Annotated in this window: 56 protein-coding genes, 5 tRNA genes and 2 pseudogenes (2 of these 63 cut by a window edge); 29 read left to right on the plus strand and 34 right to left on the minus strand. The window is 57.8% G+C overall.

Annotated elements, in window-relative coordinates; genetic code table 11:
- Positions 1-44: transfer RNA gene (locus CWM58_RS13085), tRNA-Ala, on the minus strand (it extends 32 nt beyond the left edge of the window).
- A gap of 219 nt (positions 45-263) precedes the next feature.
- On the opposite strand from CWM58_RS13085, the gene CWM58_RS13090 reads away from it, so the two are divergent.
- Both CWM58_RS13090 and CWM58_RS13095 read left to right on the plus strand, forming a co-directional pair.
- Complete coding sequence (locus tag CWM58_RS13090) at positions 264-617, plus strand: YfeC-like transcriptional regulator (protein ID WP_061153736.1); 354 nt, start codon at positions 264-266, stop codon at positions 615-617.
- 3 nt (positions 618-620) lie between these two features.
- Entirely contained in the window at positions 621-1013 is a 393-nt protein-coding gene (locus tag CWM58_RS13095; protein WP_012967480.1) for a MerR family transcriptional regulator, read from the plus strand.
- A 52-nt stretch (positions 1014-1065) separates the two neighbouring features.
- Here the strand turns inward: CWM58_RS13095 and gltX are convergent, their stop codons facing one another.
- The gene (gltX, locus tag CWM58_RS13100) at positions 1066-2484 is read right to left on the minus strand and encodes a glutamate--tRNA ligase (protein ID WP_100681074.1); all 1419 of its coding nucleotides are present in this window, start codon (positions 2482-2484) and stop codon (positions 1066-1068) included.
- A gap of 259 nt (positions 2485-2743) precedes the next feature.
- On the opposite strand from gltX, the gene CWM58_RS13110 reads away from it, so the two are divergent.
- The 4 genes from CWM58_RS13110 to CWM58_RS13125 all read left to right on the plus strand — a co-directional run bounded on the left by CWM58_RS13110 (position 2744) and on the right by CWM58_RS13125 (position 3142).
- A tRNA-Val gene (locus CWM58_RS13110) sits at positions 2744-2819 on the plus strand.
- A 45-nt stretch (positions 2820-2864) separates the two neighbouring features.
- Positions 2865-2940: transfer RNA gene (locus CWM58_RS13115), tRNA-Val, on the plus strand.
- A gap of 46 nt (positions 2941-2986) precedes the next feature.
- Positions 2987-3062 (plus strand) — tRNA-Val (locus CWM58_RS13120).
- Between the two features lie 4 nt (positions 3063-3066).
- Positions 3067-3142 (plus strand) — tRNA-Lys (locus CWM58_RS13125).
- A gap of 83 nt (positions 3143-3225) precedes the next feature.
- Here CWM58_RS13125 and CWM58_RS13130 read toward each other — a convergent pair.
- The gene (locus CWM58_RS13130) at positions 3226-4152 is read right to left on the minus strand and encodes a LysR family transcriptional regulator (RefSeq protein WP_049152906.1); all 927 of its coding nucleotides are present in this window, start codon (positions 4150-4152) and stop codon (positions 3226-3228) included.
- Positions 4153-4240: 88 nt separating this feature from the next.
- On the opposite strand from CWM58_RS13130, the gene CWM58_RS13135 reads away from it, so the two are divergent.
- On the plus strand, positions 4241-5239 hold the full coding sequence (locus CWM58_RS13135) for a bile acid:sodium symporter family protein (protein ID WP_008803879.1): 999 nt from the start codon (positions 4241-4243) through the stop codon (positions 5237-5239).
- On the opposite strand, the gene CWM58_RS13140 is transcribed toward CWM58_RS13135, so the two are convergent.
- From CWM58_RS13140 to zipA, 3 genes are all read right to left on the minus strand, one after another.
- Positions 5236-5454 (minus strand): DUF3820 family protein, encoded by a 219-nt coding sequence (locus CWM58_RS13140; RefSeq protein ID WP_002913440.1) that lies wholly within the window; start codon positions 5452-5454, stop codon positions 5236-5238. The two genes, CWM58_RS13135 and CWM58_RS13140, sit on opposite strands and share 4 nt — an antisense overlap.
- Position 5455: 1 nt before the next feature.
- On the minus strand, positions 5456-7471 hold the full coding sequence (gene ligA, locus CWM58_RS13145; RefSeq protein ID WP_100681075.1) for an NAD-dependent DNA ligase LigA: 2016 nt from the start codon (positions 7469-7471) through the stop codon (positions 5456-5458).
- 69 nt (positions 7472-7540) lie between these two features.
- A complete protein-coding gene (zipA, locus tag CWM58_RS13150; protein WP_165785784.1) occupies positions 7541-8590 on the minus strand; it encodes a cell division protein ZipA in 1050 nt (349 codons plus the stop codon).
- Positions 8591-8820: 230 nt separating this feature from the next.
- On the opposite strand from zipA, the gene cysZ reads away from it, so the two are divergent.
- The 5 genes from cysZ (at position 8821) to crr (ending at position 13690) form a co-directional block, all read left to right on the plus strand.
- Complete coding sequence (gene cysZ, locus CWM58_RS13155) at positions 8821-9582, plus strand: sulfate transporter CysZ (RefSeq protein WP_100681076.1); 762 nt, start codon at positions 8821-8823, stop codon at positions 9580-9582.
- Between the two features lie 174 nt (positions 9583-9756).
- Entirely contained in the window at positions 9757-10728 is a 972-nt protein-coding gene (gene cysK / locus CWM58_RS13160; RefSeq protein WP_012967478.1) for a cysteine synthase A, read from the plus strand.
- A gap of 380 nt (positions 10729-11108) precedes the next feature.
- Entirely contained in the window at positions 11109-11366 is a 258-nt protein-coding gene (gene ptsH / locus CWM58_RS13165) for a phosphocarrier protein Hpr (RefSeq protein WP_002913505.1), read from the plus strand.
- A 44-nt stretch (positions 11367-11410) separates the two neighbouring features.
- The gene (gene ptsI / locus CWM58_RS13170) at positions 11411-13138 is read left to right on the plus strand and encodes a phosphoenolpyruvate-protein phosphotransferase PtsI (protein WP_008803874.1); all 1728 of its coding nucleotides are present in this window, start codon (positions 11411-11413) and stop codon (positions 13136-13138) included.
- 42 nt (positions 13139-13180) lie between these two features.
- Positions 13181-13690 (plus strand): PTS glucose transporter subunit IIA, encoded by a 510-nt coding sequence (gene crr / locus CWM58_RS13175; protein ID WP_008803873.1) that lies wholly within the window; start codon positions 13181-13183, stop codon positions 13688-13690.
- A gap of 41 nt (positions 13691-13731) precedes the next feature.
- Here crr and CWM58_RS13180 read toward each other — a convergent pair whose 3' ends face one another.
- Both CWM58_RS13180 and pdxK read right to left on the minus strand, forming a co-directional pair.
- Positions 13732-13971 carry a hypothetical protein gene (locus CWM58_RS13180; RefSeq protein ID WP_012540941.1) on the minus strand — a complete coding sequence of 80 codons (240 nt, stop codon included), beginning with the start codon at positions 13969-13971 and terminating at the stop codon, positions 13732-13734.
- On the minus strand, positions 13968-14834 hold the full coding sequence (gene pdxK, locus CWM58_RS13185; protein WP_074387905.1) for a pyridoxine/pyridoxal/pyridoxamine kinase: 867 nt from the start codon (positions 14832-14834) through the stop codon (positions 13968-13970). Before pdxK ends, CWM58_RS13180 begins: the two co-directional genes overlap by 4 nt.
- 82 nt (positions 14835-14916) lie before the next feature.
- Between pdxK and ptsJ the strand changes: the two genes are divergently transcribed.
- The 3 genes from ptsJ (at position 14917) to CWM58_RS13200 (ending at position 17181) form a co-directional block, all read left to right on the plus strand.
- Positions 14917-16215 carry a transcriptional regulator PtsJ gene (gene ptsJ, locus CWM58_RS13190; protein WP_100681077.1) on the plus strand — a complete coding sequence of 433 codons (1299 nt, stop codon included), beginning with the start codon at positions 14917-14919 and terminating at the stop codon, positions 16213-16215.
- Between the two features lie 173 nt (positions 16216-16388).
- Positions 16389-16763 (plus strand): YfeK family protein, encoded by a 375-nt coding sequence (locus CWM58_RS13195; protein WP_061153728.1) that lies wholly within the window; start codon positions 16389-16391, stop codon positions 16761-16763.
- Between the two features lie 22 nt (positions 16764-16785).
- Entirely contained in the window at positions 16786-17181 is a 396-nt protein-coding gene (locus CWM58_RS13200) for a YybH family protein (RefSeq protein ID WP_100681078.1), read from the plus strand.
- Here the strand turns inward: CWM58_RS13200 and cysM are convergent.
- The 5 genes from cysM to cysP all read right to left on the minus strand — a co-directional run bounded on the left by cysM (position 17178) and on the right by cysP (position 22016).
- Positions 17178-18089, minus strand: a complete 912-nt coding sequence (gene cysM, locus CWM58_RS13205) for a cysteine synthase CysM (protein ID WP_012540938.1) — start codon at positions 18087-18089, stop codon at positions 17178-17180. The genes CWM58_RS13200 and cysM overlap by 4 nt on opposite strands.
- Before the next feature lie 118 nt (positions 18090-18207).
- Positions 18208-19302: a sulfate/thiosulfate ABC transporter ATP-binding protein CysA gene (gene cysA / locus CWM58_RS13210; RefSeq protein ID WP_100681079.1), complete on the minus strand. Its 1095-nt coding sequence runs from the start codon at positions 19300-19302 to the stop codon at positions 18208-18210.
- A complete protein-coding gene (gene cysW / locus CWM58_RS13215; protein WP_008803867.1) occupies positions 19292-20167 on the minus strand; it encodes a sulfate/thiosulfate ABC transporter permease CysW in 876 nt (291 codons plus the stop codon). The genes cysA and cysW overlap by 11 nt, the downstream gene beginning before the upstream one ends.
- Positions 20167-21000 carry a sulfate/thiosulfate ABC transporter permease CysT gene (cysT, locus tag CWM58_RS13220; RefSeq protein WP_100681080.1) on the minus strand — a complete coding sequence of 278 codons (834 nt, stop codon included), beginning with the start codon at positions 20998-21000 and terminating at the stop codon, positions 20167-20169. Before cysT ends, cysW begins: the two co-directional genes overlap by 1 nt.
- A complete protein-coding gene (cysP, locus tag CWM58_RS13225) occupies positions 21000-22016 on the minus strand; it encodes a thiosulfate/sulfate ABC transporter substrate-binding protein CysP (protein WP_061153723.1) in 1017 nt (338 codons plus the stop codon). The genes cysT and cysP overlap by 1 nt, the downstream gene beginning before the upstream one ends.
- Before the next feature lie 200 nt (positions 22017-22216).
- Here cysP and CWM58_RS13230 point away from each other — a divergent pair, with 200 nt between their 5' ends.
- Entirely contained in the window at positions 22217-22579 is a 363-nt protein-coding gene (locus CWM58_RS13230) for an endonuclease domain-containing protein (protein ID WP_100681081.1), read from the plus strand.
- Between the two features lie 364 nt (positions 22580-22943).
- Here the strand turns inward: CWM58_RS13230 and CWM58_RS13235 are convergent, their stop codons facing one another.
- From CWM58_RS13235 to CWM58_RS13250, 4 genes are all read right to left on the minus strand, one after another.
- Positions 22944-23843, minus strand: a complete 900-nt coding sequence (locus tag CWM58_RS13235; RefSeq protein WP_100681082.1) for a Dyp-type peroxidase — start codon at positions 23841-23843, stop codon at positions 22944-22946.
- Positions 23844-23937: 94 nt separating this feature from the next.
- Positions 23938-24513, minus strand: a complete 576-nt coding sequence (locus CWM58_RS13240) for an RpoE-regulated lipoprotein (RefSeq protein ID WP_100681083.1) — start codon at positions 24511-24513, stop codon at positions 23938-23940.
- Positions 24514-24574: 61 nt separating this feature from the next.
- Complete coding sequence (locus CWM58_RS13245) at positions 24575-25024, minus strand: DUF2919 domain-containing protein (RefSeq protein ID WP_012540932.1); 450 nt, start codon at positions 25022-25024, stop codon at positions 24575-24577.
- Positions 25011-25436: a GNAT family acetyltransferase gene (locus CWM58_RS13250; RefSeq protein WP_002913637.1), complete on the minus strand. Its 426-nt coding sequence runs from the start codon at positions 25434-25436 to the stop codon at positions 25011-25013. The genes CWM58_RS13245 and CWM58_RS13250 overlap by 14 nt, the downstream gene beginning before the upstream one ends.
- A 211-nt stretch (positions 25437-25647) precedes the next feature.
- Here CWM58_RS13250 and amiA point away from each other — a divergent pair, with 211 nt between their 5' ends.
- Both amiA and hemF read left to right on the plus strand, forming a co-directional pair.
- Positions 25648-26520 carry an N-acetylmuramoyl-L-alanine amidase AmiA gene (amiA, locus tag CWM58_RS13255; protein WP_100681084.1) on the plus strand — a complete coding sequence of 291 codons (873 nt, stop codon included), beginning with the start codon at positions 25648-25650 and terminating at the stop codon, positions 26518-26520.
- Entirely contained in the window at positions 26520-27419 is a 900-nt protein-coding gene (gene hemF, locus CWM58_RS13260) for an oxygen-dependent coproporphyrinogen oxidase (protein WP_100681085.1), read from the plus strand. Before amiA ends, hemF begins: the two co-directional genes overlap by 1 nt.
- A 30-nt stretch (positions 27420-27449) precedes the next feature.
- Here the strand turns inward: hemF and CWM58_RS13265 are convergent.
- From CWM58_RS13265 to maeB, 3 genes and pseudogenes are all read right to left on the minus strand, one after another.
- Positions 27450-27689, minus strand: a pseudogene (locus tag CWM58_RS13265) (helix-turn-helix domain-containing protein); the annotation flags it as partial.
- Positions 27682-27879: pseudogene (locus CWM58_RS13270) on the minus strand (BMC domain-containing protein); the annotation flags it as partial. The pseudogenes CWM58_RS13265 and CWM58_RS13270, both read right to left, overlap by 8 nt.
- 90 nt (positions 27880-27969) lie before the next feature.
- Positions 27970-30249, minus strand: coding sequence for an NADP-dependent oxaloacetate-decarboxylating malate dehydrogenase (gene maeB / locus CWM58_RS13275; RefSeq protein ID WP_100681086.1), 2280 nt, complete (start codon positions 30247-30249; stop codon positions 27970-27972).
- Positions 30250-30543: 294 nt separating this feature from the next.
- Between maeB and tal the strand changes: the two genes are divergently transcribed.
- Positions 30544-31500: a transaldolase gene (gene tal, locus CWM58_RS13280; protein WP_061153706.1), complete on the plus strand. Its 957-nt coding sequence runs from the start codon at positions 30544-30546 to the stop codon at positions 31498-31500.
- Positions 31501-31516: 16 nt separating this feature from the next.
- Positions 31517-33511, plus strand: coding sequence for a transketolase (gene tkt / locus CWM58_RS13285; protein ID WP_100681087.1), 1995 nt, complete (start codon positions 31517-31519; stop codon positions 33509-33511).
- On the opposite strand, the gene CWM58_RS13290 is transcribed toward tkt, so the two are convergent.
- The 3 genes from CWM58_RS13290 to aegA all read right to left on the minus strand — a co-directional run bounded on the left by CWM58_RS13290 (position 33501) and on the right by aegA (position 37248).
- Entirely contained in the window at positions 33501-34547 is a 1047-nt protein-coding gene (locus CWM58_RS13290; RefSeq protein WP_061153704.1) for a DUF1176 domain-containing protein, read from the minus strand. The genes tkt and CWM58_RS13290 overlap by 11 nt on opposite strands.
- 63 nt (positions 34548-34610) lie before the next feature.
- On the minus strand, positions 34611-35207 hold the full coding sequence (gene nudK / locus CWM58_RS13295) for a GDP-mannose pyrophosphatase NudK (RefSeq protein WP_074387884.1): 597 nt from the start codon (positions 35205-35207) through the stop codon (positions 34611-34613).
- 58 nt (positions 35208-35265) lie between these two features.
- On the minus strand, positions 35266-37248 hold the full coding sequence (aegA, locus tag CWM58_RS13300) for a formate-dependent uric acid utilization protein AegA (RefSeq protein WP_100681088.1): 1983 nt from the start codon (positions 37246-37248) through the stop codon (positions 35266-35268).
- 373 nt (positions 37249-37621) lie between these two features.
- Between aegA and acrD the strand changes: the two genes are divergently transcribed.
- Complete coding sequence (gene acrD, locus CWM58_RS13305) at positions 37622-40735, plus strand: multidrug efflux RND transporter permease AcrD (RefSeq protein WP_100681089.1); 3114 nt, start codon at positions 37622-37624, stop codon at positions 40733-40735.
- A gap of 127 nt (positions 40736-40862) precedes the next feature.
- On the opposite strand, the gene ypfM is transcribed toward acrD, so the two are convergent.
- On the minus strand, positions 40863-40922 hold the full coding sequence (gene ypfM, locus CWM58_RS13310; RefSeq protein WP_100181659.1) for a protein YpfM: 60 nt from the start codon (positions 40920-40922) through the stop codon (positions 40863-40865).
- A gap of 366 nt (positions 40923-41288) precedes the next feature.
- Between ypfM and CWM58_RS13315 the strand changes: the two genes are divergently transcribed.
- The 3 genes from CWM58_RS13315 to CWM58_RS13325 are packed head-to-tail and all read left to right on the plus strand — an operon-like array spanning position 41289 to position 43003.
- Complete coding sequence (locus CWM58_RS13315) at positions 41289-41642, plus strand: ArsC family reductase (RefSeq protein ID WP_008803838.1); 354 nt, start codon at positions 41289-41291, stop codon at positions 41640-41642.
- A 3-nt stretch (positions 41643-41645) separates the two neighbouring features.
- Positions 41646-42773: a succinyl-diaminopimelate desuccinylase gene (gene dapE / locus CWM58_RS13320; RefSeq protein ID WP_100681090.1), complete on the plus strand. Its 1128-nt coding sequence runs from the start codon at positions 41646-41648 to the stop codon at positions 42771-42773.
- Between the two features lie 26 nt (positions 42774-42799).
- Positions 42800-43003 (plus strand): YpfN family protein, encoded by a 204-nt coding sequence (locus tag CWM58_RS13325; protein ID WP_002913768.1) that lies wholly within the window; start codon positions 42800-42802, stop codon positions 43001-43003.
- A gap of 48 nt (positions 43004-43051) precedes the next feature.
- On the opposite strand, the gene ypfH is transcribed toward CWM58_RS13325, so the two are convergent.
- The 6 genes from ypfH to dapA form a co-directional block, all read right to left on the minus strand.
- The gene (ypfH, locus tag CWM58_RS13330) at positions 43052-43747 is read right to left on the minus strand and encodes an esterase (RefSeq protein WP_100681091.1); all 696 of its coding nucleotides are present in this window, start codon (positions 43745-43747) and stop codon (positions 43052-43054) included.
- Between the two features lie 76 nt (positions 43748-43823).
- Positions 43824-45827 (minus strand): tRNA(Met) cytidine acetyltransferase TmcA, encoded by a 2004-nt coding sequence (locus tag CWM58_RS13335; protein WP_100681092.1) that lies wholly within the window; start codon positions 45825-45827, stop codon positions 43824-43826.
- 9 nt (positions 45828-45836) lie between these two features.
- Positions 45837-46712, minus strand: coding sequence for a neutral zinc metallopeptidase (locus CWM58_RS13340; RefSeq protein WP_100681093.1), 876 nt, complete (start codon positions 46710-46712; stop codon positions 45837-45839).
- A 121-nt stretch (positions 46713-46833) separates the two neighbouring features.
- The gene (purC, locus tag CWM58_RS13345) at positions 46834-47547 is read right to left on the minus strand and encodes a phosphoribosylaminoimidazolesuccinocarboxamide synthase (protein WP_061153695.1); all 714 of its coding nucleotides are present in this window, start codon (positions 47545-47547) and stop codon (positions 46834-46836) included.
- 231 nt (positions 47548-47778) lie between these two features.
- Entirely contained in the window at positions 47779-48813 is a 1035-nt protein-coding gene (bamC, locus tag CWM58_RS13355; RefSeq protein WP_061153694.1) for an outer membrane protein assembly factor BamC, read from the minus strand.
- Between the two features lie 16 nt (positions 48814-48829).
- On the minus strand, positions 48830-49708 hold the full coding sequence (gene dapA, locus CWM58_RS13360; protein WP_002913803.1) for a 4-hydroxy-tetrahydrodipicolinate synthase: 879 nt from the start codon (positions 49706-49708) through the stop codon (positions 48830-48832).
- 153 nt (positions 49709-49861) lie between these two features.
- On the opposite strand from dapA, the gene CWM58_RS13365 reads away from it, so the two are divergent.
- Together CWM58_RS13365 and bcp are read left to right on the plus strand one after the other, a co-directional pair.
- Entirely contained in the window at positions 49862-50428 is a 567-nt protein-coding gene (locus CWM58_RS13365; protein WP_002913804.1) for a glycine cleavage system transcriptional repressor, read from the plus strand.
- 3 nt (positions 50429-50431) lie between these two features.
- Complete coding sequence (bcp, locus tag CWM58_RS13370; protein ID WP_074387880.1) at positions 50432-50902, plus strand: thioredoxin-dependent thiol peroxidase; 471 nt, start codon at positions 50432-50434, stop codon at positions 50900-50902.
- A 61-nt stretch (positions 50903-50963) separates the two neighbouring features.
- On the opposite strand, the gene CWM58_RS13375 is transcribed toward bcp, so the two are convergent.
- Together CWM58_RS13375 and CWM58_RS28585 are read right to left on the minus strand one after the other, a co-directional pair.
- Positions 50964-52028 carry an AI-2E family transporter gene (locus CWM58_RS13375; RefSeq protein WP_061153693.1) on the minus strand — a complete coding sequence of 355 codons (1065 nt, stop codon included), beginning with the start codon at positions 52026-52028 and terminating at the stop codon, positions 50964-50966.
- Positions 52029-52082: 54 nt separating this feature from the next.
- Complete coding sequence (locus tag CWM58_RS28585; protein WP_012540910.1) at positions 52083-52199, minus strand: hypothetical protein; 117 nt, start codon at positions 52197-52199, stop codon at positions 52083-52085.
- Positions 52200-52250: 51 nt separating this feature from the next.
- Here CWM58_RS28585 and bepA point away from each other — a divergent pair, with 51 nt between their 5' ends.
- The 3 genes from bepA (at position 52251) to CWM58_RS13390 (ending at position 55122) form a co-directional block, all read left to right on the plus strand.
- Positions 52251-53714 carry a beta-barrel assembly-enhancing protease gene (gene bepA / locus CWM58_RS13380; RefSeq protein WP_100681094.1) on the plus strand — a complete coding sequence of 488 codons (1464 nt, stop codon included), beginning with the start codon at positions 52251-52253 and terminating at the stop codon, positions 53712-53714.
- A 9-nt stretch (positions 53715-53723) separates the two neighbouring features.
- Entirely contained in the window at positions 53724-54083 is a 360-nt protein-coding gene (arsC, locus tag CWM58_RS13385; protein WP_061153691.1) for an arsenate reductase (glutaredoxin), read from the plus strand.
- 127 nt (positions 54084-54210) lie between these two features.
- Positions 54211-55122: an Rpn family recombination-promoting nuclease/putative transposase gene (locus tag CWM58_RS13390; protein ID WP_100681095.1), complete on the plus strand. Its 912-nt coding sequence runs from the start codon at positions 54211-54213 to the stop codon at positions 55120-55122.
- Here CWM58_RS13390 and CWM58_RS13395 read toward each other — a convergent pair.
- Positions 55119-55820 (minus strand): DnaA inactivator Hda, encoded by a 702-nt coding sequence (locus CWM58_RS13395; protein ID WP_020947395.1) that lies wholly within the window; start codon positions 55818-55820, stop codon positions 55119-55121. The two genes, CWM58_RS13390 and CWM58_RS13395, sit on opposite strands and share 4 nt — an antisense overlap.
- A gap of 98 nt (positions 55821-55918) precedes the next feature.
- Positions 55919-55926: the final stretch of a uracil permease gene (uraA, locus tag CWM58_RS13400; protein WP_061153689.1), read on the minus strand. Its footprint extends 1279 nt past the window's final position; 8 of the gene's 1287 nt are visible here — the last part of the coding sequence; the start codon falls outside the window, past its right edge; it ends in the stop codon at positions 55919-55921.

Raw genomic sequence — 55926 nt, forward strand, 5'->3', positions numbered from 1 at the left:
TCTTGCATGCCATGCAAGCGCTCTCCCAGCTGAGCTATAGCCCCGTAACGTAAAGCGTGTCGTGTTGACGGGCGGCATAATATGAATTCCTCGCTCAGGTGTCAACGGCAAAATTATCCTTCGCTATTCAATCGCTGAAAAAGCAGGCAACTCGCTGACATTGCGAGCCTTATCGCAGCCAGAAGTTAAACAGGTCACTTTTTCACGTAAAAGGATGCTATAACATGGGCAGCTAATTCCCATACATTTACTCAGGAAATAGTATGCTCAAGGAACGAATGACACCTGAAGAAATCGCCCATCTGACCGGCTACAGCCGGCAAACCATCAATAAGTGGGTGCGGAAAGAAGGATGGCAAACCTCTCCGCGGCCTGGCGTCCAGGGTGGCAAAGCGCGGCTGGTCCATGTCAATGAGCAAGTCAGGGAGTTTATCCGCAGCGCTCAGCGCGTGGCAGAGACACCGGGCGCCTATTCTACCCATGACAGCGATCTGGAATCGCTGCTGCTGACCCTTAGCAAAGAGCTCACTCCCAGCGAGCAGAAGCAGCTTATGTCACTGTTGCTACGCGAAGGGATCACCGGGTTACTGCTTCGGTTAGGGCTCCGCGATCGGTAAACCATGATGAAACTGAAAGATAAAATGACACCCGCAGAGCTCGCCGACTGCCTGGGACTAGCCAGACAAACGATCAATCGCTGGGTTCGCCAGCAAAAATGGCGCACGGAAGCGATACCCGGCGTCAAAGGAGGACGCGCGCGACTGGTGGTCATCGACAAACCGGTGCTCGAATTTCTGACCAATGCGCCTGCCAGGCGCCATCTGTTTACCGACAATCATTTGGCGGAATCGCCTGGCGCGTATCTGGTCAATGAGGCTGACGTGGTCTGGCGGCAAATCACGGAAACCCTGCAACTGATGACCCCGGCCGAACAGCTGCAGCTTCGCGATCTGCTGGCCCGGGAAGGGATTAGCGGCTTTCTTGCCCGCCTCGGCATCGCCAGCCCGGTGTAACAGACAAAAAAACGGCAGGGGTAACCCTGCCGTTGTTTCATCCACGTCCCAATCAGGACGCCTGACCTTCACGTTCAGCGATAAAAGCCAGCGCTTTGTTGATACGCTCAACGCTACGGGATTTACCGATAGCGTGGACGGTGACGTCAAGCGCAGGAGACTGCCCTGCCCCGGTAACCGCCACGCGCAGCGGCATGCCGACTTTACCCATGCCGACTTCCAGCTCATCAGCGGTTGCCTGAATTGCATGGTGGACGTTCTCCGCTGTCCAGTCGCCGATCGCCGCCAGCTTGTCGCGAACCACTTCCAGCGGCTGACGCGCCACCGGACGCAGATGTTTCTTCGCCGCATCGGCGTCGAACTCAGCGAACTCTTCATAGAAGTAGCGGCAGCTCTGAGCAATCTCTTTCAGCGTTTTGCAACGCTCGCCCAGCAGTTTCACCAGCTCGGCCAGCTGTGGGCCATTACGGGTATCGATATTTTCCTGCTCGATGTGCCACTGCAGATGCGTCGCCACGTATTCCGCCGGCAGCGTATTGATGTAGTGATGGTTCAGCCACAGCAGTTTGTCGGTATTGAACGCACTCGCAGATTTGCTGACTGCGCCCAGCGAGAAGAACTCGATCATCTCTTCACGGGTGAAGATCTCCTGATCGCCATGGGACCAGCCCAGACGTACCAGATAGTTAAGCAGCGCTTCCGGCAGATAACCGTCGTCACGATACTGCATCACGCTCACTGCGCCGTGACGTTTGGACAGTTTTTTACCGTCATCACCGTTGATCATCGACACGTGCGCGTATACCGGAACCGGCGCATTCAGCGCTTTGAGGATGTTGATCTGGCGCGGCGTGTTGTTGATATGATCTTCACCACGGATCACGTGGGTGATCGCCATATCCCAGTCATCCACCACGACGCAGAAGTTGTAGGTCGGGGAGCCATCGGTACGGCGAATGATCAGATCGTCCAGCTCCTGGTTGCTGAACTCAATCGGTCCGCGGATCTGGTCGTCGAAAATAACCGATCCTTCCTGCGGGTTGGCGAAACGCACGACACACGGCTCATCATCAGCATGATGCTCGTGGCTATGGCGGCAGCGGCCATCGTAACGCGGCTTCTCACCGTTCGCCATTTGCTCTTCGCGCAGCGCTTCCAGACGCTCCTTCGAGCAATAGCATTTATAGGCGGTGCCGGCTTCCAGCATCTCATCGATCACGTTGTTATAACGATCGAAACGTTTGGTCTGGAAATACGGGCCTTCATCCCATTCCAGATTCAGCCAGTTCATGCCATCCATGATGGCTTCAATTGCTTCCGGGGTGGAGCGTTCGAGATCGGTGTCTTCAATACGCAGCACAAACTCACCGCCGTGGTTACGAGCAAAAAGCCAGGAATAGAGAGCAGTACGCGCACCGCCAACGTGCAGATAGCCTGTTGGGCTTGGCGCGAAGCGAGTTTTGATTTTCATGAATTGGCCTTACGTTTAATAAAGATGCCGATAGCCGGCAATGTCCGGTGGAAATTATGGGTCAATATTCTAACACCGTGGGCTGATTCCTCAATGTTGTTCCCGTCGGAACGTCACGGTTTGCCATTTTTGTTTATAAATCATGCTATGCCGCCGGTTTTGCGATCGCTTTGTTTAATTTTACGACGAACGAACGAATTCTTTAGAAAAGGCGTTGACTCATTTTCAACTCTCCCTATAATGCGACTCCACACAGCGGGGGTGATTAGCTCAGCTGGGAGAGCACCTCCCTTACAAGGAGGGGGTCGGCGGTTCGATCCCGTCATCACCCACCACTACTTAACGTAGTCTCCGCCGTGTAGAACAGAAAATTGAGAAGTGGGTGATTAGCTCAGCTGGGAGAGCACCTCCCTTACAAGGAGGGGGTCGGCGGTTCGATCCCGTCATCACCCACCACTTTCTCGCCAGCTGGATTTTCTGTCAAAATGTGAAGTACCGAAGTGGGTGATTAGCTCAGCTGGGAGAGCACCTCCCTTACAAGGAGGGGGTCGGCGGTTCGATCCCGTCATCACCCACCACTTCGGGTCGTTAGCTCAGTTGGTAGAGCAGTTGACTTTTAATCAATTGGTCGCAGGTTCGAATCCTGCACGACCCACCAATGTAAAAAGGCGCCCTAAAGGCGCCTTTTTGCTATGCGCCGAACATGGCCCTGCCACGAGTTCCCCCGCAGCACTCCCCCTGTCAGCGCTGATACAGCGGATCTTCCACCCTCGCAGCGGTTAAGTTTGCCCCTTCTTCACGCACAATTTCCCATAACGCCTGAGCGGCGGTCGACAGCGAGCGATTTTTCCGGCATGCCAGCATCAGCTGCCGCTCCATCACCGGGGTCAGCCGCTTCACCGTCAGATGGCTCCCCTGCGGTAACGGCAGCGCCAGCGCCGGCAGAACGCTGATGCCAATTCCCGATTCTACCATCGGAAACAGCGTTGCCGGGTGACCAATCTCCTGCACAATGTTCGCCCGGATAGCCAGCCTGCTAAGGGCCGCATCAATCAGCGGACGGCTGCCGGAGGCATAGTCCTGCAGGATCAGTCTCTCATCCTGCAGCGCCTGCCACGGCACCTCCGTCAGGCTGGCAAAAGGATGATCCTCCCGGCAGAGCAGCAAAAAGGGTTCCGCGAGGACCACTTCACATTGCAGATCTGCCGCCGGGCCGGGGTCAATCACAATGCCGAAATCCACTTCCCCATGGCGAATACTCTCCAGCACCCACTGCTGGGGCCGGTCGTGCAACACAAAATCGATATCAGGATAACGACGGTTGCTGTGAGCAATACACTGCGGAATAAGGTGGGCGGAAATCGTCTGACTGGCGGCGACCTTGACGGTACCGCTCATCTGCTGGCCGACGCGCCCGGCGTCACGCAGGGTAATCGTCAACTCATCAAGCAAACGCTCCAGCCGCCCCGCCAGCTGCTGACCCGCTTCGGTGAGCACGACTTCGCGAGTGGTACGGTCGAGTAGCCGGACGCCTGTCTGGTGCTCCAGCTCCTTGACGCTATGGCTGACGGCCGACTGACTTAAGCCAATCATCTCCCCTGCCCGGCTGAAGCTTCTGGCCCGGGCGACGGTGACGAATACTTTTAACTGACGCAGAGAGTAATTCATCTTTTTTATTCATGAATAGATGCAATAAATCAATTTTATTTCTCAAATGAAAAAAAGCACAATAGCGCATCTCTTTTCAGGAGCGTTTATGAAACTTTTCCGCATTCTCGATCCGTTTACGGCAACCCTGGTCACCGTTGTCCTGCTGGCCTCATTCTTCCCCGCCCGTGGCGCTTTCGTTCCCTTCTTTGAACATCTGACCACCGCCGCCATTGCCCTGCTGTTCTTTATGCACGGCGCTAAACTCTCCCGGGAAGCGATTATCGCCGGCGGCAGCCACTGGCGTTTGCATCTGTGGGTGATGTGCAGCACCTTTATTCTCTTCCCGGTACTCGGGGTTCTGTTTGCCTGGTGGGCGCCGGTGAATGTCGATCCGATGCTCTACAGCGGCTTTATCTATCTGTGCATTCTGCCGGCCACCGTGCAATCCGCTATTGCCTTTACTTCGCTGGCCGGAGGCAACGTCGCGGCGGCGGTTTGCTCAGCCTCTGCCTCCAGCCTGCTGGGGATCTTTGTTTCACCGCTGCTGGTGGGCGTCCTGATGAACCTTCATGGCGCAGGCGGCAGCCTGGAGCAGGTCGGTAAAATCATGCTGCAGCTGCTGCTGCCTTTCGTACTCGGTCACTTATCGCGGCCGTGGATTGGCAACTGGGTGGCGAAGCATAAGAAGTGGATTGGTAAGACCGACCAGACCTCGATTCTGCTGGTGGTTTACTCCGCCTTTAGCGAGGCGGTGGTGAATGGCATCTGGCATAAAGTCGGTCTGGGATCGCTGCTGTTTATCGTGGTGGTCAGCCTGGTGCTGCTGGCCATTGTCATCGCCGTTAACGTGTTCGTCGCCCGCCGCTGCGGCTTTAACAAAGCCGATGAGATTACTATCGTCTTTTGCGGTTCTAAAAAGAGTCTGGCCAACGGCATCCCGATGGCCAATATTCTCTTCCCGACCTCCATCCTCGGCATCATGGTGCTGCCGCTGATGATCTTCCACCAAATCCAGCTGATGGTCTGCGCGGTGCTGGCGCGGCGCTACAAGCAGCAAACCGATGCGCGTCTCGCTGAGGAAAAGGCCAACGCCGCCAAAGCTTAACGCGCTTTCTTCAGGGGCTGAACCAGATCGCTCAGCCCCTCTGTTTTAATCAGCAGGGTCAACGCCATCAGCTCGCCGAGATGGCCGGCAGGAAACTGATCCTTACGCGCAAACCACAGTAAATACTCTTCCGGGACATCGATTAAACGACGTCCCTTGTATTTACCGAACGGCATCTCGGTATTGGCTATTTCGACCAACTGCGCTTTATCCACGTTATTCTCCCAGCAGGCGCATCATTTCGGCTTCATCAATCACCTCAATGCCCAGCTCCTGCGCTTTCGCCAGCTTAGAACCCGCCGCTTCGCCGGCAATTACCAGGTCAGTTTTCTTCGACACGCTACCTGCCACCTTCGCCCCCAGCGCGACGAGACGCGCTTTGGCGTCATCCCGCGACAGCTGACTCAGGCTGCCGGTCAGGACCACGGTTTTACCCGCAAACGGGCTATCAATCTCTTCCGCTTTCACCACGACTGGCGCTGGCCAGTGAACGCCTTCGGCCAGCAGCTGTGCGATGACATCGCGGTTGCTCTCTTCGGCAAAGAAGTTGAAGGTATGGGTGGCAACCACGATGCCAACATCAGGGACTTTTTGCAGCTCCTCAATGGAAGCCTGCTCCAGGGCTTCAAGAGTGCCGAAATGCGCCGCCAGGGCCGCCGCCGTCGCTTCGCCTACCTCGCGAATCCCCAGAGCGTATAGGAAGCGTGCGAAGGTCGTCTCTTTGGCTTTTTCCAGAGCATTGACCACATTTTGCGCGGACTTCGGCCCCATCCGATCCAGCCCGGTGAGTTTCCCGGCGCTCAGGCGAAACAGATCCGCCGGAGTATGGACGTACTCTTTCTCCACCAACTGGTCGATGATCTTGTCGCCCATGCCGTCAACGTCGAGCGCGCGACGGGAGACGAAGTGCTTAAGCGACTCTTTACGCTGCGCGCCGCAGATAAGGCCGCCCGTACAGCGGGCTACCGCCTCGCCTTCCACTCGCTCAACGTCGGACTGACATACCGGGCAGTGGGTCGGGAAGACAACATCCCGGGCATCCGCCGGACGCTCGGAAAGCACCACATTGACCACCTGCGGGATCACGTCGCCAGCCCGGCGAATCACTACCTTGTCGCCGATTTTCAGACCTAAGCGTTCGATTTCATCGGCGTTATGCAGGGTGGCATTGCTCACCAGCACGCCGGCGACATGGACCGGCTCCAGGCGCGCCACTGGCGTGATCGCCCCGGTGCGCCCTACCTGGAACTCCACATCCCGGACGAAAGTCATCTGCTCTTGTGCCGGGAATTTAAAGGCCACGGCCCAGCGCGGCGCGCGGGCCACAAAACCCAACTGCTCCTGCAGCGCCAGCGAATCGACTTTGATCACCACGCCATCAATGTCAAAGCCCAGATGAGGACGATCTTCCTCGACTTTACGATAGTAAGTGAGCACTTCCTCGGGAGTATGGCACAGGGTGACGCGATCGCTCACCGGCAGTCCCCAGACTTTGAACTGCTGCAAACGGGCCGAGTGGCTGGCCGGCAGCTCACCGCCCTCCAGCACGCCAACGCCGTAGCAGAAGAAAGTAAGCGGTCGCTTCGCCGTGATGCGCGGATCGAGCTGGCGCAACGAACCCGCCGCCGCATTACGCGGGTTAGCAAACACTTTTCCGCCGGTGCGGCGCGCTTCTTCATTGATTTTTTCAAACCCGGCCTGCGGAAGGAAAACCTCACCACGCACCTCAAGACGTGCCGGGATATTCTCACCATGCAGCTTGAGGGGGATAGTGCGAATGGTACGCACATTGGAGGTAATATCCTCGCCGGTGGTACCGTCGCCGCGGGTCGCGGCCTGCATCAGTACGCCGTTTTCGTAGAGAATACTCACCGCGAGGCCGTCGAGCTTGAGCTCGCAGCAGTAGGTGAGATCGTCAGTGCTTTTCAGGCGATCCTGGACCCGCTTGTTGAAGGCGAGAAAGCTCTCTTCATCAAACACGTTGTCCAGCGACAGCATCGGCACTTCATGGCGGATCTGGCTGAAGGCAGTCAGTGGCGCCGCCCCCACCCGCTGAGTCGGCGAGTCCGGGGTAATCAGCTCCGGATGTTGACTCTCCAGCGCGCGCAGCTCGCGCATCAGGCGGTCATATTCCGCATCGGGCACTTCCGGTGCGTCCATAACGTGGTACAGATATTCATGATGGCGAAGCGTGGTTCGCAGTTCAGTCAGTTGTTGTTCGATCGGTTCCATATCACACCATCAATGATAAAAAACCCCCGACAGGCGGGGGTTGAGAAGGAGTTGAGATAACGCGGGACGTCAGGCGTTCGCGTCTTTCACTTCGCGAATACGATCCTGGTATTCACGCAGTTTTTGCGGCGTCATCATGCGACGCTGATCGTCAAGCACCACGCCGCCCACTTCATCGGCGATATACTGTGCAGACTGCAGCATCAGCTTGAAGTTCTGCAGTTCATCACCGTAGGAAGGGACCTGCATAAAGATAGTCACCCCAGGGGTCATCATATCCGCCATGCTGTCCGGATTGAAGGTCCCCGGTTTCACCATGTTGGCCAGGCTGAACAGCACCGGACCGCTGCCATCCGGGCTCAGATGGCGGTGGAAAATATTCATTTCACCAAACTTGAAACCGGCCTGCTGGATGCTGTTGATCAGCACCTCGCCGTTAAGCTGTGCGCCATGATGGGCGGCGACGTTCATCACAATGACCGTCTCTTTACGCTCTTTCGGCTGCGGCGGCTCTACCGGCTGCGGTTCGGCGAAAGCGGGCTGCGGCGTGGCAACAGGCTGTGGCGCAGGTTGCTGCGGGGCGGCAGGCTGCGGCTGAGCGACGGTCGGCGTCACCGGCTGCGGTGCGACAGGCTGCTGCACAACAGGCTGCGGCTGATGTTGGGGTTGCACGGGCGGCTGCGCGGGCTGCGGCTGTTGCCAGCCAGGCTGCGGAGCCGCATGCGGCACAGGCTGCTGTCCCTGCGGTTGAACCGGGGCCTGGCGCGGCGATTGCTGCGGCTGGCGAACCGGTTCATCAGGACGCACAGGCTGCTGCATCTGGCGCTCGTAAGGCGGCTGGTACTGGTGCTGCGGCGCCTGACGAGGGGCTTCATGCTCCCCATGCGCGCCGTGCGGGGCGTGAGTGACCGGATGAACGCGGACTTCACCTACGCCTTCAACATTATCATCAAAGTCTTCGTTTTCCGACTCATCGTCGCGCGACTTCATACGTTTCAGTGGGCGATCGCGAAACATCGAAGAACGTTCTTTACGGCTGGTCCAAAAACCATGTACCAGTAAAGCGATTATGGCGATCGCGCCAACAATGATTAATATCAGACGCAAATCCTGCATCATTATATTCTCTGTTGTTCTAACACCTTGCCACCACGGCAAACATTTACTCACTAAGAGTATTTGCCGATTACCTCAAGTGCAAGTGCGTCGGTGGCTTTCACCACATAAAGATGAACTAAATCGTGCTTTTTGCTGTTTTTTCGAACATTTCCTAACTGGTTATTGTCTGGCGACCCGATAAAATAAGCGAGCATTCACACTGGATGTTAAAAAAGGAGCATTGCCTGGCTATGGTTTCATCATCCGCACCGACCCCGCGTAGCGGCGTTTATTATTTTTCGCAGGGCTGGAAACTCATCGGGCTGCCGGGCATACGGCGTTATGTCTTTTTGCCTTTGCTGGTTAACGTGCTGCTGATGGGCGGAGCCTTCTGGTGGCTGTTTACCCGTCTCGACAGCTGGCTCCCCTCGCTGATGAGCCATGTGCCGGACTGGCTGCAGTGGCTGAATTACCTGCTGTGGCCGGTGGTGGTGCTCTCGATTCTGCTGGTGTTTGGTTACTTCTTTTCGACTATCGCCAACTGGATAGCTGCGCCGTTCAGCGGCCTGCTGGCGGAACAGCTGGAAGCGCGTCTGACTGGCGCCACCCCGCCGGACGTCGGCGTCTTTGGCATCATGAAGGATATTCCGCGCATCATGAAGCGTGAGTGGCAGAAGCTGGCCTGGTACCTGCCCCGCGCCATCGTGCTGTTGCTGCTCTACTTTATTCCCGGCGTGGGGCAGACCGTCGCGCCGGTACTCTGGTTCCTGTTCAGCGCATGGATGCTCGCGATTCAATACTGCGATTATCCCTTTGATAATCATAAGGTCCCCTTCAAGACCATGCGCGAAGCGCTGCGCAGCCGCAAAGTGATGAATATGCAGTTTGGGGCGCTCACCAGCCTGTTTACCATGATCCCGGTGTTAAACCTGGTGATCCTGCCGGTGGCCATCTGCGGCGCCACCGCGATGTGGGTCGATTGCTATCGCGATAAGCACGCGGTCTGGAAGTAGCGTCACGCGTCCGCCCGGGAGCGGCTGAGGCCGCTCCTTATATCTCGCTTATTCCTTCTTGCTTATCATTATTTCCCTTCCGCATATAGATATGCTAAATCCTTACTTCCGCATATTCTTTAAGCGGGTATGCTGATGCCGTACCCCCAAATTTCATACAGTTAAGGACGGGCCATGAGTAAGATTTTTGAAGACAACTCCCTGACTATCGGTCACACGCCGCTGGTACGACTGAACCGCATTGGTAACGGCCGTATCCTGGCAAAGGTAGAATCTCGTAACCCGAGCTTTAGCGTAAAATGCCGTATCGGCGCCAATATGATCTGGGATGCTGAAAAGCGCGGCGTTTTGAAACCTGGCGTGGAACTGGTCGAACCGACCAGCGGCAACACCGGTATCGCCCTCGCCTACGTGGCGGCGGCCCGTGGTTACAAGCTAACGCTAACCATGCCGGAAACCATGAGCATCGAGCGCCGCAAGCTGCTGAAAGCGCTGGGCGCCAACCTGGTACTGACCGAAGGCGCAAAAGGCATGAAAGGCGCCATTCAGAAAGCGGAAGAGATCGTCGCCAGCAACCCGGAAAAATTCCTGCTGCTGCAGCAGTTCAGCAACCCGGCTAACCCGGAAATCCACGAAAAGACCACTGGCCCGGAAATCTGGGAAGACACCGATGGTCAGGTGGACGTCTTTATCTCTGGCGTAGGCACCGGCGGTACGCTGACCGGCGTCAGCCGCTACATTAAAAACACCAAGGGCAAAAAAGATCTGATCACCGTCGCGGTCGAACCGACCGATTCGCCGGTCATCTCCCAGGCGCTGGCGGGTGAAGAGCTCAAGCCGGGCCCGCACAAAATTCAGGGTATCGGCGCCGGCTTCATTCCTGGCAACCTGGATCTGAAGCTGGTGGACAAAGTGATCGGCATTACCAACGAGGAAGCTATCTCCACGGCGCGCCGTCTGATGGAAGAAGAAGGCATCCTGGCGGGTATCTCTTCCGGGGCCGCCGTTGCCGCCGCGCTGAAGCTGCAGCAAGATGAGGCCTTTACCAATAAGAATATTGTGGTTATCCTGCCTTCCTCTGGTGAGCGTTATTTAAGCACTGCGCTATTTGCCGATCTCTTCACTGAGAAAGAACTGCAACAGTAGTGCCAGCTTGTAAATAATGTGTAAAAAAGCACCTTTTCAGGTGCTTTTTTGTGGCACACGTCAAAGTTTTACCCCTCCTGGCATTGATTCACCTCGTAGGGTCTGGTATTTAACCAGCACATTTATTTTGATGCGCGAAATTATTCAGAAGAGGATTTCCGCCAGCTGAATCGATTTTATGATTTGGTTCAAGTCTTCCTTTCGCGGCATAATGTTTAATGACGTGCTAGACGTCAATGGCCCGCAGGTCTTCGCAGCGCCAGGCGCTGCCGACGCCAAGGCCGGAAACGTAACGCCGGCGCTAACAATACAGGCTAAAGTCGAGTCGTTAGACTAGACTTTAGGTCCACAACACTAAACCTATAAGTTGGGGAAATATAATGTTCCAGCAAGAAGTTACCATTACCGCTCCGAACGGTCTGCACACCCGCCCTGCTGCTCAGTTTGTTAAAGAAGCTAAAGGCTTCACTTCTGAGATCACTGTAACCTCCAACGGCAAAAGCGCCAGCGCCAAAAGCCTGTTCAAACTGCAGACTCTGGGCCTGACCCAGGGCACCGTAGTGACCCTCTCCGCTGAAGGCGAAGATGAGCAGAAAGCTGTTGAGCATCTGGTTAAACTGATGGCTGAACTCGAGTAAGTTCACGGGTTCTTTTTCATATCAGTCACAAGTAAGGTAGGGTTATGATTTCAGGCATTTTAGCATCCCCGGGTATCGCCTTCGGCAAAGCACTGCTGCTGAAGGAAGATGAAATTGTCATCGACCGGAAGAAAATTTCTGCCGATAAGGTTGATCAGGAAGTCGAACGTTTCCTGAGCGGCCGCGCCAAGGCCTCCGCCCAGCTGGAGGTCATCAAAACCAAAGCTGGTGAAACTTTCGGTGAAGAAAAAGAAGCCATCTTCGAAGGGCATATCATGCTGCTGGAAGATGAGGAGCTTGAGCAGGAAATCATAGCCCTGATTAAAGATAAGCACATGACTGCCGACGCGGCAGCCAATGAAGTTATCGAAGGTCAGGCCACTGCCCTGGAAGAGCTGGACGATGAATACCTGAAAGAACGTGCGGCTGACGTACGCGACATCGGTAAGCGCCTGCTGCGCAACATCCTTGGTCTGTCGATTATCGATCTGAGCGCGATTCAGGATGAAGTCATCCTCGTCGCCGCCGATCTGACCCCGTCTGAAACCGCACAGCTGAACCTGAAAAAAGTGCTGGGCTTCATCACCGACGCGGGCGGCCGTACCTCTCACACCTCCATCATGGCGCGTTCCCTGGAACTGCCGGCCATCGTGGGCACCGGCAGCATCACGGCGCAGGTGAAAAACGGCGACTATCTGATTCTCGACGCGGTGAACAACCAGGTTCTGGTCAACCCGTCTAACGAGCAAATTGAAGCGCTGCGTAATCTGCAGGCTCAGGTTGCGGAAGAAAAAGCCGAACTGGCGAAACTGAAAGATCTGCCGGCGATTACCCTCGACGGCCATCAGGTTGAAGTCTGCGCCAACATTGGTACCGTTCGCGATGTCGAAGGTGCTGAGCGCAACGGCGCCGAAGGCGTAGGCCTGTATCGTACCGAATTCCTGTTCATGGACCGTGACGCGCTGCCAACTGAAGAAGAGCAGTTTGCGGCCTATAAAGCGGTGGCTGAGGCCTGTGGCTCTCAGGCCGTTATCGTGCGTACCATGGACATTGGCGGCGACAAAGAGCTGCCATACATGAACTTCCCGAAAGAAGAGAACCCGTTCCTCGGCTGGCGTGCCGTGCGTATCGCGATGGATCGTAAAGAGATCCTGCGCGATCAGGTGCGCGCCATCCTGCGTGCCTCCGCTTTCGGTAAACTGCGCATTATGTTCCCGATGATCATCTCTGTTGAAGAAGTGCGTGCGCTGAAGAAAGAGATCGAAATCTACAAACAGGAACTGCGTGACGAAGGTAAAGCATTTGACGAATCCATTGAGATCGGCGTGATGGTGGAAACACCGGCTGCGGCGACCATTGCTCGTCATCTGGCCAAAGAAGTTGATTTCTTTAGTATCGGCACCAATGATTTAACGCAATATACTCTGGCAGTTGACCGTGGTAATGATATGATTTCACATCTTTACCAGCCGATGTCACCGTCTGTACTGAATCTGATTAAGCAAGTTATTGATGCTTCTCACGCTGAAGGTAAATGGACTGGCATGTGCGGTGAGCTTGCGGGCGATGAACGTGCTACACTTCTGTTGCTGGGTATGGGGCTGGACGAATTCTCTATGAGCGCCATTTCCATCCCGCGCATCAAGAAGATTATTCGTAATACGAACTTCGAAGATGCGAAAGTATTAGCAGAGCAGGCTCTTGCTCAACCGACAACGGACGAGTTAATGACGCTGGTTAACAAGTTCATTGAAGAAAAAACAATCTGCTAATCCAAGAGATGCGCGGCCCAAATTACTGCTTAGGAGAAGATCATGGGTTTGTTTGATAAATTGAAATCTCTGGTTTCTGATGACAAGAAAGACACCGGAACTATTGAGATTATTGCTCCCCTCTCCGGTGAGATCGTCAACATCGAAGACGTGCCGGATGTGGTTTTTGCGGAAAAAATTGTGGGCGATGGGATTGCCATCAAACCGACCGGCAACAAAATGGTCGCGCCGGTAGACGGTACCATTGGTAAAATTTTCGAAACCAACCATGCGTTCTCTATTGAATCTGATAGCGGCATCGAGCTGTTCGTTCACTTCGGTATTGATACCGTTGAACTGAAAGGCGAAGGCTTCAAGCGTATCGCTGAAGAAGGCCAGCGCGTGAAAGTCGGTGACCCGGTTATCGAATTCGATCTGCCGCTGCTGGAAGAGAAAGCCAAGTCTACCCTGACTCCGGTGGTTATCTCCAACATGGACGAGATCAAAGAACTGATCAAACTGTCCGGTAGCGTGACTGTGGGTGAAACCCCGGTTATCCGCATCAAGAAGTAATGCTTGCTGCATAAAAATGGCGCCGAAAGGCGCCATTTTTTTTATATCGCGCTGGTCACCGGCTGATAGCATTTCTCCCGGGACAAAATGCGCAATCCCTCCGGCGTGCTCTCCAGAATACGTCGCTCACTGTCAGAGACCAGCAGATCGCACTGATACCCTCCGGCCAGGCCGAACAGCGACCGCGCCACGCAGGCATCCTCCAGCGCCGCCTCCCCTGTGGTATCAAAATGACCAACAATGCGCCCCTGTTGGCGAATCACTAACCGATAGCTTTTCATCTGTTTTTCTCCCGTGGCGGCAGGATCAGTTCGTCACACCCCTGTGCGGCAGTCCAGTTCATGACCTCCAGCACGCGCCGGGCGGCAGCCTGCGTCGCCGCCCCCAGCGCCAGGCCGGTGAGCAAACCGCTCACCAGCTCTGCACAGAACAAATCGCCTGTTCCCTTTAAGTCCGTTTCCACCCGTGGGTGGGTCACCACCTCCACCGCATCGGCCGTCACCACCAGCACATTTATCGTCGAACGCGCCTCTCCCGGCGCGCTGGTGATCACCACCCATTTCAGGGTATCTGACAGCAGGCTTCGCGCCGCGGCGACCGCCTCCTGCTGATTGCGACAGCGCCTGCCGCTCAGCGTCTCCAGCTCAAACAGATTGGGGGTGATCCCTTGCGCCAGTGGCAGAAGATGCTGACGATAGGCATCCGGGATCTCAGCCTTGACGTAGATGCCGCTGTCGACATCGCCGATGACCGGATCCACCAGAATGCACAGCCCGGGATGGCGGGCCCGCACCCGCGTCAGCCACTGCGCCAGACGTTCGATTTGCACGGCGTTGCCCATATAGCCGGTGGTCACCGCACGCAGTTCACGCAACGCGTCGCGCTCCTCCAGCGCCTGCAGATACCCGACAAACCACTCCTCCGGGATAATGCCGCCATAGAACGTCTCATAATGGGGCGTATTGCTGAACAGTACCGTCGGCACCGCCAGCACGCGCAAACCGTGCTGTTTAATCGCCGGAACCGCGATGCTGTTGCCAACGCTGCCATAGACTACCTGCGACTGCACGGCGACGATATCGACTTCCGACGCCCGGCTTTTGTCGTGAAAGAGCACTGATTGTATGTCATCTTGCTGGCCCATCTTTTCTCCCCCCGCTGGACAGCGGGTCACGCACTGATTATGATTCGTCCTATGCTAAATTTCATTTTGTCATAGGTCAATAATGTTTGCCGGAAAAACCGCCAGCGATATCTTCGATCATATCCGCCATCTGGTGCAGAGCGGCGGGTTGCAGCCCGGAGAGGTTCTGCCGCCGGTACGCGAGCTCGCCAGCCAGCTGGAGGTGAATCGCAATACCGTCGCCGCCGCCTATAAACGGCTGGTCACCTCCGGGCTGGCCGTCAGCCAGGGACGGAACGGCACGGCCATTAAAGCACGGGATCCGCTACCGGCGCTGGAGGGCGGTGACCCAACGACGCCGCTGAACGATATCTCCAGCGGCAATCCGGATCCCGCCAGACTGCCTGATTTAACCCGTTATCTGAGCCAGCTTGTCCGCACACCACGCCTGTATGGCGATGCTCCCATCGAGCCGCGGCTTGGTCAATGGGCCGAGGCGTGGTTTGCCAAAGAGATAGCAGTTCCCTTTGCGGTGAATCTCGCCAGCGGAGCGATTGACGCCCTGGAGCGTCTACTGTGCGCTCTGCTGCTGCCCGGCGACGGCGTGGTGGTCGAAGATCCCTGTTTTCTCAGCAGCATCAATATGGTGCGTTACGCCGGCTTTACCCCCTGCCCGGTGGCGGTGGATGCTGAGGGGATGGATCCTGACGGCCTGGAGGAGGCGTTACGCAACGGCGCGCGGGCGGTGATCTTAACCCCACGCGCGCACAATCCTACCGGCTGTAGTCTGACGGAAAATCGGGCGCATGCCCTGCGGGAGGTGCTGGCCCGCTATCCGCAGGTGCTGGCGATTGTCGATGACCATTTTGCCCTGCTGTCGGCCACGCCATGGTACTCCCCTCTTCCTGCAAGCACGCAACGCTGGGCGCTGGTGCGCTCAATGTCAAAAACCCTCGGGCCAGACCTGCGGCTGGCCTTTATCGCCAGCGATACCGATACCTCAGCGGCGCTGCGCCTGCGGCTTAACGCCGGCAGCCAGTGGGTCAGCCATCTGCTGCAGGACCTGACGCTGGCGTGTCTGACCGATGAGGCGTTTATCGTCTCGATGACGGAGACCCGTCGTCACTATCGCCAGCAGAATGAGAAACTGGCGGCGGCGCTGGCCCGGCACGGCTACAGCCATGCTACGCCAGGCGATGGCCTCAATTTCTGGCTGCCGCTGCCAGCGGCGAGCCAGCCCTACGCCTTACGCCTGGCCCGCGCCGGCTGGCTGGTGCGCGAGGGGGAAGTATTTGGTGTCCGGACGCCTGCGCACGGGCTGCGCCTGTCGCTGGGCCGTCTGAGTGACGCTGAGATTTCCCGCCTGGCGGCCGATATTGCGCTGGTCTTAAACCAATCCTGACGCAGGCCTTATCATTCGGCATGTTGATCCGCCGACCACATCGGTGAGTGATGGACGTCCTCCGACAAATTGACGGAAAAATAACCGGAAACAGGCGCTTTTCTGAAAGCGAAATGTGCCTGGCGCGAAAAGAGTAGACTTTACCGGACAACCCAACCAGGAAGGGACGCAAAATGAAAAACCTGCTCTGCGCGGTCATGGCGCTGTTACTCTCTTTTCCCGTCATTGCCAAACTCAATGCCTACCAGCAAGCGCGCATCAATGCGATGCTGGACGCTCTCGCGCAAAAACACGAGCTGACCTTCGTGCGCAATGGCGATCCCCACAGTTGTGAAGAGGCGGTGGCACATCTGCGGCTGAAATTAAGCAATACGCGGAACCGTATCGATACTGCAGAACAATTTATTGATAAGGTGGCATCATCGTCGTCTATCACCGGCAAGCCCTATATCGTCAGGATCCCCGGGGAAAACGATCAACAGGCGCAGTCTTACCTGCATACCCTGCTCGCCCGGACGGATAAAACAGTCCCGGTGGCGGACAAATAGCTCACAAGAAGGAGCACCAGAGATGCATCACACTGACCTGGCACTGAAAGCGGTTATTGAAGCCTGCGACCGCGCTATCTCGCAGGAAGATTACGATACCCTGATGGCCTATTACGCAGAAGACGCCGCGCTGGTCGTCAAACCGGGCATGGTGGTCAGAGGGAAAGAGAATATCCGCAAAGCCTTTATCGCCATTGCCGACTATTTCCAGCACCGACTGGTGGTGACTCAGGGGAAAATGGAGGTGATTGAAGGCGGCGGCAACGCGCTGGTGATTATGGAGACCCGGCTGGATATCCCGACGGCGGACGGGATATCCCAGGTTACGCGGCGCGCCACCTATGTCTTTCAGAAACAGGGCGGGCGCTGGCTGTGCACCGTCGATAACTCCTACGGCACCGACCTGCTCGATGCTTAGATCCCTGCCCCCTGGCTGAAGTGTTCCTCGCCGAACACGCCGGTGGAGAGGTAGCGATCGCCGCGATCGCAGACGATCGCCACCACCACCGCGCCAGGATTTTCACGGGCAATGCGTAACGCGCCCGCCACCGCGCCGCCGGAACTGACCCCGCAGAAAATGCCTTCCCGCACCGCCAGCTGACGCATGGTATTCTCGGCATCCTGCTGATGAATATCCAGCACCGCATCCACCAGCGAAGCGTTAAAGATCCCCGGCATATACTCTGCCGGCCAGCGACGGATCCCGGGAATACTGCTGCCCTCTTCCGGCTGCAGGCCGACAATGGCCACCGGTTTACTCTGTTCGCGCAAAAAGCGCGATACCCCGGTAATGGTGCCGGTGGTCCCCATGCTGGAGACAAAGTGGGTGATACGTCCCGCGGTCTGCTGCCAGATTTCCGGCCCGGTGGTAGTGTAGTGGGCGTAGGGGTTATCCGGGTTGTTAAACTGATCGAGCAGTTTGCCCTCTCCGCGCTGCGCCATCTCAAGGGCCAGGTCGCGGGCCCCCTCCATTCCCTGCTCTTTAGTGACCAGAATCAGCTCGGCACCGTAGGCACGCATCGCCGCCCGGCGCTCCTGGCTCATGTTGTCAGGCATCAGCAGCTTCATATGATAGCCTTTCAGCGCGGCGATCATCGCCAGCGCAATACCGGTGTTACCGCTGGTCGCTTCGATCAGCACGTCGCCGGGCTGAATTTCGCCGCGCTTTTCCGCTTCGACGATCATTGACAGCGCGGCGCGGTCTTTCACCGAGCCGGCCGGATTATTGCCTTCGAGTTTGACCCAAACTTCACTGCCGTTGTCCGGACCCAGACGCTGAAGCTTGACCAGAGGGGTATTGCCGATGGTGTGTTCGAGTGTATTCACGATTTTTACTCAATAAAAAAGCCGGGTGGCGCTTCGCTTACCCGGCCTACAAGACGCGTAAAAATTCCAGGCCCGGAAAGCGTAGCCTTACCGGGCGATAGACCTGCTCAATAAGCTATCAGGCCGACTCCGCCAGAGCAAGCTCGCCGCGCGGCTCGATACGCTCGGTACCGTTATACAAACGCGCGTTTTGCAGGCCAACGAACAGGCGTTCGCCGCGTGACGGCGCCTCATCGCCCGCCAGCACCACGCTCAGCGGTTCGTCATACCACCCCAGAGGCTGAACGACTAATTGGGTGTAGTGCCCTTTCGGGCTGGCTTCCAGCACCTGCACCGGCAGCGGGGAATCCAGGCTGGTCCGGCGGCTGATGTCCACTTCCCACGGACGCAGGAACAGATCCACCGGCCCCTGATATGTCGGGGTATAGCCTAACGGCCAGCGGTGCGCGCCAACGTGGAACTGTCCGCCGCGAATGGTGCCCTGCAGGCGGTTTACTTCGCCCATAAACTCCAGCACGAAACGGGTCGACGGTTCACGCCACACGCGCTCCGGGGCATCAGCTTGTTCGATGTTGCCCTGGCTCATCACCACCACCCGGTCAGCGACTTCCAGCGCCTCTTCCTGATCGTGGGTGACAAAGACGCTGGTGAATTTTAACTCTTCATGCAGCTGACGCAGCCAGCGGCGCAGTTCTTTACGCACCTGAGCATCCAGCGCGCCGAAGGGTTCATCCAGCAGCAAAATTTGCGGCTCCACCGCCAGGGCGCGCGCCAGCGCCACGCGCTGCTTCTGGCCGCCGGACAGCTGCGCCGGGTAACGTTCCGCCAGGTGGGACAGCTGCACCATCTCCAGCAGTTTGGTCACTTTGGCTTTAATCGCCGCCGCATTGGGTCGTTCACGGCGCGGCAGCACGGTCAGGCCAAAGGCGATGTTATCGAACACCGTCATATGGCGGAACAGCGCATAGTGCTGGAAAACGAAGCCCACTTTACGGTCGCGGGCGTGCAACCGGCTGACGTCGGTGCCGTGGAAGCGGATATGACCGCTGGTCTGATGCTCCAGCCCGGCGATAATCCGCAGCAAGGTGGTTTTCCCGGAGCCGGAAGGCCCCAGCAGCGCAACCATTTGTCCGGAAGGGATATCCAGCGAGATATCATTCAGCACCTGGGTGCGACCAAACGATTTCTTAATATTGGCAATCTCAATGCTCATGATTTCCCTCCTGTTGCGCGCGTTCTTTCTGATTGGCCAGACGCCATTGCAACATACTCTTTAAAAACAGGGTCAGAATAGCCATTAACGTCAGCAGGGCCGCAGCGGTAAACGATCCGACAGTATTGTAATCCTGCTCCAGTAGTTCAATTTGCAGCGGCAGCGACAGCGTTTCTCCACGAATCGAACCGGAGACTACCGACACTGCGCCAAATTCGCCGATGGCGCGGGCGTTGGTCAACACCACGCCGTACAGCAGCGCCCAGCGAATATTCGGCAACGTCACCCGGCGGAACATCTGCCAGCCGGAAGCGCCCAGCAGCACCGCAGCTTCATCTTCATGACTGCCCTGGCTCATCATCACCGGCACCAGCTCGCGCACCACAAACGGACAGGTGACAAAGATGGTCGCCAGCACCATGCCCGGCCAGGCGAACATGATCTGCAGGTTATGCGCATCAAGCCAGCCGCCCAGCGGGCCGTTAGAGCCATAAAACAGCAGATACACCAGACCGGCCACCACCGGCGAGACGGCGAACGGGATATCCAGTAACGTCAGCAGCAGCTGGCGGCCGGGGAAGGTAAAACGTGTCACCAGCCAGGCCAGCAGCGTACCGAACACCAGGTTCACCGGTACGGTAATCAACGCAATCATTACCGTCAGCCAGATGGCATGCAGCATGTCCGGGTTGGCCAGGTTTTCCAGCACCGGCATGAGCCCTTTGCTGAAGGCCTGGATAAAGATATAGAGCATCGGCACCACGAGGATGAAGGCGGAGACCACCATCCCGACGCCAATCAGAAACCATTTCCCCCAGTTGATGCGGGGCGCGTCGTAGCGTTTCAATTGAGTAACTTCCGCCATTAGTGACCTACCACGCGTCGACCAAAGCGACTCTGCAGGGTATTGATGGAAAACAGCAGCAGCAACGAGGCGGCCAGGATCACCGAGGCGATCGCGCTCGCCGCCGGATAGTCAAACTCCTGCAGACGAATAAAGATCATCAGCGAGGTCACCTCTGTCTTCCACGCGATGTTGCCAGCGATAAAAATCACCGCGCCGAATTCGCCGAGGCTACGGGTAAACGACAGGGCAATACCCGCCAGCAGCGCCGGCGACAGCTCCGGCAGCACCACTTTGCGAAAGCTCTGCAGGCGCGTCGCGCCCAGCGTTTCCGCCGCTTCCTCATACTCGGGCCCCAACTCTTCCAGCACCGGCTGCACGGTTCGTACCACGAACGGAATGCTGGTGAAGGCCATCGCCACGGCGATGCCGAGCCAGGTATAGGTCACTTTAATATCGAACTTCGCCAGCCATTCACCGTAAATTCCGTTAACGGAAAACAGCGAAGCCAGCGTCAGGCCGGCCACCGCCGTCGGCAGCGCAAACGGCAGGTCCATTAAGGCATCCAGCAGCGTGCGGCCCGGAAAACGATAGCGAGTGAGGATCCAGGCCATCAGCAGACCAAAGACGCCGTTAAAAATCGAGGCCACAAACGCCGACAGCAGCGTCACCTTATAGGCCGCCACCACCTGCGGATTGGTGATCACATCCCAGTATTGCGCCCAGCTCATCTGCGCCAGCTGCATCACCAGCGCGCTGAGCGGTAATAACAAAATCAGACAGACAAACAGCAGGCTGGTACCGAGGCTCAGGGTAAAGCCCGGCAGCACGCGCTTGGACGACACAGCAAACATTACTTACGCCCCGCCGCCAGCAGTTTGTCCAGTTCGCCGCCGCTGGCGAAGTGGGTTTTCATCACCTCAGGCCAGGAGCCAAACTTATCCTCTACGCGGAACAGCTCGGTCTGCGGGAATTTATCCTTCAGGGCGTCCATCACTTTCGGGTTGTTTACCCGGTAGTAGTAGTCAGTAATGATGGTCTGCGCCTGCGGGCTGTAGAGCCAGTTCAGATAGGCTTTCGCCGCCTTTTCTGTGCCATTGGCTTTGACGTTTTTATCCACCCAGGCCACCGGGAACTCAGCCAGAATGTTGGTTTTCGGGATCACCACTTCAAATCCCTGCGCCTCATACTGCTTACGAATATTGTTCACTTCCGATTCGAAGCTAATCAGCACATCGCCCAGGCCGCGTTCAGCAAAGGTGGTGGTCGCCCCGCGTCCGCCGGTATCAAAGACTTCGACGTTCTTCAGAAACTGGGTCATAAACTGTTCGGTTTTGGCTTTATCGCCGCCGTCGGCTTTATCCGCCGCGCCCCATGCCGCCAGGTAGGTATATCGGGCGTTACCCGAGGTTTTCGGGTTCGGGAAGATCAGCTTGACGTCAGAGCGAACCAGATCGTTCCAGTCATGAATGTTTTTCGGGTTGCCTTTACGCACCAGGAAACCCATCGTCGAATAGAACGGTGAGCTATTGTTCGGCAGGCGGCTTTGCCAGTCGGCCGGGATCAGGTTGCCTTTGTCATGCAGGATCTGCACGTCCGTCACCTGGTTGTAGGTGACCACGTCCGCCTTCAGGCCCTGCAAAATAGCCAGCGCCTGCTTGGATGAACCGGCATGCGACTGCTTGATGGTCAGCGTGTCCCCGCCATTGTCTTTCGCCCACTGCTGCTCAAAAGGCGGGTTAAGGGCGGCAAACAGCTCGCGGGAGACATCATAGGAACTGTTCAGCAGCTCCGTCGCCTGCGCCTGCGCGACCAGCAGCATGGAAGCCGCCAGCGCCAGATATCCTTTTTTCAGTGATTTAACGGCCATTGCGCACCCTTATCAACGTTGAACATTTTCTGATGTTCATCATATTTATAACGGGTACGAAAGGAGTAACGGTTTTATATACCGTTTGGCGATTTGGAAGTCGAAAAGAGAATAAGCAACTGGCAAAGCTTTGCTGAAAGCGGCTCGCAGATTAGACGTGTCATTGTGACAAACGGCAGCCAGGCGTGCACTGTGTTTATATGAAAAACACACAGATATTTGCTCGTCAGCTCAGACGTAGCTTAACGCCAACAGAACGTCGACTATGGTACTTACTGCGCAACCGCCATTTTGCTTGCTATAAGTTTCGCCGCCAGCATCCCGTTGGTCCCTATATTCTCGATTTTGCCTGCTGCGCAACACGGCTGGTGATTGAACTGGACGGCGGCCAACACGATGAGAGGCGTGCCTACGATGTTCGCCGCACCCGCTGGCTACAGAGTCAGGGATGGCGGGTTTTACGCTTCTGGAATAATGAGTTTGAAGAGTATGAAGATGCGGTGATGGAGAGAATACTTGAAGCGCTTGGGTCGCCGATGCCCTCACCCCGCCCCTCTCCCTGAGGGAGAGGGAGAAAAAGAGTCCGCACGCAGAATCCATAACCGCACCGTACCGTCCCCTCTCCCTCATGGAGAGGGAGAAAGAGAGTCCGCACGCAGAATCCATAACCGCACCGTACCGTCCCCTCTCCCTCATGGAGAGGGAGAAAGAGAGTCCGCACGCAGATTCCATAGCCGCACCGTACCGTCCTTTCTCTCTCAGGAGAGGGAGAAAGAGAGTCCGCACGCAGATTCCATAACCGCACCGCACCGTACCGTCTCCTCTCCCTCAGGGAGAGGGTGAAAGGCGGTCCGTACTGGGGCTTGCTAACCGTACCGAACGGTTCCCTCTCCCCCTCGGGGAGAGGGTTAGGGTGAGGGGAAAAAATTACAGCGCCTGAATACGCTCCAGGGATGGCGCGAAGTAATAGCCGCCGGTCACCGGTTTAGTGAAGCGCAGCATCGCGTCGCGTTTGCCGTCGGTATCGCCAAACATGCTCAGCAGCTGCTGCTCGATGTTATACAGGCGCGCGCAGTAGGCGCAGAAATAGAGACCATTGGTGCCGCTGGCGGTGCCGTACGGCAGGCTCTGACGGACGATTTTCAGCCCTTTGCCATCTTCTTTTAAGTCCACGCGGCTCAGGTGCGACGTGACCGGACGCTCGTCGCCATCGATCTCTTCGTTGGCTTCTTTGGTACGGCCGATCATCATCTCCTGATCCGGTACGCTCATGCGGTTCAGCTGTTTGAGATTATGCTCCCAGCGCTGGACAAACACGTAGCTGCCGCCCGCATCCACGCCGTCTTTGATCACCGCCACTTCGCGGCGGGTTTCTTCCCCCACCGGGTTTTCGGTGCCGTCGACAAAGCCGCTGAGGTCACGCTCTTCCACCCAACGGAAACCGTGGATCTCTTCTTTCACGTCGATAGCGTCGCCAAAGGCGGCCATCGCGGCCTGCGCCACCGAGAAGTTAACTTCATGGCGGGCGGATAAAATATGAATCAGCAGGTCATACTGGGTGGACGGCGCCAGCCCTTTGCCGTAGACCGGAAAATCTTTTAACTCTTCCGCCCCTTCGCCGCCGCTCAACTGACGCCAGACGTTATTGCCGAACGCCACCACCGCCCCGAGTTTGGCGTCAGGGAATTTAGCCTGGAAGGTGGCTACGTTATCAACAAAATTTTTGCTCGCTTCGCGCAGGGCGTTAACGTCCCCTTTGACATTGGCTTCAATCCAAATCGCCGCGCGGCAATGTTCCGGCAAAATGCCGCTCTGAACCTGAGACATCGCTCCTCCTGAAATGATGCAACCGCAACGCTATCGCGTTGCTAACGCGCCATTGTAACCGTTTTTCAGGGCCGTCGTGTCTCTTCAGATCAATTTAGCGACGCCAGATAATTTTGCTGACCTTCCAGTTTTTAAGGGTATCGTCGGAGGGCATCAGCTCGTCCGGGCCGCTCCAGTGGCCGGTAAAGGCGTAGCTGATATGCTGGCTCCCCTCGGCCTGACACTCGACGACCGCGCCGTTATCATTGCTGCCTTTCTGGCAGTTGCCGAAGGCTTTGCTGTACAGGTCGCTAAACGGTGTGCCGATTTTCACGCCGCTGGCGGTTTTGATTTCGGCATCACGCACGTCAATCCGGCTGATGGTACCGTTGTCGCCATTGATGGTCAGCGCCACGCTGTTGTCTTTCAGCGCTTCAAAATAGTGGACGATATTACCCTTATCGGTCTTCATCCCGCTGCGTAAACGGTAGTCGCTCCCCAGCGCATCGCTAATAGCCTGTTCGTTGAGCGGCGTGGAAGCCGTCAGTTTACCCACTCCCTGCTCGGTCACCTCGGTGGAAGAGCCAAACCAGTTCCACGGATAGGCCGCCGACCAGTTGACTGCGCTCATCGTGGAGCAGCCGGTCAGCGCCAGCGGAAGCACACAGAGCATTAAACGTAGCGATTTCATATCACAATCCTTTCTGAGTCATTCAACGCATGTTGGAGTTCACGATCGGCAAAAAGTGCCCTTAAAAGGTGGTCTGGCGAAAACAGGCGCCCAGGCGACGGCTGGTTAACAGCCACCACAGGGCATAACCATCCGCCACCAGCAGCCCGATGGTCAGCGAGGAGGGAGATTCGCCGCTCAGCCATAGCATCGGCTGCCACAGCAACAGCAGCAATTGCGATAGCACCAGCAGCCAGCGCATCGCCCGCCACACGCGCGGCAGGCGCTGACGGTAGCCGCTAAGCAGAAAGGCCAGCACCGCCGGCACGCCGGGGAGTAAACCGAGCCAGAAGCGGTCGTGATCGGGATAGAACAGATTAAGAATCGCATCGCCCTGCTGGCGCGATGCGCCGGCCATCAAAAACAGCACCCACGTGCGCGCCTGCAACAACAGCACGCACCAGAAGAGCAAAGGCAGGCGCAGACGGCCATGGGCATCAAAATCGGCGGGGATAAACTCAGTATTCTTCATCTTCGATCAGGCGCTTGCCCAGGGTCAGAACATCGGCGTATTCATAGCCCAGCCGCTCATACATTCCCTGCACCACGTCGTTGTCTTCACGAACCATAATGTTGATTTTTGGGCAGCCGCGGGCAATGAGCTTTTTCTCGAGCCGGTTGAGCAGCGCGTTAGCGATACCCCGGCCACGATATTCCGGATGGACGCCGAGATAATAGGCCGATCCGCGATGACCGTCATATCCGCCCATCACCGTGCCGACCACTTCGCCATTCACTTCCGCCACCAGAAACAGGCTGACGTCATGATTCAGCTTGCGCTCAATATCCATCTCCGGATCGTTCCACGGGCGCAGCAGATCGCAGCGCTCCCACAGCGTCACAACCTCTTCGAAATCCTGCTGGCGAAAAACGCGAATCTCCATGGTATTCCCCACCATTGACGGTTAAAAACAGTGATTATGGCGCGAATATAACTGATAGCCAATATCAGGCGAAATCAGCGGCAAAAAATGGCATAATATAACTTTGTCATGTATTGAAATGAAAAGTAAAACAATTCTTATTTTGAATGGTCGTAACGGCAAACGCGATACGATATAACATTGGACATCACTTGTTTACAATTCAGGCCGAATGAGCACTTTTAAACCCTTAAAAATACTTGCTTCGCGCCGTCAGGTGCTGAAAGCCGGGCTGGCTGCGATGACGCTGAGTGGCGTCGCCGCGCAGGTCAGCGCAAAAGAGCAGCCACTGAAAACATCAAATGGACACAGCAAACCCGCCGCTAAAAAGTCCGGCGCCCGCCGCGTTGTGATGCTCGATCCGGGCCACGGCGGTATCGACACCGGGGCTATCGGCCATAACGGTTCGAAAGAGAAGCATGTGGTGCTGGCGATCGCTAAGAACGTGCGCAGCATTTTACGCAGCAACGGCATCGACGCCCGCCTGACCCGCACCGGCGATACCTTTATCCCGCTGTACGACCGCGTGGAGATTGCCCATCAGCACGGCGCCGATCTGTTTATGTCGATCCATGCCGACGGCTTCACCAACCCGAGCGCCGCCGGCGCCTCGGTGTTTGCGCTGTCAAACCGCGGCGCCAGTAGCGCTATGGCAAAATACCTCTCCGATCGCGAAAACCGCGCCGATGAAGTTGCCGGTAAGAAAGCGACCGATAAAGATCATCTGCTACAGCAGGTGCTGTTCGATCTGGTGCAGACTGACACCATTAAAAACAGCCTGACGCTGGGCTCGCATATCCTGAAAAAGATCAAACCGGTGCATAAGCTGCACAGCCGCAATACCGAGCAGGCGGCATTCGTGGTGCTGAAGTCGCCTTCCATTCCGTCCGTGCTGGTGGAAACCTCGTTTATCACTAACCCGAACGAGGAGAAACTGCTCGGCACCACCGCTTTCCGGCAGAAAATTGCCACCGCGATTGCCAACGGCATTATCAGTTATTTCCACTGGTTCGATAACCAGAAAGCCCATTCGAAGAGACGTTAATGAAACCCGATGCCGCGCAGGTTAAAACTTTTCTGCTCCAGCTCCAGGACAGTCTTTGCCAGCAGCTGAGCGCTGTCGATGGCGCACCGTTTATTGAAGACGCCTGGCAGCGCGAAGGCGGTGGCGGCGGGCGCAGCCGGGTGTTGCGCGACGGCAAGGTGTTCGAACAGGCCGGGGTTAACTTCTCTCACGTCCATGGCGATGCGATGCCCGCCTCGGCAACCGCCCATCGCCCGGAGCTGGCGGGACGCAGCTTTGAAGCCATGGGCGTCTCGCTGGTGGTTCATCCGCTGAACCCCTATGTGCCCACCAGCCATGCCAACGTGCGGTTCTTTATTGCCGAAAAGCCTGGCGCCGACCCGGTGTGGTGGTTCGGCGGCGGTTTTGATTTAACCCCCTACTACGGCTTTGAAGAGGATGCCGTCCACTGGCATCGTACCGCCCGCGATCTGTGTCTGCCGTTCGGCGAAGCCGTCTATCCGCGCTATAAAAAATGGTGCGATGATTACTTCTATCTGAAGCACCGCCAGGAGCAGCGCGGTATCGGCGGTCTGTTCTTTGACGACCTGAATACTCCGGATTTTGACCACTGCTTCGCCTTTATGCAGGCGGTTGGTAACGGCTATGCTGACGCCTATTTACCCATCGTCGAACGCCGGAAAGCCACGCCGTACGGCGAGCGCGAGCGCCACTTTCAGCTCTATCGCCGCGGCCGCTACGTCGAGTTCAATCTGGTCTGGGACCGCGGCACCCTGTTCGGCCTGCAGACCGGCGGGCGTACGGAGTCGATTCTGATGTCGATGCCGCCGCTGGTGCGCTGGGAATATGATTATCAGCCCGAGCCCGGCAGCCCCGAGGCGGCGCTGAGCGAGTTTATTCAGGTGCGCGACTGGCTGTAACGGCCGGATCCGGCAGCGGCGTCGCTTCGCTCACACCCACTGGCGCAGGCGATGGTGCAGCGTCATCGACGGTTTCTCAGCAAACAGCTGCTGATAGTCGGTGGCGAACTGCCCCAGATGCCAGAATCCCCACTGCATGGCCGCCTCCTTGACCGTCTCCCGCTCTGACCAGGGACTTATCAGCTCCCGTCGTACGGCGTTCAGACGGATCCGTTTGAGCCAGGCGTTGGGGCCAATCCCCAGAATCGCATGGAAGGCGTTTTGCAGGCTGAACAGGATGACGGGCAATATCGAGAACGGCATCGGTAAAGGCGTTGCAGGCGGCTTTACAGGCCGCCGGGCTTCCCGTCAAAAAGGCGGCCGAATAGTTGGTTTCCGACGGCGGCGGGACGTAGGTCACCAGCCGAACGTCGGACGACTTCATCGCCGCATCGATGCCGAACGTCGCCTCCAGCGGCGGATTAAAAAAGGCAGGCTCAGCGTTTTTACTCGCCGGCCTGCCTGATATTGTGCGCGGAAAACTCTCCGCGCATTAACATGAAAAAAGAGATTACAGCGGTTCGGTTTGCGCTTCGACAACTGCCAGCGCCACCATATTCACAATGCGGCGTACGGAGGCGATAGGCGTCAGAATATGCACCGGCTTCGCCACCCCCATCAGCACTGGCCCGACGGTCACCCCTTCCGAACTGGAGACGCGCAGCAGGTTGTAGCTGATACGGGCGGCTTCCATATTCGGCATCACCAGAATATTAGCCGACCCCTTCAGCGGGCTGTCCGGCATGCGATCGTTGCGGATGCTTTCCACCAGCGCGGCGTCGCCATGCATTTCGCCATCGATCATCAGCTCCGGGGCGCTCGCCTTCACCAGTTCAAGGGTTTTGCGCATCTTGCTGGCTGACGGGCAGTCGGCGGAACCAAAGTTGGAGTGCGACAGCAATGCCACCCGCGGCTCAATACCGAAGCGACGCACGCTTTCCGCCGCCATCAGGGTGATCTCCGCCAGCTCTTCCGGCGATGGATCGTGATTCACATAGGTGTCAGCGATAAAGGTGTTGCCGCTCGGCAGCAGCAACGCATTCATCGCCCCGGCGGTACTGACGCCATCGCGATAGCCAAACAGCGGCTGCACCACGCGGTAGTGGTCGTGGTACTCGCCGATAGTTCCGCAGATCATCGCATCCGCTTCACCGCGATGAACCATGATGGCGCCAATCACCGTGGTGTTGCTAATCACCGCCCGCTGCGCCTGCTCCTGGGTAATGCCGCGGCGCTTCATCAGCTGGTAGTACTCGCTCCAGTACTCTTTAAACCGCGGGTCGGATTCATTATTGACGATCTCAAAGTCAACGCCGGCCTTGATCTGCAGACCCAGCTTCTGGATGCGCATTTCAATCACGCTCGGACGCCCCACCAGAATCGGTTTGGCCAGCCCCAGCGACACCAGCTCCTGAGTGGCATGCAGCACCCGAGTCTCCTCCCCTTCCGCCAGCACCACGCGCTTCGGCTCTTTGCGCGCCTGAGAGAAGATAGGCTTCATAAACAGGTTGGTTTTATAGACGAACTCGCTCAGCTTCTCGATATAGGCGTCAAAATCGGCGATCGGGCGCGTTGCCACGCCGGAGTCCATCGCCGCCTTCGCCACCGCGGGGGCGATTTTAACGATCAGCCGCGGGTCGAACGGTTTCGGAATGATGTAGTCCGGGCCAAAGCTTAAATCCTGATCGCCGTAGGCGGAGGCCACCACTTCACTCTGCTCGGCATGGGCCAGCTCGGCAATGGCATGCACCGCCGCCAGCTTCATCTCTTCGTTGATCGCCGTCGCGCCGACGTCCAGCGCGCCGCGGAAGATGAACGGGAAGCAGAGCACGTTGTTGACCTGGTTAGGGTAGTCGGAGCGGCCGGTACAGATGATGGCGTCATCGCGGACCTGCTTCGCCAGCGGCGGCAGAATTTCCGGTTCCGGGTTAGCCAGGGCGAGGATCAGCGGCGCGCGCGCCATCTTCTTCACCATCTCCGGGGTCAGCACTTTCGGACCAGAGCAGCCGAGGAAAATGTCCGCGCTGTCGATCACATCGTCGAGCGTGCGTTTGCCGTCGTCTTCCACCGCATAGGCGGCTTTGGTTTCCGCCATGTTCGGCTCACGGTCTTTATAGATGACGCCTTTCGAATCGCAGACCACGATGTTGTGCTTTTGCATGCCCAGCGCCACCAGCAGGTTCATGCAGGCGATAGCCGCCGCGCCCGCGCCGGAGACCACCATCCGCACGTCGGACAGGTTCTTCTCGACGACGCGCAGGCCGTTGAGGATCGCCGCGGTGCTGATGATCGCCGTGCCGTGCTGATCGTCATGGAAAACCGGAATATTCATGCGCTCGCGCAGCTGCTGCTCGATGTAGAAACACTCCGGCGCTTTAATATCTTCCAGGTTGATACCGCCGAAGGTCGGCTCGAGAGCGGCGACGACGTTAATGAATTTGTCCGGATCCAGCTCATCGACTTCGATATCAAACACATCGATGCCGGCGAATTTCTTAAACAGGACGCCTTTACCCTCCATCACCGGCTTGCCGGCCAGCGCGCCGATATTGCCCAGCCCCAGCACCGCGGTGCCGTTGGAGACGACCGCCACCAGGTTGCCGCGGGCGGTGTATTTGTAGGCCGCCAGCGGATCTTTTTCGATTTCCAGACAGGGGGCCGCGACGCCCGGCGAGTAGGCCAGCGCCAGATCGCGCTGGGTGGCGAGAGGTTTGGTCGGCGAAACCTGGATTTTTCCGGGAACCGGAAATTCGTGGAAGTCGAGGGCGCTCTGTTTTAACTGCTCATCCATTTTATATTCCTTTCTTTCACGTATCGTTCGTAGGGGAAAAGCGTGATGACCATCCTGTCGTTCACCTTTCAGTGGCAGACAGTATCCCTCCTGGCGGGGCAATAAACTTTGAACACCGCCAAACTCTGGTCATCGCTATGATCTGGTTGTTATCAATTTATAGCGGTTATGTTACCCGGATTCGCCGCCAATAATAGCCCCGTCTGCTATGCTTTTTGGTTATGTACCTCATCAATATTTATACCGCATACCGGCAAGCACTCATGTAACACCTTGTTCCAGGAGGACTTATCCATGAATCAGCTAGACAGCATTAAGCAATTTACTACCGTAGTCGCCGACAGCGGCGATATCGAATCCATTCGCCACTATCATCCGGAAGACGCCACCACCAACCCCTCTCTGCTGCTGAAGGCCGCCGGGCTGGCGTCCTATAGCGGGCTCATCGACGACGCCATCGCCTGGGCCAAAAAGCAAGGAGGCGGACGCGAAGCGCAGGTGGCTCACGCCTGCGATAAGCTGGCGGTGAACTTTGGCGCGGAGATCCTCAAAAGTATTCCGGGCCGGGTCTCCACCGAGGTGGACGCCCGGCTCTCCTTCAACCGGGAGAAAAGTATCGAGAAAGCGCGCCACCTGGTGGCGCTGTATCAGGAGATGGGCATTGATAAGTCGCGGATCCTGATCAAGCTGGCATCCACCTGGGAGGGGATCCGCGCCGCCGAGACGCTGGAGAAAGAGGGGATCCACTGCAACCTGACGCTGCTGTTTTCTTTCGCCCAGGCCCGGGCCTGCGCCGAAGCCGGGGTCTATCTGATCTCCCCTTTCGTCGGGCGTATTTATGACTGGTATCAGGCGCGTAAACCGCTGGATCCTTACGTGGTTGAGGAAGATCCGGGGGTAAAATCGGTACGCAATATCTATGACTACTTCAAACAGCATAAATACACCACCATCGTGATGGGCGCCAGCTTCCGCCGCACCGAACAGATCCTCGCCCTGGTCGGCTGCGACCGGCTGACCATCGCCCCGCCCTTGTTAAAAGAGCTGCAGGCCAGCGACGCCCCGGTGGTGCGCAAACTGATCCCTGCCAGCCAGATCCTGCCGCGCCCGGTGCCACTCAGCGAGGCGGAGTTCCGCTGGGAACATAATCAGGATCCGATGGCGGTCGAAAAGCTGGCGGAAGGGATCCGCCTGTTCGCCGTCGATCAACGCAAACTGGAAGATCTGCTTGCCGCCAAACTGTCACTTTAGTCTCACGGAGAAAACTATGTCCCGAAGAGAGCTTGCCAACGCCATCCGCGCCCTGAGTATGGATGCGGTGCAGAAAGCCAATTCCGGCCACCCCGGTGCGCCAATGGGGATGGCAGACATTGCCGAAGTGCTGTGGAACGATTTTCTCAAGCACAATCCGCAGAACCCTGGCTGGGTGGACCGCGACCGCTTTATTCTGTCCAACGGCCACGCGTCGATGCTGCTCTACAGTCTGCTGCACCTGACCGGCTACGATCTGCCGCTGTCAGAACTCAAGCAGTTCCGTCAGTTGCACTCTAAAACACCGGGCCACCCGGAACATGGCTATACCCCCGGGGTGGAAACGACCACTGGCCCGCTGGGCCAGGGGCTGGCGAACGCCGTCGGCATGGCCATCGCCGAACGCACCCTGGCGGCACAGTTTAACCGTCCTGGGCATGAGATTATTGACCATCACACCTGGGTTTTCATGGGCGATGGCTGCCTGATGGAGGGGATCTCCCATGAGGCCAGTTCGCTGGCCGGCACGCTCGGACTCGGTAAGCTGATCGGTTTTTACGATCACAACGGCATCTCCATCGACGGCAAAACCGACGGCTGGTTTACCGATGATACGGCGGAACGCTTCCGCGCCTATCACTGGCACGTTATTGGCGACATTGATGGCCACGATCCACAGGCCATTAAACAGGCCATTGCGGAAGCACAGGCGGTGAAAGATAAGCCGTCGCTGATCATCTGCCGGACCATTATCGGCTTCGGTTCGCCCAACAAAGCGGGGTCGGAAGAGTCTCACGGCGCGGCGCTGGGCGAAAAAGAGGTGGCCCTGGCCCGCCAGCAGTTGGGCTGGAAATATCCGCCCTTTGAGATCCCGAAAGAGATCTACCAGGGCTGGGATGCGCGTCCGCGTGGCGAGAAAGCCGAGCACGCCTGGAATGAGAAATTCGCCGCCTACCAGCAGCAGTTCCCGGAGCTAGCCGCTGAGCTGACCCGCCGCATGGATGGCGCCCTGCCGGAAGACTTTGCCGCAACCGCCCGCGACTACGTGGCGAAACTGCAGGCCGAGCCGGCGAAAATCGCCAGCCGCAAGGCCTCGCAAAACGCGCTGAACGCTTACGGCCCACATCTTCCGGAACTGCTGGGCGGTTCGGCGGATCTCGCGCCGAGTAACCTGACCATCTGGTCTGGCTCGACATCGATTAAAGACGATCCTGCGGGTAACTATATCCACTACGGGGTGCGCGAATTTGGCATGACCGCGGTGGCCAACGGTATCGCCCTGCACGGGGGCTTCATTCCGTATACCTCGACCTTCCTGATGTTCGTGGAGTACGCCCGCAACGCCGCGCGCATGGCGGCCCTGATGAAGGCCCGGCAGATCATGGTCTATACCCATGACTCCATCGGTCTCGGGGAAGACGGCCCGACCCACCAGGCGGTGGAACAGCTGGCCAGTCTGCGACTGACGCCGAACTTCAGCACCTGGCGCCCTTGCGATCAGGTGGAGACCGCCGTCGCCTGGCAGGCGGCCATTGCGCGCCAGAATGGGCCAACGGCGCTGATCCTGTCGCGACAAAACCTGGCGCAGATGCCGCGCACCCCAGATCAGGTGCAGGCTATCGCCCGGGGGGGCTACGTGCTGAAAGATGCTGGCGGTAAACCCGACCTGATCCTCATCGCCACCGGCTCGGAAGTGGAGATCACCGTGCTGGCCGCAGAAAAACTGTTGGCGAACGGGGTGAATGTGCGGGTGGTCTCGCTCCCTTCCACCGATGTGTTTGATGCCCAGGATGAGGCCTGGCGCGAGTCGGTACTGCCGTCGGACGTCAGCGCCCGGGTGGCGGTCGAGGCCGGGATAGCGGACTACTGGTATAAATATGTCGGCTTAAAAGGCAAGATCGTCGGCATGACCGGCTATGGTGAATCCGCGCCTGCGGAGCAGCTGTTCCCGTTCTTTGGCTTTACGGTCGACCATATCGTCGCCACTGCGGAGCAGGTGCTTAACGGGTGATCCACAGCGTGGGCCAGGCGTCTGGCCCCTGCCAGTTATCACACGTCGGCTGCTGCGCGTAGCGGGAGAGACTGAACCGCTGGCCGTCAAAACGCCAGCGGGTCTGGATCCCGCAATCGCCGGCCTCGCGGCCTTTATCCAGGGTCACCAGCTCATGGCGGCGATCATCATAGCTGGCGTTGATAAGCTCGATCTCCCGCGGCGCCTCGCCCGGCGGCTGAAACGGCAGCGTCAGCCGCACCTGACGGGCGACATAGGGCCGCTGGCGGGAGACCAGCCAGGCCAGCCAGACGGTGTTGTACGCGCCGGATTCGCAGCTGGTCATCAGCAGCACTTTGTCATCCGTCAGCGCAGTAACGCGAATTTCGCGGCGGAAGGGATCGAGGGAGCAGTTACTGTTGTTCATCCGCTCATTACCGTAGTCCATCAGATCGTTGAGCTCCTCACGCCCCAGCGGCGACTGCGCTGTTTCCGCGGTCGCCACCGCGCGCAGCGCCGGGGCCGGCGGTACGCTGAGCGGTGGCTCTTCCCCTTTACCGACCCAGGCCGTTTCGCTGCCTACCCGCTTTTGCCGATCGTCGATAAAAAACAGGGCCGCTTTCAGCCCCTGCAGGGAGATGCTCTGCAGGCCATTGGCCAGCGAGAGCGTTTTCCCCTCCTGAACCTGCTGGAGAAACGCATCGATCGTCACGCTGTCGCCGGTTTTAATGAGCTTATCTTCAATGTGCCAGCGCTTGTCGGTCAGGGACAACGGCTTGCCATCCAGCAGCAGGCGCGGCGCTATTGGCGCGAGCGTCGCCACCGGATTGCCGGTGCCACCCAGTTCGATACGCAGGCTGGCATCAGTCACCGCCCCGGCGCTGCGGCTGAGGGTCATCACCAGCCCATAATGCAGCCCCACGTTGCGGGTGACGCAGAAATTTTGGTTGTTACAGGTGACCTGCCAGTCGTTGAAGCGCTGCTGCGTCGGTGCCGACCATGCCTGCGAGCAAGGCAGCACCGCCAGAAAGAGGAAATAAATGATGCGAAAAAGCATGAACCGCCCGACCCCAGATAAACCCGACCACGGCGCCTATCCTGGACAACGGCAGCCGCTTACTCAATCGGATTTGTCAGAGTTCCCCGACATCAGGCCGGAGGTTTGCAGATACTGCAGCAGAATGACCGCCTTACCGTCGCGGATCTCCCCATTAGCAACCATCTGCAGCGCCTGGCTAAAGGGCAGTTCCAGCACCTCGATGGCTTCATCATCCACCCCGCCGCCGCTGGTGGTTCGCTGCGCATCGCTGTACTCAGCGATAAAGAAATGCACCACTTCGGTAACGCCACCTGGCGACATAAACAACTCAAACAGCTTACGCACCTCACCCACTTCATAGCCGGTCTCTTCCACCGCCTCTTTACGAATGCACGCTTCCGGTTCGTCGTTATCCAGCAGCCCGGCGCAGGTTTCAATCAGCATGCCGTCATGATTGCCATTGACCCAGGTGGCGACCCGAAACTGACGCACCAGGACCACCGTTTGCTTGCGGCGATTGTACAGCAGCACGGTAGCGCCGTTGCCACGATCGTAGACCTCGCGCTTATGGCGCACGACGCTGCCATCCTCGCGCGTCAGCTCATAGGTCATGTTGCGTAACACGAACCAGTTTTCAGAGAGGATTTTATCTTTAATGACGTGAATATTGAGTGACATACCGACCCCACAGCGTAAAAGGACGTCCTCATACTACGCTGCGGGGCCGGGTTTGTCGTCAGTGAAGCGGCGTCGTTTTCAGCGCCAGATAGTCAAGGATCCCCTGCGCCGCGTGACGGCCTTCCGCCATCGCCGTCACTACAAGGTCTGCGCCGCGCACGGCATCGCCGCCGGCAAAGATCTTCTCCTGACTGGTCTGGTAACGGTAACGGCTCTCGACGCCGGCTTTGATGCGCCCCTGGCTGTCCAGCGCCACGCCCGCCGCTTCCAGCCAGGGCATGCGGTGCGGGTGGAAGCCAAAGGCCATGATCACCGCATCTGCCGGCATAACAAACTCACTGCCGGGGATCGGCGTCGGGCGGCGTCTTCCTCCCGCGTCCGGGGCGCCCAGTTCGGTGCGCAGAAAACGTACCCCATTCACCCGCCCGCTCTCGTCCAGCTCCAGGGTCACCGGCTGGACGTTAAACTCAAAGACCGCCCCCTCTTCGCGGGCGTTTTTGACCTCTTTTTTCGAGCCCGGCATGTTGGCTTCATCCCGCCGATAGGCGCAGGTCACCTGGCGGGCGCCGTGGCGCAACGCGGTGCGCACGCAGTCCATCGCTGTATCGCCACCACCCAGTACGACGACGTTCAGCCCGGCGGTGTTGATATAGGGCTCCTGAGCCGATGCCGCCAGCCCCATCACCTGTTTGGTGTTGGCGATAAGAAACGGCAGCGCATCGTAGACGCCGGGGGCCTCTTCGTTCGGCAGCCCCGCCTTCATGGAGCGATAAGTTCCGGCGCCAACGAACACCGCGTCATAATCGGCCAGCAGCGTCGCCATGGGGATATCTTTCCCCACCTCGCAATTGAGCTCAAAGCGGATACCCATCTCGCTGAAAATCCCCCGCCGCCGGGCCAGCAGCGATTTATCCAGCTTGAACGCCGGGATGCCGAAGGTCAGCAGACCGCCGATCTCCGGATGACGGTCAAAGACCACCGGCTGTACGCCGTGACGCACCAGCACATCGGCGCAGGCCAGCCCGGCCGGCCCGGCGCCGATAATCGCCACCCGCTTACCGCTCGGCTTAACCTGCGAGAGGTCCGGACGCCAGCCGCTGGCCAGCGCCTGGTCGGAAATATAGCGCTCAATGTTGCCGATGGTGACTGCGCCGCTTTCATCGCGCAGGGTGCAGGCACCTTCACACAGCCGGTCCTGGGGACAAACGCGACCGGTGATCTCCGGCAGGCAATTGGTCTGATGGGAAAGCGCGACCGCGGCGGCGATATCCCCCGCCTTAACCAGCTCGACCCACTGCGGAATATGGTTATGCAGCGGGCAGGTCCATTCGCAAATACTGTGTTCCCCACATGTGAGGCAGCGGGCGGCCTGCTGCTGCGCCTGCGTCGGGGTGAACGGCTGATAGATTTCCTCAAAGTGGCTCTTACGCACCTCCGCCGCCAGCTTATCCGGCTCCCCGCGCGGCGGCGTCATCGCCATTTGCCTGGCCTTCGCGCCAGCATTGGGCTGGCTGCAGGGCGGCGTACCGCGCTGCCATGGCTGCGCCTCCTGGCATGCCGAGCGCAAACGCCGCTGCTTCGCCAGCGTGGTCAATGTCTCATCGTCGGCGAGGGTCAGCGCCTGCGCGGGACAGTTTTCCACACAGGCCGGTCCCGCCTCGCGGCCCTGGCACAGATCGCACTTCTGCGCGCTGGCCTTTACCTGGCCTGCAGCCTGCGGCGTCACCACCACCTGCATCACCCCGAACGGGCAGGCCACCATGCAGGATTTACAGCCAATGCATTTCTCCTGACTGACCTGAACGCTGTCGCCGGACTGGGCGATAGCGTCGTTGGGACAACTGCGGACGCAGGGGGCGTCTTCACAGTGGCGGCAGGTGATAGCGTTACGCTGGCCCTCCGCTTTGATGACGGTGATACGTGGCAAAAAGCGCTGCGGGGTCAGCACGTGTTGCTCCTCGTTATGCGCCATTACGCAGGCCACTTCGCAGGCCTGGCAGCCGATACATTTTCGACTATCGCTCAAAATAAAGTGGTTCATGGCTTCCTTTTGTCTTATTGGTAAATAACCCCTCAATACGCATGCCTATTTATTACCCGACAAGACGGCGCCGGAACAATGTCCAAATGCCCAGGATAAACTTTTTCTGGAGAGAATCCGTTTTGGATCAATTTTTTTGACTTAACTGAAATGAGGTTTCACACCGGCAAGGGATAATGCGCCCCGGCTGCGGCAGAGAAGCTGAATGTCTGCCTGCTGACAGGAAAGTTCGATGTTTCTTTACGATACGGCAAAAGCAACATGATAAATTACACTATCTCCTTAATTTCTCCACGATTGCCGGAGGCGCTGGCGCTAAAGTGGCACAGGCTGTGCAATAACAAAAAAATGTGCATATGAGGTCTTTATTCTGATGGCGAATTTCTTTATCGATCGCCCCATTTTTGCGTGGGTACTGGCAATCCTGTTATGTCTGACGGGCACCCTTGCCATTTTGTCGCTTCCGGTTGAACAGTACCCCGACCTGGCCCCGCCGAACGTGCGGATCACCGCTAACTATCCCGGCGCCTCCGCGCAAACCCTGGAAAATACCGTCACCCAGGTTATCGAGCAGAATATGACCGGCCTCGATAATCTGATGTATATGTCATCCCAGAGCAGCGCCACTGGCCAGGCGACGATCACGCTCAGCTTTACCGCCGGTACCGACCCGGATGAAGCCGTGCAGCAGGTTCAGAACCAGCTGCAGTCGGCGATGCGTAAACTGCCGCAGGCGGTGCAAAACCAGGGGGTGACGGTGCGCAAGACCGGCGACACCAATATCCTGACCCTCGCCTTCGTCTCCACCGACGGCAGCATGGATAAACAAGATATTGCCGACTACGTCGCCAGTAACATCCAGGATCCGCTCAGCCGCGTCAACGGCGTGGGGGATATCGACGCTTACGGCTCGCAATACTCAATGCGCATCTGGCTCGACCCGGCGAAGCTCAACAGCTACCAGATGACCACCAAGGATGTGACCGACGCCATCAGTTCGCAGAACGCCCAGATTGCCGTCGGCCAACTAGGCGGGACGCCTTCGGTCGATAAGCAGGCGCTAAACGCCACCATTAACTCGCAATCGCTGCTGCAAACCCCGGAGCAATTCCGTGATATCACCCTGCGCGTCAATCAGGATGGTTCAGAGGTGACGCTGGGCGATGTCGCCACCGTCGAGATGGGGGCAGAAAAGTACGACTACCTCAGCCGCTACAACCGGCAGGCCGCTTCGGGCCTGGGAATTAAGCTTGCTTCCGGCGCCAACGAAATGGCCACGGCGGAGCGCGTGATCAATCGCCTCAATGAGCTGTCGCAGTATTTTCCTCACGGTCTGGAATATAAAGTTGCCTACGAGACCACCTCCTTTGTGAAAGCCTCTATCACCGACGTGGTCAAAACGCTGCTGGAGGCGATCCTGCTGGTCTTCCTCGTGATGTATCTGTTCCTGCAGAACTTCCGCGCGACCCTGATCCCTACTATTGCCGTACCGGTGGTGCTGATGGGTACTTTCGCGGTGCTGTATGCCTGTGGCTACAGCATCAATACCCTGACGATGTTCGCAATGGTGCTGGCAATCGGCCTGCTGGTGGATGACGCCATCGTGGTAGTGGAGAACGTCGAGCGCATCATGAGCGAGGAAGGCCTGTCGCCCCGCGAGGCGACCCGCAAATCGATGGGGCAAATTCAAGGCGCGCTGGTGGGGATCGCCATGGTGCTGTCGGCGGTGTTTGTGCCGATGGCCTTCTTCGGCGGCACCACCGGGGCCATCTATCGCCAGTTCTCGATCACGATCGTCGCGGCGATGGTCCTTTCAGTGCTGGTGGCCATGATCCTCACCCCGGCCCTCTGCGCGACGCTGCTCAAGCCGGTTAAGCCTGGTGAATCCCATGAAAGAAAAGGCTTCTTCGGCTGGTTCAACCGCACCTTCAACCGCAGCGCCAGCCGCTATGAAACCTTTGTCGGCAAAATTCTTCACCGCTCGCTGCGCTGGATGCTGATCTACGTCGTCCTGCTCGGCGGGATGGTGTTCCTGTTCCTGCATCTGCCCACCTCGTTCCTGCCGCTGGAAGATCGCGGGATGTTCACCACCTCGGTCCAGTTGCCGAGCGGCGCTACTCAGCAGCAGACGCTGAAAGTAGTGCAAAAAGCGGAAGATTACTTCCTCAATAATGAGAAGCAGAACGTCGAGTCGGTATTTGCCACCGTCGGTTCCGGCCCCGGCGGCAACGGGCAGAACGTGGCCCGCATGTTTGTGCGTCTCAAAGACTGGGACCAGCGCGACCCGGAAACCGGCTCCTCCTTTGCCATTATTGAACGCGCCACCAAAGCGTTTAATCAGATCAACGAAGCGCGAGTCATCGCCAGCAGCCCGCCGGCCATCAGCGGCCTCGGCAGTTCGGCAGGCTTCGATATGGAGCTGGAGGATCACGCCGGTAAAGGGCACGATGCGCTGATGGCGGCACGCGATACGCTGCTTGAACTGGCCGGCAAAAACCCGCTGTTGACCCGCGTCCGCCATAACGGGCTCGACGACAGCCCGCAGCTGCAGGTCGATATCGATCAGCGTAAAGCACAGGCGCTGGGCGTCTCCATTGACGACATCAACGATACGCTGCAAACCGCGTGGGGGTCGAGCTACGTCAACGACTTTATGGATCGCGGCCGGGTGAAGAAAGTCTACGTCCAGGCAGCGGCGAAATACCGGATGCTGCCTGACGATATTAATCTCTGGTATGTCCGCAACAGCAGCGGCACGATGGTGCCGTTCTCGGCCTTCGCCACCTCACGCTGGGAGACAGGCTCACCGCGTCTGGAACGCTACAATGGCTACTCGGCGGTGGAGATCGTCGGTGAGGCGGCGCCGGGTATCAGTACCGGCACCGCGATGGACATGATGGAGAAGCTGGCCGCACAGTTGCCAACCGGCTTTGGCCTCGAATGGACCGCCATGTCCTACCAGGAACGCCTCTCTGGTGCTCAGGCGCCGGCACTGTACGCGATTTCGCTGCTGGTGGTGTTCCTGTGCCTGGCGGCGCTGTACGAAAGCTGGTCGGTGCCGTTCTCGGTGATGCTGGTGGTCCCGCTCGGGGTGATTGGCGCCCTGCTGGCGACCTGGATGCGTGGCCTGGAGAATGATGTTTACTTCCAGGTGGGCCTGTTGACGGTGATCGGCCTGTCGGCGAAAAACGCCATTCTGATCGTTGAGTTCGCCAACGAGCTGAACGAGAAAGGCCAGGATCTGCTCAGCGCCACGCTGTCGGCCTGCCGTCAGCGTCTGCGCCCCATCCTGATGACCTCGCTGGCGTTTATCTTCGGCGTGCTGCCGATGGCGACCAGCACCGGTGCCGGCTCCGGCAGCCAGCATGCGGTCGGTACCGGGGTGATGGGCGGGATGATCTCTGCCACCGTACTGGCCATCTTTTTCGTGCCGCTGTTCTTTGTGCTGGTACGCCGTCGCTTTCCGCTGAAAGAGCGTGCGCAATAAAACGTCGGGCGTTGGCGGCGAGGTGTAATAACAGAAAAGGCGACCATTAAGGTCGCCTTCTTTATGTGTTCAGAACCATGACGCGCTTATTTACTTCGCGTTATTCCCCTGCTCACATTGCGGAAATTTATTTACGAAGCATGCCTTCAATAAAATCTTTCCAGTTCCCCAGTTCATGTTCAATCATAATAGCCTCTCTTATTATTATGGTCGATTCTATATAACTTCATTGCTGATGGGAAGTTGTGCTCCCCTATTGCTCTGATTGTCTAGTGGACCGCTGACAGAGATAAAACCTCTGGATGCCGCCACTATGCCGCCTCGCATGTAAAAATTATGTGACACAGAGCACCCTCAAACCACATTTTTGCAATATTGTTAATGACCTCACATCACGCCCGTGAGTGGGCAAAAATTAATCACCTGAGTCCATTGTCTGAGATACCCGGTAAAAAGTTATATTTATTCATCTGAATCACGTATTATTTCATTAAGACTTATATATTCGGAAATATCTGAGTTAACCGCTTAATTGAATGTAAAAGGGTTATCTATGCTCACCATGTACGGAATTAAAAACTGCGATACCATTAAAAAAGCCCGTCGCTGGCTGGAAGCGCATCAGATTGCGTATCAGTTTCATGACTACCGCGCCGATGGCCTTGACCGCGCGCAACTGGATACTTTTATTGCCGAACTGGGCTGGCAGGCGCTGCTGAATACCCGCGGCACCACCTGGCGCAAACTCGACGAGTCGCTGCGCAACAGCATCGATAATGCCGACGCTGCGGCCGCATTGATGCTGGAAATGCCGGCGATTATCAAACGCCCATTGCTCTGCGCGCCCGGTCGTCCTATGCTGCTGGGTTTTAGTGAAGCAAGTTATCAGCAGTTTAACGAGGTATAGTCTATGTCTTGCCCGGTCATTGAGCTGGCTCAGCAGCTTATTCGCCGCCCTTCCCTTAGCCCCGATGATGCGGGATGCCAGGCGTTAATGATTGAACGCCTGCGTGCGATCGGCTTTACCGTTGAACCGATGGATTTCGGCGATACACAGAATTTCTGGGCCTGGCGCGGCCACGGTGAGACGCTGGCCTTCGCCGGCCACACCGACGTGGTTCCGCCGGGCGACGCCGACCGCTGGATCAACCCCCCGTTCGAACCGACCATCCGCGACGGCATGCTGTTCGGCCGCGGTGCAGCAGATATGAAAGGCTCGCTGGCGGCGATGGTGGTGGCGGCGGAACGTTTTGTCGTGCAGTACCCGAATCATCGCGGCAGACTGGCGTTCTTAATCACCTCAGATGAAGAGGCCAGCGCCAAAAACGGCACCGTCAAAGTGGTGGAAACGCTGATGGCGCGTAATGAGCGTCTGGACTACTGTCTGGTCGGCGAACCCTCCAGTACCGAGGTGGTCGGCGATGTGGTGAAAAACGGCCGCCGCGGCTCGCTGACCTGCAACCTGACCATTCACGGCGTGCAGGGCCATGTCGCCTATCCGCACCTTGCCGATAACCCTGTCCATCGCGCGGCGCCGATGCTGGCGGAGCTGGTCAATATCGAGTGGGATAAAGGCAATGAATTTTTCCCGCCAACCAGCATGCAGATTGCCAACGTGCAGTCCGGTACCGGTAGCAACAACGTGATCCCCGGCGATATGTTCGTCCAGTTCAACTTCCGCTTCAGTACGGAACTGACGGACGAGATGATCAAAGCCCGCGTGGTCGCCCTGCTGGAAAAATACCAGCTGCGTTACAGCGTGGAGTGGTGGCTCTCCGGCCAACCGTTCCTCACCGGGCGCGGCAAGCTGGTGGATGCGGTGGTGAGCGCAATTGAGCACTATAATGAGATCAAACCGCAGATGTTGACCAACGGCGGCACCTCTGACGGACGGTTTATCGCCCGCATGGGGGCGCAGGTGGTTGAGCTGGGCCCCGTGAACGCAACCATTCACAAAATTAATGAATGTGTGAACGCCGCCGACCTGCAACTGCTGGCACGGATGTATCAACGCGTAATGGAACAGCTGGTCGCCTGACGAATTGACGTAAAGAGGAAGCGCGCATGGAATGGCTTATTAAACACTGGTGGATTCTGGTTCTGGTCTTTTTAGTGGGGGTGATTATCAACGTGATCAAAGATCTGAACCGCGTTGACCACAAAAAATTCCTTAACAACAAACCCGATCTGCCGCCTCACCGCGATTTTAACGATAAATGGGACGATGACGACGACTGGCCGAAGCACGACCAGTCGAAGAAACCGTAAGTTTGCCTTTATCGCGGTACAGCCCGCCTGTAACCCCGTCCGCCGGGGTTACAGCATTTCGATGATATCGTCCCCTTTTGGCGTACTGCCGCTCAGCGCCTCATCAAAATAGTGCTTCGGCACGGTATAACGCAGACGTTCGATCGCGAACTGCATGCTGCGATCGTCAATGGCATGCCCCAGATCGTCAACAATATCTAACGTCACGTCGCCGCCCGCCTGCTGTAATGCCTCCTGAGCCGACACCGCCCACGCCAGATCGATAACCCGATCTTCGCCCCCGTGGATCAGGTGAATGGTGGTGGCTGTCGTTGCCGTCACCGGCAGCGTCGCGTAGCGGCCATTAAAGGCAATCACTCTTGAAGCCAGAGCCGGCGACGCTTTGATACTCTCCAGCGACATAATCGCCCCCTGAGAGAAACCGATCAGCGCGGTGGCCAGTGGGCTGACGCCGCTTTTCTCCTGCCAGTAGCGCACAATTTCAATGAAGCTCGGCATGATGGCATCAATACGCTGCTGACGATTCTCTTCCGTCACTCCCTGCACCGAAAACCACTGCCGACCGTTGGGACCGCAAGGTTCGACCCCGCCGATGCTGACAATTAGCGCATCGGGAAACTGCGGCGCGAACCAGCTGCCGATTTGCCCCATAGAGACCGGGTTATCACCCACACCATGAAACAGCAGCAACAGCTGTTGCGCAGGCGTCGCAGGGCTTTGAACAATAAAATGATCGTGTTTCATGGCTGTCTCCTTAGTGTATGCGGGCAGTTTACGCCGCTCGCCAGATATGACCATGTCATTTAACTGAATGAGTTAGTTAAAAAAATTGCAGATGTGCCACCTGCTGACGCAGTGCCTCAGCACGCGCTGCATCGAGGAAGCATAAGGCGTCAGCGGCCTCCTGACGCCATCTCGCCAGCAGGGCTTTACGCCCCGTCAGCTGTAGCGCAGCGCACAGTGCGGTTTCCTCTTCTCCCTGCAGACGCCCGCGCAGGGCCGGTAACGGCATGTCGACCTGCATCAGCAGGCGGTTGAGGCAGCCCAGCGCCGCGGCCAACGGGCGATGGGCGAAGGCAAAGCTCGCCGCTTCCAGCCAGTCTTCATCACTAAGCATAGCGTCTGCGACGGCCGGCAGCGGCGCAGATTCGTCCCGCCACGGGCGAAGCCAGTATTCATCACGCTGCAGCCGCTGCGCCTCCCGCTGCGCGAGCTGGTGCCCCGCCGCGGTCAGTGGGAACAGAGCCATCGCGGTATAGCAGCCGCTGCTGGCCTCGCGATGGGTTCCCAGCCGCACGAGGATAAACCCGCAGCGTTGCCAGAAGCGCCACAGCTCAGGGGTATAGCCGAAGCTGACGGACAGATAGTCATAGCCTGCGGCAGCGGCGGCGATATCGGCGATCATCTTCTGCCCGAGACCTTCGCGCTGACGGGCAGGATGGACAGCGATCCGACTGACCCGCAGCCCGGACAGCGTCGCCGCCAGGGGACTGCCGCCATGGGCCGCCAGCGACTGGGCGACCAGATTCCCGCGCGGCCGGCGAAACCCTGCCCACACCGCCCGGCTGAGTTCGGGAGAAAGTCCCCCCTCGGCCACCAGCCACAGCGCGCCCGCCACTGCGCCGCCAGCGCGAGCGCAGCGAAAAGCCTGGCCCGGGGCATCCATCATGCGCCGCAGATCGAGCGGGGAAGTCCGGTAATGCGCCCCGGACAATAGCTGATACATCGCCTCCGGTAGCGCAGGCAGCGATTGCCAGCAGGACTGATTGACCGCCTCCAGCACCACCTCCCCCGTCGGCGCGTCGCGAAATGCCTCATCATTAAAGATCAGCAGCTGACGGATGGCTGACTCCAGCGGACAGCCCGCCGCCCAGCGGATCGGGGCGCTCAGGCTGAATGACTGCAGATGGGGCAAGCTGGCGCAAAATTTCAGCAGGAACCCGCGACCGGTACCTTCATAACCCTGTACCGTCGTGGTGAGCAGCGTGCGGGGAAAACGGCTTACCAGCTGCCGGAGAAGCGGAGCCGGGATCGACGCGGCCTCATCGACAATCAGCCAGGCCGCCGTTTCTTGCGACGCCAACAGCGCATCCGGCGCCATAAAGCGAAACGCCTCGCCGGCAAAGCTCGCCAGCACATCAACGGCGCTACGCGTTGGGGCGGTGACGATGGCCTCGCCCTCAAGCTGGCGCAGCAGCATGCCCGCGAGAGCGGATTTCCCTCGCCCGCGCTCTGCCGTCACCGCCGCGATACCGGGCGGCAGCCGCAACAGTTGCTCAAGGATTAGCGCCTGCTCGGCCTGGGGGTAGCCATCGGCGGGATGCCAGTCAGGGCGCGGGGCAGCCAGCGGGAAGCACGGCGGGTCCGACTGCTGCCAGAGCAGCACCTCCGGATCGGCGATAAACTGCCGGCAGCAGCGATGAACAAAGTTGGGGGTAACGATAGGATCGGGAGTATCGCTCCAGCGCAGGGAGTCCTCATCCGCCCGGGTCGGCCAGTCGGCGAAGGGCGGCGTCAGCAGCACCAGCCAGCTTCCCGCCCGCAGCGTACCGCTCAGGGCCGCCAGGGCCGCCACGTCACACCCGCGCCGGGCATCGAAAAAGGCGTGCATCACTTCCCGCCCCAGCAGCGTCTTCAGGGCGCCAGGCGCCACGCAGGGCGCAGAAACCGGATCGGAGCCTACCCACAGACCATCGCCGCCGAGCCGCTCCCGTAGCGCCTGCGCCTGCTGCTGCGTCCAGGCCTCATCGCCGCTGAGCACCAGCAGGCGACGGATCCCCTCTCGCGCCATCTGCGCGGTGAGGTTAAGCAGCGTGTCCATCATGGGCGAGGATTACAGCGCGCTGCCGAAAGTATTGCACTGCGCCGGATCGCCACTATCGAAACCGCGTTTGAACCAGGTATAACGCTGTTTTGACGTGCCGTGAGTAAAGCTGTCCGGCACCACGCGCCCCTGGCTCTGCTGCTGCAGACGGTCATCACCGATGGCCTCGGCGGCATTCAGCGCCTCCTGCAGATCGCCGGTTTCCAGAATATCCTGCCGCTGCATGTTATTACCCCAGACGCCGGCGAAACAATCCGCCTGAAGCTCCATCTTAACCGACAGGCGGTTGGCTTCGGCCTGAGTGGCATGCTGTTGTTGCTGGCGAACTTTCGGCTCAATGCCCAGCAGTTTTTGCACATGGTGACCCACCTCATGAGCAATAACGTACCCCTGGGCAAAGTCGCCGTCGGCGCCCAGTTTATTTTTCATCTCATCGTAGAAGGACAGATCGATATAGACCGTGCTGTCGGCAGGACAATAGAACGGCCCCATCACCGACTGGCCGGTGCCGCAACCGGTACGGGTCGCGCCGCGGTAGAGCACCAGTTTTGGCTGCGGGTACTGGCGGCCCATCTTTTCAAAGATCGGTCCCCAGGTATCTTCGGTGGTGGCCAGAATCACGGAAGTAAACTTCGCTGCTTCATCGTCTTTCGGACTGATGGAGCGCTGCGTGGAGGTCTGCTGCTGCGGCATCGGCTCCCCGGTCAGCATACCGGTCAAATCCACGCCGTAGTAGCCCGCAACCAGTACGATAATCAGCAGCACAATGCCGCCCTTCCCGCTCGGCAGACGGAAGCCACCGCCTCCACCACCGCCAAACGGCGAGCCTGATTGACCACGTCGATCTTCAACATTGTCGCTTTCGCGACGCCCTTGCCAGCGCATAAGCACCTCATTCCCTGTTATGTATCAATAGCAGAGATCGTAGGCGGTTCAGCGCAGGATTACCACAGGAAACAGCAGGAAGCGCGCCAGAAGATGAAGCTATCTTCTGGCGGCGGGCGGGTTAGTCGAGCTTAACACCCAGGCGGTGAGCCACTTCTTCGTAGGCTTCAATCAGGCCGCCAAGACTCTGGCGGAAGCGGTCTTTGTCCATTTTATCGAGGGTGTTTTTGTCCCACAGGCGGCTGCCGTCCGGCGAAAACTCATCGCCCAGCACCACTTCGCCTTTGAACAGACCAAACTCCAGCTTAAAGTCCACCAGAATCAGACCGGCGTCATCGAACAGCTTTTTCAGCACGTCGTTGGCTTTGTAGGTCAGCTCGCGCATCCGCGCCAGATTCTCTTTGCTCACCCAGCCGAAGGTTTCGCAGTAGGAGTCGTTGACCATCGGATCGTGCATAGCATCGTTTTTCAGGAACAGGTCGAACAGCGGCGGGTTCAGCTCGATACCTTCTTCAATACCTAAACGTTTTACCAGCGAGCCTGCCGCACGGTTACGCACCACGCACTCTACCGGCACCATATCCAGTTTTTTCACCAGACATTCGGTATCGGAAAGCAGCGCTTCCATCTGGGTAGGGATGCCCGCTTCTGCCAGTTTGCTCATAATGAAATGGTTGAACTTGTTATTCACCATGCCTTTACGATCGAACTGCTCGATGCGCGCGCCATCACCTGCTGACGTATCGTTACGGAATTCCAGTACCAGCAGGTCCGGATTATCGGTGCTGTAAACGGTCTTCGCTTTACCACGATACAACTCAGCTAGCTTTTTCATCTTTCACCACTCCAGTGATATTAAGCCCAAAAAAATACGTCGCAGCCTATACACAAAAGCATTCAAAGTGCATCGAGGCGGCAACTGAGCGAATCCCCGGGAGCTTACAGAAGTAAGTGACTGGGGTGAACGAAGGCAGCCAACAAAGAGGCGATTTGAAGGATAATGCGTATACGCACACGTTTGCGTCACTATACATTAAAAAGGGCCGGATTGCTCCAGCCCTTTTGATTACTTGTTAAATGCGGCCTGGAATACGGCTACCAGGGCGTCATTTTGCGACTGCGTCAGGGTGTGACCTTTCGGGTCGATGAACTGCAGGCTACTGCGGTTATCGAGGTCGCCGACCTGCAGTTTGTAGTCACCGGAAACCAGCTGCGGATCGCGTGCGCCCAGCTCCTGCCAGCTGCTGTCAGACAGCGGCTTATAGGTCAGCGCCATGCTGCCCTGAGAGCGTGTGCTGTCGGTCACTTTCATCCCCACTTTCTCGAGAGCGCCCGGCAGACGTTGCCATACCATGTTAAACGGTGCGCGAACGACAAGCATCGGCAGGCCGGTATCGTCGGCAGCGCTCTGCACGTCGAAGGTGGCGCCAGCACTGCGCTGGGCCGCGTTCTGGGCGCTGGTGGCGCTCGCATCAAGGCCTTCCGAAATGACGTTCAGCATGGCGGTGCTGTAGCGCTGCAGGGACGCCGGATCGGCAACCGGTTTACCCGCCTGCTCCAGATTCACCAGCTTGACGACTACCGCTTGCTGATAGCCCTGCGGTTTGACGGAGATTTGATAACGACCGCGATACTGCTGATCTTCATCAAGGCGGTTCCACTCAACCCAGTCGGTGTTCAGCGTCTGGCTCGCATCATCGCGTTTCGCGATAACGTAGTTCTTCGACTGAAGGATGCTGGTGACCTGCGCCCACAGCGAACCGCTGCGGCCGTTCTCAACCATCAGCGTCGCGGTATCGCCGTTAAACTGGGTCCGCGCACCGCTGACCAGCGCCAGCGGCTGCGCCGGTGGGCGAATGTCCAGCGCTTTACCCACCGCGCCGGTGCTGTTGGCCACCGGAATGTTGTAATCACCCACCTGAATCGGCAGGATCATCCCCGCCGGCGCGTGAAGTTCGCTCAACGGTGATGCCTGTAAATAGGCCTCATCACCGCTCACCTGACGCTTATAGCGCGAGTCGGAACTACAGGCCGCGAGGAGTAGAACCAGCGAAACACCCGCAACCTTCGCCAGGCGCGACTTCTGTACTGAGTAAGCCATCAAATCTCCCTAAACTTTACAGCAAACCGGCATGCTTCAGCGCGGCGGTGACGGCTTCACGACCGTGGTCAGTGATGGGCGTCATCGGCAAGCGCAGCGTATCGGTCGCCACAAGACCCAACGCCTTGCATCCCCATTTCACCGGGATAGGATTGGGTTCGACAAATAATTTTGTATGCAGTGGCATCAGACGCTGATTAATCGCACGCGCTTCGGCAAATTGACCCGCCAGCGCCAGACGGCACATGTCGGCCATTTCGCGCGCCGCCACGTTGGCCGTAACGGAAATCACGCCCACACCGCCGAGCTGCATGAAGTCCATACCGGTCGCATCGTCACCGCTCAGCAGGATAAAGTCGTCTGAAACCAGCTCTTTGATCTGGTGAACACGACTTAAGTTCCCTGTTGCTTCCTTAATACCGACAATATTTTTAATTTCCGCCAGACGGCCAACGGTTTCCGGCAACATATCGCAACCGGTACGGGACGGCACATTATACAGAATTTGCGGCAGGTCAGTATGTTCAGCGATAGCTTTAAAGTGTTGGAACAGGCCTTCCTGGGTCGGACGGTTATAGTAAGGAGTGACCGTCAGGCAGCCGACAACACCGCTGTCGTTAAAACGTTTGGTCAGGCTAATCGCCTCTGCGGTTGCATTGGCTCCCGTTCCAGCGATAACCGGGATACGCCCGTCAGCCAGTTCCAGCGTCATCATCACCACGTCGCCATGCTCTTCATGGCTCAGCGTTGCGGATTCACCGGTAGTCCCTACCGAAACGATCGCCGAGGTTCCGTTGGCGACATGGTAATCAATCAGTTTTTTCAGGCTTGTCCGGCAGACATTACCGTTTTCATCCATCGGCGTGACAAGCGCTACAATACTTCCCGTGAACATGGGCCATCCTCAGAGCAGAAGTGCGACAAGATTCTCAATGTTACGTTTGGAGCTGCAATAAAAGCAAGAGACCCGACGCCATCAGGGATGTTGTATGGCGGTTTTTTTTATGCTTTCCTAATGTTACCTCACCTTTTTAAAGGAAGAACAGGTTTGACAGCCTCATTACAACACTATCTGGTTATTACCGCCCTGGGGGCTGACCGTCCCGGCATCGTGAATACGATCACTCGCCACGTCAGCAGCTGCGGTTGTAATATCGAAGACAGCCGGCTGGCCATGCTCGGTGATGAGTTTACGTTTATCATGCTGCTTTCCGGGTCGTGGAATGCGATTAACCTGATCGAATCAACCCTGCCGCTGAAAGGTGCGGAGCTGGAACTGTTGATCGTGATGAAACGCACCACCGCGCGCCCGCCGCAGGCTATGCCAAACACCGTTTGGGTCCAGGTTGAGGTGCCGGACTCACCGCATATCATCGAGCGCTTTACTGCCCTGTGCGATACATGGAATATGAATATCGCGGAACTGGTGTCCCGCACTCAGCCGGGAGACGGCGATTCCGCGCAGCTTTTTATCCAGATAACTGCCCACAGTCCTGCGACGCAAAATGCAGCAAATATCGAACAAGCGTTCAAAGCCCTATGTACAGAACTCAACGCACAAGGCAGTATTAACATCGTTAATTATTCACAGCATGATGAACAGGATGGAGTTTAACCCATGACCCCACTGAAAGCCGGTGATATTGCACCGAAATTTAGCTTACCGGACCAGGACGGCGAGGAAGTAAATTTAACCGACTTCCAGGGACAACGTGTCCTGGTTTATTTTTACCCGAAAGCCATGACCCCGGGCTGCACAGTACAGGCGTGCGGCTTGCGCGATAATATGGACGACCTGAAGAAAGCCGGTGTAGAAGTGCTGGGTATCAGCACCGATAAACCGGAAAAGCTTTCGCGTTTCGCCGAAAAAGAGTTACTGAACTTCACGCTGCTGTCTGATGAAAACCATCAGGTGTGCGAGCAGTTTGGCGTCTGGGGCGAAAAATCCTTTATGGGGAAAACCTACGACGGTATTCACCGTATTAGTTTCCTCATCAATGCCGATGGCAAAATCGAACATGTCTTTGATGACTTCAAAACCAGCAATCACCACGACGTGGTGCTGAACTGGCTGAAAGAAAACGCCTGATGCAAAGCAAGACGCCGGGGGAGGAAATCCTTGCCCGGCGTCTTTTTTTATCCCGACCCCGTCAGTCGTCGTCAACCACCAGACCATCCGGCCAGGCATGCACCACCGCTTTAATCAGCGTGGCCAGCGGAATGGCGAAGAAGACGCCCCAGAACCCCCACAGTCCGCCAAAGATCACCACCGACAGGATAATCACCAGCGGGTGTAAATTGACCGCCTCAGAGAACAGCACCGGAACCAGCAGGTTGCCGTCCAGTCCCTGAATAATCAGATAGACCGCGAACAGGCTCCAGAACTCGGTGCCAGCGCCAAACTGAAACAGCGCCACGCCCACCACCGGGATGGTCACCACAAACGCGCCAATATAGGGGATCAGCACCGAGAAGCCCACCAGCACAGCCAGCAGCAGCGAGTAGTTGAGGCCAAACAGAATAAAGCCTATCCAGGTGGCGACGCTGACGACAATCATCTCCAGCACCTTACCGCGAATGTAGTTGGTGATTTGCTGATTCATCTCCTTCCACACCTGCCCGGCAAGCCCGCGGTTGCGCGGCAGCACACGGCGCACCGCGTTAAGCATTTGCTCTTTATCCTTCAGCAGGAAGAAGACCATCAGCGGCACCAGCACCAGATAGACCGCCAGGGTGAGCAGCCCCACCAGCGAGGCCAGGGAGTACTTCACCACTGAGTCGCCCATCGTCAGCATCCGATTGCGCATATTTTCCGCCATCGCATCGATGATGCCGGCATCCATTAACGCCGGATAGCGCCGCGGCAGCGTGGCAGCGAAATCAGAGAGTTTGTTGAGCATACCCGGCATATCGCGGATAAGATAGATCCCCTGCTGCCAGGCCACCGGCATCACCACAAAGGCCAGCAACAGCAGGATGCCAACGAACAGGATCAGCACCAGCGAGGTCGCCCAGGTGCGCGACAGGCCAATCCGCTCCAGACGAACCGTCGGCCACTCCAGCAGATAGGCCAGTACGATAGCCACCAGTAACGGGGCTAACAGACCGCTGAAAAAGAACATGATGCCGAAACCGGCAAGCAAAATAACCAGCAGCGCTATCGCCTCAGGGTCGCTGAATCGACGGCGGTACCACTGCATTAACATCTCAAGCATAAAACCTTCCCTGAAGGGCCAAGCGGCGACAATCCGGGGAATTGTATCGAAGTGTCACAAAAAAGACTTCGCTTTTTGATGCGCCGCAGACAAACCGTTCTCCGCCGTGAAGATCATATTTTCAAGGCGGCCAACGCCAGCTAAACTCGCTGGGATGCGGCCAGGGAACATTGCGTCGCACAATCGGTCAAACTGGCACACCCACATTACAGGACAGAGGTTATGTTCAGGCAGTTAAAGAAAACGCTGGTGGCGACCGTCATCGCCTCGCTGACGCTGGGTTCGATAGGCCCTGCTTTTGCTGACTCCGCAGATACGCTGCCGGACATGGGGACCTCTGCAGGAAGCACGCTGTCAATTGGTCAGGAAATGCAGATGGGGGATTACTATGTGCGCCAGCTGCGCGGCAGCGCGCCGCTGATTAACGATCCCCTGCTGGTACAATATATCAACGGGCTGGGCATGCGTCTGGTGGCGCACGCGAACTCAGTGCGCACCCCGTTTCATTTCTATTTGATTAATAACGACCAAATCAACGCCTTCGCCTTCTTTGGCGGCAACGTGGTCCTCCACTCCGCCCTGTTCCGCTACTCTGATAATGAGAGCGAACTGGCCTCTGTCATGGCGCACGAAATCTCCCACGTTACGCAGCGGCATCTCGCCCGCGCGATGGAAGATCAGAAGCGCAATGCGCCGCTCACCTGGGTCGGTGCCCTGGGTTCGATTCTGCTGGCGATGGCCAGTCCACAGGCAGGGATGGCGGCGCTGACCGGGACGCTGGCCGGGACCCAACAAGGTATGATCAGCTTCACCCGGCAAAATGAAGAAGAAGCCGACCGGATAGGCATTCAGGTCCTGCAGCGCTCGGGATTCGACCCGCAGGCCATGCCGATGTTTATGGGTAAACTGCTTGATGAGTCGCGCTACTCGACACGGCCGCCAGAAATGCTGCTCACCCACCCCCTGCCGGAAAGCCGACTGGCCGATGCCCGTAACCGCGCCAATCAGATGCGTCCGGTGGTCGTGCAGTCCTCGGCAGACTTCTATATGGCGAAGGCGCGTACCCTTGGGATGTACACCAACGGCGACAATAAACTGGGCACCGATCTGCTTAACGCCTGGGATAAGGGCAACATCCGCCAACAGCATGCCGCGCAGTACGGCCGCGCTCTGCTGGCGATGGAAAGCAACAACTTTGACCAGGCACGCAAAACGCTGCAGCCGCTACTCAGCGCCGACCCGCAAAACGCCTGGTATCTCGACCTGGCCACGGATATCGACCTCGGGCAGAAGAAAACCAGCGACGCCATCAACCGCCTTAAAAACGCCCGCGAGCTACGCACGAGTCCGGTGTTGCAGCTGAACCTGGCCAACGCCTTGCTGCAGGGCGGACAGCCCGGGGAAGCGGCGACCATTCTGAACCGGTATACCTTTACCAATAAAGAGGATGGCAACGGCTGGGACCTGCTGGCGCAGGCGGAAGGCGCGCTGGGTAATCGCGATCAGGAGCTGGCGGCGCGGGCAGAAAGCATGGCGCTGGTCGGTCAGTTGGATCAAGCCATTTCCCTGCTCAGCAGCGCCAGCTCGCAGGTGAAACTTGGTAGCCTGCAGCAGGCGCGTTACGATGCCCGTATCGACCAGCTACGCGATCTGCAGGCCCGCTTCCGCCCCTATCAAAAAATGTAAGGAGACCCCATGACCGACGCGGTAAAAATTTACCATAACCCACGCTGCTCGAAGAGCCGCGAAACGCTGAGCCTGCTGCAGAGCCGCGGCATCGATCCAGAGGTGGTGCTCTATCTCGACACACCGCCGGATGCCGATACGCTGCGTCAGCTGCTGCAGCTGCTGGGTATGGAGAGCCCCCGCGAGCTCATGCGCCAGAAGGAGGATCTGTACAAATCGCTCAATCTTGCCGACCAGGCGCTTAGCGACGCAGCGCTGATTCAGGCGATGGTCGACAATCCTAAGCTCATCGAACGCCCTATCGTCGTCAGCCATGGCCAGGCGCGTATTGGCCGCCCGCCGGAGCAGGTCCTTGAGATCGTAAGCTAACCCATCTGCGCCGCGCTTTCGCGGCGCTTTTTTTACGTGGCCGATTCCAGATCTTCCACGCCAATCCCTCCCGCCCGCCGGGTAGTGCTACTGTTCATCTATCGCTCAATCCACTGGACGGATGAACATGAAAAAACCGACCTCCACGCCCCATGACGCCGTGTTTAAGACCTACCTCTCCCATCCCGATACCGCCCGCGATTTCCTGCAACTGTATCTGCCCGAAACGCTGCTTAAAGTATGCGATCTGCGTACGCTGCATCTCGAGTCGGGGCATTTTGTCGAAGACGATCTGCGTCCCTTTTATGCCGACATTTTGTATTCCCTGAAAACCACGGCGGGAGACGGCTATATTTATGCGCTTATCGAACACCAGAGCACGCCCGACCGGCATATGGCCTTTCGTCTGATGCGCTATGCCATCGCCGCCATGCAGCGTCATCTCGATGCCGGTCACGATCGTCTGCCGCTGGTGATCCCTGTCCTCTTCTATCACGGTCAGGTAAGCCCCTACCCGTTCTCACTGCGCTGGCTCGATGAATTCACCGCCCCGGAGCTGGCCAGTCGTCTTTATCACGAAGCGTTTCCGCTGGCGGACATTACCGTCATTCCGGATGACGACATTGCCACCCACCAGCGCATGGCAACGCTGGAGTTACTGCAAAAACATATTCGACAACGCGATCTGGCTCAGCTCCTCGACAAACTGGGCGAATTATTATTGACTGGACTGGCGACGGAATCGCAGGTACAAGCCCTGATGCACTATCTGGTACAGGCAGGCAATACGCGCGAGCCGGTCAAGTTCATTCGCGAACTGGCGTTACGTACGCCGCAGCATAAGGAGACGTTGATGACGATTGCGGAATATCTCGAGCAACAGGGGCTGGAGCGGGGACTGGCGCAGGGGCGACAGGAAGGCCGGAAAGAAGAGGCACAGCGTATCGCCGCCGCCATGCTACACAGTGGCCTGGCGCGCGATCTGGTCGCTCATCTGACCGGACTGACGGAGCAGGAGCTGGCCCCACTGACGGACTAGAGCTTAAGGATCTCTTTCACGAAGGGGATCGTCAGCTTGCGCTGGGCGGTAATTGAGGCATGATCCAGCTGATCGAGGGTCATAAACAGCGAGCGCATCTCGCGATCCAGCCGCTTCAGCAGGAAGCGGCACACGTCTTCCGGCATCTCGAAGCCGCGTAATCTGGCGCGCAGCTGCAGCGCCTGCAGTTTGTCTTCATCCGACAGCGGCTGCAGCTTATAGATCTGCCCCCAGTCCAGCCGCGAGGCGAGATCCGGCAGACCAAGATTTAACTGCCGCGGTGGCCGATCGCCGGTGATCAGCAGTCGGGTTTTGCCTGATTCCAGGATCCGGTTGTAGAGATTAAAGATAGCCATTTCCCAGGGCTCATCCCCGGCAACGCATTCAATATTATCAATGCAGACCAGCGCCAGCTGTTCCATCCCCTCCAGCACCTCCGGCACAAACCACGTCCGTTTATCCAGCGGCACGTAGCCCACCGCATCCCCGCGCTGGGAAAGCTCGGCGCAGGCGGCGTGTAACAGGTGGCTGCGACCTGCCCCTTCACGTGACCAGATATAAATGTACCCGCTGTGTTCCTGCCGCAATACGTTCTGGAGAGCAGCAAGTAGGGAAGGATTATCACCCGGCCAGAAACTCGCGAAGGTTTCGTCGTCAGGAAGATACAGTGGCAAAGAGAGCTGTGCCGGTGCGTTCAGATGGACCTCAACATAGGCTTACAGAAAAACGCGGAGAGTTTACCACAGATTTAGGTCAGGAGAGAACCGGGCGGGATCGCCGCCCGGTCAGGAGATCGTTATTTAG

Origin of the sequence: Klebsiella sp. H-Nf2, assembly GCF_002806645.1 — a bacterium.
Taxonomy (GTDB): Bacteria; Pseudomonadota; Gammaproteobacteria; order Enterobacterales; family Enterobacteriaceae; genus Klebsiella; species Klebsiella variicola.

Coding starts and splice junctions, on each gene's coding strand:
- CWM58_RS13090 (WP_061153736.1), top strand. CDS start 264: ATGCTCAAGGAACGAATGACACCTGAAGAAATCGCCCATCTGACCGGC.
- CWM58_RS13095 (WP_012967480.1), top strand. CDS start 621: ATGATGAAACTGAAAGATAAAATGACACCCGCAGAGCTCGCCGACTGC.
- gltX (WP_100681074.1), bottom strand. CDS start 2,484: ATGAAAATCAAAACTCGCTTCGCGCCAAGCCCAACAGGCTATCTGCAC.
- CWM58_RS13130 (WP_049152906.1), bottom strand. CDS start 4,152: ATGAATTACTCTCTGCGTCAGTTAAAAGTATTCGTCACCGTCGCCCGG.
- CWM58_RS13135 (WP_008803879.1), top strand. CDS start 4,241: ATGAAACTTTTCCGCATTCTCGATCCGTTTACGGCAACCCTGGTCACC.
- ligA (WP_100681075.1), bottom strand. CDS start 7,471: ATGGAACCGATCGAACAACAACTGACTGAACTGCGAACCACGCTTCGC.
- zipA (WP_165785784.1), bottom strand. CDS start 8,590: ATGATGCAGGATTTGCGTCTGATATTAATCATTGTTGGCGCGATCGCC.
- cysZ (WP_100681076.1), top strand. CDS start 8,821: ATGGTTTCATCATCCGCACCGACCCCGCGTAGCGGCGTTTATTATTTT.
- cysK (WP_012967478.1), top strand. CDS start 9,757: ATGAGTAAGATTTTTGAAGACAACTCCCTGACTATCGGTCACACGCCG.
- ptsH (WP_002913505.1), top strand. CDS start 11,109: ATGTTCCAGCAAGAAGTTACCATTACCGCTCCGAACGGTCTGCACACC.
- ptsI (WP_008803874.1), top strand. CDS start 11,411: ATGATTTCAGGCATTTTAGCATCCCCGGGTATCGCCTTCGGCAAAGCA.
- crr (WP_008803873.1), top strand. CDS start 13,181: ATGGGTTTGTTTGATAAATTGAAATCTCTGGTTTCTGATGACAAGAAA.
- CWM58_RS13180 (WP_012540941.1), bottom strand. CDS start 13,971: ATGAAAAGCTATCGGTTAGTGATTCGCCAACAGGGGCGCATTGTTGGT.
- pdxK (WP_074387905.1), bottom strand. CDS start 14,834: ATGGGCCAGCAAGATGACATACAATCAGTGCTCTTTCACGACAAAAGC.
- ptsJ (WP_100681077.1), top strand. CDS start 14,917: ATGTTTGCCGGAAAAACCGCCAGCGATATCTTCGATCATATCCGCCAT.
- CWM58_RS13195 (WP_061153728.1), top strand. CDS start 16,389: ATGAAAAACCTGCTCTGCGCGGTCATGGCGCTGTTACTCTCTTTTCCC.
- CWM58_RS13200 (WP_100681078.1), top strand. CDS start 16,786: ATGCATCACACTGACCTGGCACTGAAAGCGGTTATTGAAGCCTGCGAC.
- cysA (WP_100681079.1), bottom strand. CDS start 19,302: ATGAGCATTGAGATTGCCAATATTAAGAAATCGTTTGGTCGCACCCAG.
- cysW (WP_008803867.1), bottom strand. CDS start 20,167: ATGGCGGAAGTTACTCAATTGAAACGCTACGACGCGCCCCGCATCAAC.
- cysT (WP_100681080.1), bottom strand. CDS start 21,000: ATGTTTGCTGTGTCGTCCAAGCGCGTGCTGCCGGGCTTTACCCTGAGC.
- cysP (WP_061153723.1), bottom strand. CDS start 22,016: ATGGCCGTTAAATCACTGAAAAAAGGATATCTGGCGCTGGCGGCTTCC.
- CWM58_RS13230 (WP_100681081.1), top strand. CDS start 22,217: ATGAAAAACACACAGATATTTGCTCGTCAGCTCAGACGTAGCTTAACG.
- CWM58_RS13235 (WP_100681082.1), bottom strand. CDS start 23,843: ATGTCTCAGGTTCAGAGCGGCATTTTGCCGGAACATTGCCGCGCGGCG.
- CWM58_RS13240 (WP_100681083.1), bottom strand. CDS start 24,513: ATGAAATCGCTACGTTTAATGCTCTGTGTGCTTCCGCTGGCGCTGACC.
- CWM58_RS13245 (WP_012540932.1), bottom strand. CDS start 25,024: ATGAAGAATACTGAGTTTATCCCCGCCGATTTTGATGCCCATGGCCGT.
- CWM58_RS13250 (WP_002913637.1), bottom strand. CDS start 25,436: ATGGAGATTCGCGTTTTTCGCCAGCAGGATTTCGAAGAGGTTGTGACG.
- amiA (WP_100681084.1), top strand. CDS start 25,648: ATGAGCACTTTTAAACCCTTAAAAATACTTGCTTCGCGCCGTCAGGTG.
- hemF (WP_100681085.1), top strand. CDS start 26,520: ATGAAACCCGATGCCGCGCAGGTTAAAACTTTTCTGCTCCAGCTCCAG.
- maeB (WP_100681086.1), bottom strand. CDS start 30,249: ATGGATGAGCAGTTAAAACAGAGCGCCCTCGACTTCCACGAATTTCCG.
- tal (WP_061153706.1), top strand. CDS start 30,544: ATGAATCAGCTAGACAGCATTAAGCAATTTACTACCGTAGTCGCCGAC.
- tkt (WP_100681087.1), top strand. CDS start 31,517: ATGTCCCGAAGAGAGCTTGCCAACGCCATCCGCGCCCTGAGTATGGAT.
- CWM58_RS13290 (WP_061153704.1), bottom strand. CDS start 34,547: ATGCTTTTTCGCATCATTTATTTCCTCTTTCTGGCGGTGCTGCCTTGC.
- nudK (WP_074387884.1), bottom strand. CDS start 35,207: ATGTCACTCAATATTCACGTCATTAAAGATAAAATCCTCTCTGAAAAC.
- aegA (WP_100681088.1), bottom strand. CDS start 37,248: ATGAACCACTTTATTTTGAGCGATAGTCGAAAATGTATCGGCTGCCAG.
- acrD (WP_100681089.1), top strand. CDS start 37,622: ATGGCGAATTTCTTTATCGATCGCCCCATTTTTGCGTGGGTACTGGCA.
- CWM58_RS13315 (WP_008803838.1), top strand. CDS start 41,289: ATGCTCACCATGTACGGAATTAAAAACTGCGATACCATTAAAAAAGCC.
- dapE (WP_100681090.1), top strand. CDS start 41,646: ATGTCTTGCCCGGTCATTGAGCTGGCTCAGCAGCTTATTCGCCGCCCT.
- CWM58_RS13325 (WP_002913768.1), top strand. CDS start 42,800: ATGGAATGGCTTATTAAACACTGGTGGATTCTGGTTCTGGTCTTTTTA.
- ypfH (WP_100681091.1), bottom strand. CDS start 43,747: ATGAAACACGATCATTTTATTGTTCAAAGCCCTGCGACGCCTGCGCAA.
- CWM58_RS13335 (WP_100681092.1), bottom strand. CDS start 45,827: ATGATGGACACGCTGCTTAACCTCACCGCGCAGATGGCGCGAGAGGGG.
- CWM58_RS13340 (WP_100681093.1), bottom strand. CDS start 46,712: ATGCGCTGGCAAGGGCGTCGCGAAAGCGACAATGTTGAAGATCGACGT.
- purC (WP_061153695.1), bottom strand. CDS start 47,547: ATGAAAAAGCTAGCTGAGTTGTATCGTGGTAAAGCGAAGACCGTTTAC.
- bamC (WP_061153694.1), bottom strand. CDS start 48,813: ATGGCTTACTCAGTACAGAAGTCGCGCCTGGCGAAGGTTGCGGGTGTT.
- dapA (WP_002913803.1), bottom strand. CDS start 49,708: ATGTTCACGGGAAGTATTGTAGCGCTTGTCACGCCGATGGATGAAAAC.
- bcp (WP_074387880.1), top strand. CDS start 50,432: ATGACCCCACTGAAAGCCGGTGATATTGCACCGAAATTTAGCTTACCG.
- CWM58_RS13375 (WP_061153693.1), bottom strand. CDS start 52,028: ATGCTTGAGATGTTAATGCAGTGGTACCGCCGTCGATTCAGCGACCCT.
- CWM58_RS28585 (WP_012540910.1), bottom strand. CDS start 52,199: ATGTTCCCTGGCCGCATCCCAGCGAGTTTAGCTGGCGTTGGCCGCCTT.
- bepA (WP_100681094.1), top strand. CDS start 52,251: ATGTTCAGGCAGTTAAAGAAAACGCTGGTGGCGACCGTCATCGCCTCG.
- arsC (WP_061153691.1), top strand. CDS start 53,724: ATGACCGACGCGGTAAAAATTTACCATAACCCACGCTGCTCGAAGAGC.
- CWM58_RS13390 (WP_100681095.1), top strand. CDS start 54,211: ATGAAAAAACCGACCTCCACGCCCCATGACGCCGTGTTTAAGACCTAC.